Here is a 57,671-nt window from a genome sequence, read left to right on the forward strand (position 1 = left end):
AAATGATATATTCCAAGCAGAAGCCCCTCAAAGCCCCCGTCATACGCGCCGCACCGACAAGCACCACACCGTCATTCCCGCACAGGCGGGAATCCAGTAACCGAAAAACCACAGGACTTTATCGGAAAAACACACACCCCACCGACCGTCATTCCCGCGCAGGCGGGAATCTAGAACGTAGAATCTAAGAAACCGTTTTACTCGATAAATTTCCGTGCCGAACGGACTAGATTCCCGCGCAGGCGGGAATGACGAGATTTTAAGTTGGGGGAATTTATCAGAAACCCCCAACCCCCAAAAACCGGGCGGATGCCGCACCATCCGCCCCCAAATCCTTTTAACCATTCAAACAAACAGAAAGAAAAAACAAAATGAACAAAATATACCGCATCATTTGGAATAGTGCCCTCAATGCCTGGGTAGTCGTATCCGAGCTCACACGCAACCACACCAAACGCGCCTCCGCAACCGTGGCGACCGCCGTATTGGCGACGCTGCTGTCCGCAACGGCTCTGGCGAGTACGACTGGATCGGAATCTGAACCAAATAAGGAATTTGATCCGAGTACCCCGACTTTTGACGATAAATTTGAAACAGATGATAGCGATAGTAACGAAACTTATAAGTTCGGTTTGGCTGTTGTCGATAAGAATGGGCAGTTAAAAGATGAAGAGTTTGAAAATGCTAATGATGAAGACCAGGGAAAGCGCACCATCTCGGTAGAGCAATCTCAAGGATCGGAGGCTCGCCCCAAGCTGAAAAGCAGCTACCTCTACCTCCGCGAAAACGGCGGAATTGAAATCGACCAAGAAGGACGTTCCGCCAAATTCAAAGTAAAACACGGCGACGGCTTGAAAATCAACGACGACGACGACAAACTCGTTGCCGATACCGTTGAGCTTAAAGTTGAAAACGGCAAAGTAAGCACCCCTAGCACCGGCAACAACAAAAAACTCGTCAACGCCGACAATCTGGCAACCACATTAAACGGCTTAGGCTGGCAGCTTAAAACCACCAACGGTGCTGCCGCAGCCGGCAACGGCACGCCCACGACCGTCAAAAGCGGCGACGAAGTCGAGTTCAAAGGCGAAGGCGGCGTTACCGTAACCAGTTCAACTACCGACGGCAAACACACCGTTACCATCAAAGCCGCCCAAAGCGCAAACAAAGGCGGCGCTTGGAAAATCACCGCCGACAAAGAAGACGGCGGCGAACTTGACCCTGCAAACACTGCACCTACCGAACAAGAAGTCAAGACAGGTGAAAAAGTTACCCTCAAAGCAGGCGACAACCTGAAAATCAAACAAAGCGGCAAAGACTTCACCTACTCGCTGAAAAAAGACCTCTCAGGCTTAACCGGTGTTGCAACCAAAAAATTATCAATTGGCGAAAACGGCGATAAAGTCAATATCGCAAGCGACACCAAAGGCTTGAATTTCGCGAAAGAAACAGCCGGTGCAAACGGCGACACCACGGTTCATCTGAACGGCATTGCTTCGACTTTGACCGATACGTTGTCTAATACTGGAGTGACAACTAATTTAGATGGTAACGGTATTACTGACGACGAGAAAAAACGTGCGGCAAGCGTTAAAGACGTATTAAACGCAGGCTGGAACATTAAAGGCGTTAAACCCGGTACAACAGCTTCTGATAACGTTGATTTCGTCCGCACTTACGACACAGTCGAGTTCTTAAGCGCAGATACGAAAACAACGACTGTCAATGTGGAAAGCAAAGACAACGGCAGGAGAACTGAAGTTAAAATCGGTGCGAAAACCTCTGTTATCGCTGAAAAAGACGGTAAGTTGGTTACTGGCAACGGCGATGAGGGCAAAGGCTTAGTCACTGCAAAAACTGTAATTGACGCTGTGAATAAAAGCGGCTGGAGGGTAAGCGGCGAGGGTACGGCTGCCGAAAACGGTGCAACCGCCGTGAATGCGAGCACTGCTGAAACCGTTACATCCGGCACGAGCGTGAACTTCAAAAACGGCAATGCGACCACAGCAACCGTAAGCAAAGTAACCGAAAATGGCGAGACTAAAATCAACGTCAAATACGATGTAACCACCGGCGACGGCTTGAAAGTTGAGGGCGGAAAAGTTGTTGCAAGTGTTGGCGACGGTTTGAAGCTGGATAACCAAAAAATCGTTGCAGACACGACCAAGCTTACCGTAACAGACGGTAAAGTTACCGCCCCTAATGGCACTAACGGCGATACGAAGAAACTTGTTGATGCAGGCAGTTTGGCTGATGCGTTAAACAAATTAAGCTGGAAAGCGAAAGCTGACAAGGATACCGATGGCGAAGTTGACCCAACAACAGCAACCGAACAAGAAGTCAAAGCAGGCGAAACTGTAACCTTCAAAGCAGGCAAAAACTTGAAAGTGAAACAGTCTGGAAAAGACTTTACTTATTCGCTGAAAGACGAACTTACGGGTTTGACAAGCGTTACTTTGGGTAATACAGCAAATGGCGGAACTGGCGCGAACGGTGCAAGCACTAAAATTGACAAAGACGGCTTAACCATCACGCTGGCGAATGGTGCGGGTGCGACTGATGCAAACAAAATCAGCGTAACCAAAGACGGCATTAGTGCAGGTAATAAAGCCATTACCAACGTTGCAAGCGGTTTGAAAACCTACGGGGACAATCAAGCCAATGCGGCAGGACAAGCAGGCAATACCGTTGCCACCGCCAAAAACGAACTGATTGACTTGAGCCAACCGAATACCGGAGCGGCAGGCACAGGCACGTCCGTAGCCGACACCACAGCCGCAACCGTAGGCGATTTGCGTAAACTTGGCTGGGTGCTTTCGGCTGATAAAACCACGAATGGCACAGGCACCGATACGGCATTCCACGCCGCCGTTAAAAACGCCGAAGAAGTCGAGTTCAAAGGCACAGGCAAAGCCACCGTGTCCGCAAAAACCGAAAACGGCAAACATACCGTAACGATTGATGTTGCAGAAACCAAAATCGAGGCTTCAGACGGCATCGAGAAAACCACTGACGGCAAGATTAAGCTGAAAGTGGACAACACAGATGGAAACAATGTTTTAACTGTTGATGCAACGAAAGGTGCGTCTGTTGCCAAAGGCAAGCTTGAAGTTGTAAGCACCACAGCCAATGGCGACAAGAAAGGTCAGGTAAAAGCGAAAGGTGCAAATGGAACTGATGCTGCTACCGATAAGGACGTGGCAACAGTGAAGGATGTTGCCGATGCTATTAACAAAGCAGAAACTTTCGTAAAAGTAGAAAACACTACTGAAGATATTGAAGATGCAGCAGCCAATGGGGCAGATAATACCGCAGAAGCCCTCAAAGCAGGCGATACCTTGACCTTTAAGGCAGGTAAAAACCTGAAAGTTAAACGTAGTGGAAAAGAAATTACTTTTGACTTGGCGAAAAACCTTGATGTGAAAACCGCGACCGTGAGCGATAAGTTGTCGATTGGTAAAGATACGAACAAAGTTAATGTAACCAGTACGGCTGACGGTTTGACCTTTGCAAAAGAAAATGGAACACCTGTAGCAGGAAGTGGTGCGCCTGATACGAGAATTTATTTAAATGGTATTGCGACGACTTTAACTGAGCCAAGTGCAGGAGCGAAGTCTTCACACGTTGATTTAAATGTGGATGCAGCGAAAAAATCTCACGCGGCAAGCATTGAAGATGTGTTGCGTGCAGGTTGGAATATTCAAGGCAATGGCAATAATGTTGATTATGTGGCGACGTATGACACAGTAAACTTTACTGATGATGGTCAAGGAACAACGACAGTAACTGTAACCCAAAAAGATAATGGTAAAGGTGCTGAAGTTAAAATCGGTGCGAAAACTTCTGTTATCAAAGACCACAACGGCAAACTGTTTACAGGCAAAGACCTGAAAGATGCGAATAATGGTGCAACCGTTAGTGAAGATGATGGCAAAGACACCGGCAACGGCTTGGTTACTGCAAAAGCCGTGATTGATGCCGTAAACAAGAGCGGTTGGAGGATTAAAACAACCGCTGCCAATGGTCAGGCTGGTCAAGCCGGAGATAATTTTGAAACCGTTACATCAGGCACAAATGTAACCTTTGATAATGGCAATGGTACAACTGCATCAGTAACTAAAGATACTAGCGGCAATGGTATTACTGTTAAGTACGATGTAAATGTCGGCGACGGCTTGAAAGTGGATACTGCTACTAAAAAAATCGTTGCAGATACGACCACGCTTACTGTGAATGGAGCGGCTGCAACTGGTGCTGTTGATAACACAACTCCGAAAGGTAAAGTCAAAGAGATTACTTCTGAAAACGACAAGAAAAAACTGGTTAAAGCAGGCGATTTGGTAACTGCCTTAAACAGCCTAAGCTGGACGGCGACTGCTGGTGCAGAAGACGGTGGTGAAAAAGAGGGTAACGCAACCGAACAAGAAGTCAAAGCTGGCGACAAAGTAACCTTTAAAGCGGGCGGCAACCTGAAAATCAAACAAAGCGGCAAAGACTTCACCTACTCGCTGAAAAAAGAGCTGAAAGACCTGACCAGCATTGAGCTTAAAGGTACAGCGAATAGCGGTAAAAACGGTGCAAGCACCAAGATTGACCAAAACGGCTTAACCATCACTCCAGCAGCTAATGGTGCGGGCGGCACAGGTGCGCATAACGCAAACACCATCAGCGTAACCAAAGATGGCATTAGCGTCGGCGGTAAAACCGTTAAGAATGTTACAAGCGGTTTAAATGCTTATGGCGATACGAATAATCCGAATTTCAATACTACCGCTAATTCTGCAACCGATTTGGAGAGACAGCTTGATACTACTGGTGCTTATACCGGTTTATTGAATCTAAATGAAAAAGGTGCGAATAAACAGCCGTTGGTGGCTGACAGCACCGCCGCAACCGTAGGCGATTTGCGTAAATTGGGTTGGGTATTGTCTAGCAAAAACGGTACGATGAATGAGACAAGCCAACAAGTCAAACAGGCGGATGAAGTGTTGTTTGAAGGCAAAGGCGGTGCGAAGGTTACTTCCAAATCTAACAACGGCAAACACACCATTACCATTGATGTGGCAGAAACCAAAGTTGGCGATGGTCTTGAGAAAGATAACGACGGCAAGATTAAAGTGAAAGCTAAAGATGGTGCTGACAACTTATTGACTGTGGATGCTAATGGTGCGTCTGTTGCCAAAGGTAGCTTTGAAACTGTTAAGACTGATGCGCCTAACGCTGGTACAACTGCTGACACAAATCGCGGTAAAGTGGTTGTTAAGGCTTCAAATGGTACTGATGCAACCGACGACGACAAGAAAAAAGTGGCGACTGTCGGCGACGTTGCGGAGGCTATCAACAGTGCGGCAACCTTTGTGAAAGTGGAAAGCACAGAAGATGAAATTGAGGACAATCAACCAGCTGATAATGCAGACCAAGCCCTTAAAGCAGGCGACACTTTAACCTTAAAAGCGGGTAAAAACTTAAAGGTTAAACGTGATGGTAAAAATGTAACCTTCGCTTTAGCAAAAGACCTTGATGTGAAAACCGCGAAAGTGAGTGATACTTTAACGATTGGCGGTAATATACCTACAGATGGCGGTGCTGCAACACCAAAAGTGAATATCACTAGCACTGCAGGTGGTTTGAACTTTGAGAATGCAATTGCCGACGCTACAGGTTCTAAAAATGTTTATTTGAAAGGTATTGCGACGACTTTAACTGAGCCAAGTGCAGGAGCGAAGTCTTCACACGTTGATTTAAATGTGGATGCAGCGAAAAAATCCAATGCAGCAAGTATCGAAGATGTGTTGCGTGCAGGTTGGAATATTAAAGGTGCTAAGACTGTAGGTGGTGCTGTTCAGAATGTTGATTTTGTTTCGACTTACGACACCGTTGAATTTGCCAGCGGCACAAACGCAAATGTGAGCGTTACGACTGATGATCACAAAAAAACAACCGTCCGTGTGGATGTAACGGGCTTGCCGGTCCAATATGTTACGGAAGACGACAAAACCGTTGTGAAAGTGGGCAATAAGTATTACGAAGCCAAAGATGACGGTTCGGCGGATATGAATAAACAAGTCGAAAATGGCAAGCTGGCGACAACCAAAGTGAAATTGGTATCGGCAAGCGGTAAAGATCCGGTGAAAATCAGCAATGTTGCGGACGGCACGGAAGATACCGATGCGGTCAGCTTTAAGCAGTTGAAAGCCTTGAAAGACCAAAAGGTTACTTTAACTGCGAGCAATGCTTATGCCAATGGCGGTGCAGATACCGACGACGGCAAGGCAACTCAAACTTTAAGTAATGGTTTGAATTTTAAATTTAAATCCGCAGACCGCGAGTTGTTGAAAATTAGCGCGGCCGGCGACACAGTTACCTTTACGCCGAAAAAAGGTTCTGTTCAGGTTGGCGATGATGGTAAGGCTTCAATTTCAAAAGATGCAAATATAACCGACGGTTTGGTTGAAGCTTCCGAATTGGTTGAGAGCCTGAACAAACTGGGTTGGAAAGTCGGCGTTGAGAAAGACGGCACGGGAGCGATCGATGGCACGCATACCGATACTTTAGTGAAGTCGGGCGATAAAGTAACTTTGAAAGCCGGCGACAATCTGAAAGTCAAACAAGACGGCACAAACTTCACTTACACGCTCAAAGATGAATTGACGGGCGTGAAGAGCGTGGAGTTTAAAGACACGGCGAATGGTGCAAACGGTGCAAGCACGAAGATTACCAAAGACGGCTTGACCTTTACGCCGGCAACCGGCGCGAATGGTGCGGCGGCGACTGATGCCGACAAGATTAAAGTGGCTTCAGACGGCATCAGCGCGGGTAATAAAGCGGTTAAAAACGTTGTGAGCGGACTGAAAAAATTTGGTGATGGTCATACGTTGGCAAATGGTACTATTGCAGATTTTGAAAAGCATAATGATACAGCCTATAAAGGCTTGACCAATTTGGATGAAAAAGGCGAAAACAAGCAACTGGCTGTTGCCGACAATACCGCCGCAACCGTGGGCGATTTGCGCGGCTTGGGCTGGGTCATTTCTGCGGACAAAACCACAGGCGGCTCAAAGGAATATCACGATCAGGTGCGGAATGCGAACGAAGTGAAATTCAAGAGCGGCAATGGTATCAATGTGTCCGGTAAAACATTGGATAACGGTACGCGTGAAATTACCTTTGAATTGGCTAAAGGCGAAGTGGTTAAATCGAATGAATTTACCGTCAAAGAAACCAATGGCAAGGAAACGAGCTTGGTTAAAGTTGGCGATAAGTATTACAGCAAAGAGGATATTGACTTAACAACTGGTAAGCCAATTGATGGTAAAGCTGAGAAATATAAAGTTGAAAACGGCAAAATTGTTTCTGCTGACGGCAAGAATACCGAAGTTACCCTAACCAACAAAGGTTCCGGTTATGTTACAGGTAACCAAGTGGCAGATGCGATTGCGAAATCAGGCTTTGAGCTTGGTTTGGCTGACGCGGCAGAAGCTGAAAAAGCCTTTGCGGAAGACAAGCAATTATCTAAAGATAAGGCGGAAACCGTAAATGCCAACGATAAAGTCCGTTTTGCCGACGGTAAAAATACCAAAGTGAGCGCGGCAACGGTGGAAAGCACCGATGCAAACGGCGAAAAAGTAACCACAACCTTTGTGAAAACCGATGTGGAATTGCCTTTAACGCAAATCTACAATACCGATGCAAACGGTAAGAAAATCACTAAAGTTGTCGCAAATGGTCAAACTAAATGGTATGAACTGAAAGATGACGGTTCGACTGATATGGACAAAGAAGTTACCCTCGGCAACGTGGATTCAGACGGCAAGAAAGTTGTGAAAGACAACGATAAATGGTATCACGCCAAAGCTGACGGTACTGCGGATACATCAACACAAGCGGTTGATGATTCAAAAGTTTCCACCGATGAAAAACACGTTGTCAGCCTTGATCCGAACAATCAATCGAACGGTAAGGGCGTGGTCATTGACAATGTGGCTAATGGCGATATTTCGCCAAATAGCAAACAGGCGGTAAACGGCAGCCAGATTTTCGCATTGACCGGCAACAAAACACCGAATATCACGAGTATCACGGTAGATAAGGATGGTAAAACGGTAAACGTCGGCACGGTCGGAAACGCGAACGATACCAACAAAACGTATCACAACGTCGTGGTGGGCGAAGACGGTAAAACCCCGTTATTGACCACTTATAATGTGGAAGGCAGAAAAGAAGTCATCACCAATTCGGTGGTCGAAGCCATCTACAATATGAATGAGCAAGGGATTAAGTTCTTCCACTCCAACGACGGCAAAGCGACTAGCAGAATCGAACGAAGCAATGAAATCGATTCCAGCGCAAGCGGCAAATACGCGACGGCAATCGGCGCGAAAGCCGATGCGGCAGGCACTAATGCCATTGCCTTCGGCTACGGCTCAAAAGCCTTGCGCGATAACACGGTGGCGATTGGTACGGGCAACGTTGTGAATGCGGAAAAATCCGGCGCATTCGGCGATCCGAACTACATCGAAGATGGTGCAAGCGGCAGCTACGCTTTCGGTAACGATAACCGTATTACTTCTAAAAACACGTTTGTGTTGGGTAATGGGGTTAATGCGAAATATAAAGCCAATGGCGAACTTGATACTGAAACCGCAACCGTTAAGGACAAAGACGGTCAAGAGACTACCGTTACCGTTCCTAAAGCGTTAGGGGCTACAGTTGAAAACTCTGTTTATCTGGGTAATAAATCGACCGCGACAAAAAATCCGGGCAGCAACCTGAAATCCGACGGCACGGCGGGTAATACCACAACCGCCGGCGCGACGGGTACGGTAAACGGCTTTGCCGGCGCGACGGCGCACGGTGCGGTTTCTGTCGGCGCGAGCGGCGAAGAAAGACGTATCCAAAACGTTGCGGCAGGCGAAATTTCCGCCACTTCCACCGATGCGATTAACGGCAGCCAGCTGTATGCGGCAACCAAAGGCATCGCCGATCAGGCCGTCGGTATGGTCAGGGCGTTGAAACGCGAATTGGAAGGCGTTGCCGCCGGTGCGAATGCCGCAGCCGCCTTGCCGCAATCGTACCTGCCCGGAAAATCGATGATTTCCGCCGCAACGGGCGCATACGGTTCGACAGGCGCACTCGCCGTCGGCTACTCCAGCATCAGCGACAACGGCAAATGGGTGGTCAAAGGCCAGCTCAACGTCAATACCCGAAGCAAAGCCGGCGGCGGTGTCGGCGTGGGCTATATCTGGTAACAACCCCGAAGTGTTGAAAAATGCCGTCTGAAAGGCTTCAGACGGCATTTTTATTGCCCCGTCCGATGGTTCGCAACGGGAAAACCGTATCGCATAACGGGCGGATGTGTATTTCAGAGGGCGCGGGACCAGTGTGCAGGGTAAGGCGTAGCAACTGTATTTTTCACCCCGTCGGGCAAAAATACCAAAACTCAAGTCAAGCCGTTCGGAGGCGGCTCAAAAAAACGGTACTTCGCAACAGAAGTACCGTTTATCGGGATTTCAGGTTTTATTCTTCGGGACGTTCGCCGTCGGTTTCGTCCTGCGTCCCTTCGGTGATGTGCATTTCTACGCCGTTGAGTGCGCGGATTTTTGCGTCGATTTCGTCGGCAATTTCGGGGTTTTCTTTCAGCCAGACGCGGACGTTGTCTTTGCCCTGACCGATTTTCGCGCCGTTGTAGCTGTACCACGCACCGGATTTGTTGATGATGTCGTTTTTCACGCCGATGTCGATCAATTCGCCTTCCCAACTGATGCCTTCTCCGTAGAGGATGTCAAACTCTGCCTGACGGAACGGTGGGGCGACTTTGTTTTTGATGACTTTGACGCGGGTTTCGTTGCCCAATACTTCTTCGCCTTTTTTGATGGATCCGGTGCGGCGGATGTCGAGGCGGACGGAGGAGTAGAATTTCAGCGCGTTGCCGCCGGTGGTGGTTTCGGGGCTGCCGAACATTACGCCGATCTTCATACGGATTTGGTTGATGAATACAACCAGCGTGTTGGTTTTTTTGATGTGCCCGGTCAGTTTGCGCAAAGCCTGGCTCATCAGCCGCGCCTGCAGTCCGACATGGCTGTCCCCCATATCGCCTTCGATTTCGGCTTTGGGGACGAGTGCGGCTACGGAATCGACGACTACCATATCTATGCCGCCCGAACGGACGAGCGTGTCGCAGATTTCCAATGCCTGTTCGCCGGTATCGGGCTGGGACAGGTAAAGCTCTTCGACTTTTACGCCGAGTTTGCGGGCGTAAACGGGATCGAAGGCGTGTTCGGCATCGACAAAGGCGCACACGCCGCCGTTTTTCTGGCATTGGGCGACGGCTTCGAGGCAGAGTGTGGTTTTGCCGGAGGATTCGGGGCCGAAGATTTCGACGATGCGCCCGCGCGGCAGGCCGCCGACTCCGAGGGCGAGGTCTAATCCGAGCGATCCGGTGGAAATGACTTCGAGGTTTTCTTCCTGCTGGCTGCCGTCCATTTTCATGATGGCGCCTTTGCCGAAACTTTTTTCGATTTGCGCCAAGGCGGCGGCAAGGGCTTTGCTTTTGTCGTCTGACATTGGGGTTACTCCGGAACAAATGCGGTATATGGGATGCGGCGCAACACGGGCTGCGGCGCGGAATGTGATGGGCGGCTATTATCGCATGTTTCCCTTTTGGGGACTACCGTCCGCTTCGGCACAAATGCCGTCTGAAACGGTTCAGACGGCATTCGGGAAGCGTGCGTCAGGCGATTTCGAGCCACATGACCTGATAGGGCTGAAGCGTCAAATCCTGATTCAAGCTGACAGTTTTGCCGCCGATGAGGTCGTGCGCCTTGAAAGGCATGGCTTGCAGGGTATGCGCGGTAACGGTTTGCGGATATTCGCTGAAGTTGCCGAATGCCAAAAGCGCGTTGTTGCGGATGTAGCCGATGATGTGTTTGTTGTTGGTGTTGAAAGTAACCAGCCTGCCGCCGTCGAAGCGCGGATTGCTTTGGCGGACGGCAATCATATGGCGCAAGCCCTGATAGATTTGCCCGGCTGCGGTCGACGGATCGTTGCGTTGCGCGTACAGGGCTTCGTTGTAGCGCGGACGGTGCGCCCAACGGCTGTCGTCGCTTTTGTTGCCGTCTTGCGCCCAGCCGTCGTCGTTGGGCGTGCCGACTTCGTCGCCGAGGTAAATCAGGGGCAGCCCGCCGGTACTCAATGCGATGCTGTACAAAAGTTTGATGCGGCTGACGGCGTGGGGGTCATTTTGAGCCAAGCCTGCCAATGCGGCGGACGTACCGCTGACGCGGCAGTCGCCCGTGTTGGGGTTGTATTGGAAGGGTACGCCGCGCGCGAAGCTGCCGTCGAAACGGTTGACGAAGAAGCGGTTGAGGAATTGGCGGTGATCGTAGCCGCTTATGCCCAGATATGCCGCATCTTCATCGGCAAACGTCCAGCCGATGTCGTCGTGGCTGCGGACGTAGTTGACCCAGGAGGTATGCTCGGGCAGGTTGTGGCGGTAGGTCAGCGCCTGATGGAGCAGGTTGACTTCGCGCGTGGCAAGGGTGTTCCACAACAATGCCATTTGCAGGGGGTTGTAGCCGATTTGGCATTCGTCCTGCCCGATATATTGGACGACTTGGTCGGGGTGGACGATGGCTTCGGATTTGAAGAACACGGCGGGCGCGGCGATACGCATAACGGCATTGAACGCGCGGATGAGGGCGTGCGCCTGCGGCAGGTTTTCGCAGCTTGTACCCATTTGTTTCCAAATAAAGGCAACCGCATCCATACGCAAGATGTCAACGCCCAAGTTGGCAAGGAACAGCATTTCGCCCGCCATTGCGCGGAATACCCACGGGTTGCTGTAATTCAAGTCCCATTGGAAGGAATTGAACGTCGTCCACACCCAGCGTCCGTCTTCCAGTTGCGAGAAGCCGCCCGGGTGCTGGTCGGGGAAGATTTCGCGCAGGGTGCGGTCGTATTGGTCGGGCATCCGGCGGTCGGGGAAAATATAGTAGAAATTGTCGAAAAGCGGGTCGCCGGCGGCGCAGCGTTGCGCCCATTCGTGTTCGTTGGAGGTGTGGTTGAAGATGAAATCGACGACGGCGGAAATACCGGCTTCGTGCAGCGCGGCAATGACTTCGCGCAAGTCGTCTATTGTGCCCAGTGCCGGATTGACATCGCGGTAGCTGCTGACCGCATAGCCGCCGTCGCTTTTGCCTTCAGGGCATTTAAACAGCGGCATCAGGTGCAGATAAGTCAAACCAAGCTCTTGAAAATAAGGGATTTTGTCTTTCAAGCCCTTCAAATCGCCGGCGAACAAATCAACGTAGCACACGCCGCCGACTTGTTTGTTGGACAAAATCCAATCGGGGTTGTTTTCGCGTTCGATGTCAATGTTTTTCAGGGACGCGCTGCGTTGGGAATAGCTCTGCCATGCCTGCGCCAGCAGCATTTCCAGCATAGGCAGCAGGGCTTCGTTGTTGCCGTACACGCTGTCGAGTTCGTTCATCAATTTGGGGAAATGCGTATCCATGCGGCGCGAAAACTGCCGCCAGTCTTCGGATTTTTCGATGCCGGCGCGCTGTTCGGGCGTGTAGATGTCCAAGATGCGCGTTTTGAGGTGCTGTAAAATCAAACCGACTTGCTGCGTGGGGGTCAACATAATGCCTGCTCCGATTCTGAAGTTTCCGACCGGCGGTCTGCCGCCGTATCCTGCAAATGCCGTGTAGGGCGTGTCGTGCAATCATACTGCAAGAACTGCGGACTGACTAGAAAAGACAGGGCTTGTGCCAAGTCTGCATTCCGATATGCGGATGCTGCTTGATTCATATCAAGCCGGCCGCACAGAAATGCCGTCTGAAACATTGCCTGTGCCTTTGCTATAATTGCGTCTTTACCGTTCCCTTCAGCCGCAACAACCGCCATGCACACCAGCCTTACCGTCAAAAATACCGTTATCGGAAGCGGACGCACCAAAATCACCGTGCCGCTTGTCGCCCGCGATGCCGCCGTACTTTCCGCCGTACTTGACCAAATCAAAAACCTGCCCTTCGACATCGTCGAGTTCCGCGCCGATTTTTTGGAATGCGCGGGCAGCATCGGCGAAGTATTGCACCACACGCAGACCGTCCGTGACGCGCTGCCCGACAAACCGCTGCTGTTTACGTTCAGACGGCATGGCGAAGGCGGCTCGTTCCCGTGTTCGGACGATTATTATTTTAAACTGCTCGACGCGCTGATCGAAAGTCGCCTGCCCGACATTATCGATATCGAGCTGTTTTCCGGCGAAACCGCCGTCCGGCGCGCTGTGGCGAATGCTCAAAAAAACGGCATCGCCGCCCTGCTCTGCAATCATGAGTTTCACCGCACGCCGCCGCAAGAAGAAATCGTATGCCGTCTGAAACAGATGGAGGACTGCGGCGCGGACATCTGCAAAATTGCGGTGATGCCGCAAAGCGCGGAAGATGTGCTGACTTTGCTTTCTGCCACGCTCAAAGCGAAACAGCTTGTCGCCAAACCGATTGTTACGATGTCGATGGGGCAAAAGGGGGCGGTCAGCCGCCTTGCCGGACAAACGTTCGGCTCAAGCATCACATTCGGTTCGGGAACGCAAAACTCCGCGCCGGGGCAAATCGGCGTATCCGCCCTCCGTGCGGCACTCGACTGCCTCGAAAACGGAGCAGACTGATTTCAGACAGCATCAAAACATGATGAAACTCAATCCCCAACAGCTCGAAGCCGTCCGTTACCTCGGCGGCCCACTGCTCGTCCTTGCCGGTGCAGGCAGCGGCAAAACCGGCGTAATTACTCAAAAAATCAAGCATTTGATTGTCAATGTCGGCTATCTGCCGCATACCGTCGCCGCAATTACCTTTACCAACAAAGCCGCTGCGGAAATGCAGGAGCGCGTCGCCAAAATGCTGCACAAATCGCAAACGCGCGGGCTGACAATTTGCACGTTCCATTCTTTGGGCATGAAGATTTTGCGCGAAGAGGCGAACCATATCGGTTACAAAAAAAACTTCTCCATTCTCGATTCTACCGACAGCGCGAAAATCATCGGCGAACTCTTAGGCGGTACGGGCAAAGAAGCCGTATTCAAGGCGCAGCACCAGATTTCCTTGTGGAAAAACGATTTAAAAACGCCTGAAGATGTCGTTCAGACGGCATCGAACATTTGGGAACAACAAACCGCACGCGTGTATGCGAGCTATCAGGAAACCTTACAAAGCTATCAGGCAGTGGACTTCGATGACTTAATCCGCCTGCCTGCCGTGCTGTTGCAGCAAAACAGCGAGGTGCGCAACAAATGGCAGCGGCGGCTGCGTTATCTGTTGGTTGACGAATGCCAAGATACGAATACCTGCCAATTTGTGCTGATGAAGCTCTTGACCGGTGCGGAAGGGATGTTTACCGCCGTCGGCGACGACGACCAGTCCATCTACGCGTGGCGCGGCGCGAATATGGAAAACCTGCGCAAAATGCAAGAAAACTATCCGCAGATGAAAGTCGTCAAACTGGAGCAAAACTACCGTTCCACGGCGCGGATTCTCAAAATCGCCAACAAAGTCATCGAAAACAACCCCAAGCTGTTTACCAAAAAACTTTGGTCGCAATTGGGCGAAGGCGAGCCGGTCAAAGTCGTTGCCTGCCAAAACGAGCAGCACGAAGCCGACTGGGTCGTCAGCCAAATCATCAAACAAAAACTCATCGGCGGCGACAAAACCCAATATGCCGATTTCGCCGTGTTATACCGGGGAAAGCATCAGGCGAGGATTTTCGAGGAAGCATTGCGCGGCGCGCGCATCCCCTACCGGCTCTCCGGCGGACAAAGCTTTTTCGACAAAGCCGAAATCAAAGACGTGTTGTCTTATGTGCGGCTGCTTGCCAACCCCAACGACGATCCCGCCTTTCTGCGTGCCGTTACCACGCCCAAACGCGGCATCGGCGATGTAACGCTGGGCAAGCTCAACACTTACGCGCACGAACACGAATGCAGCCTGTATGAAGCCGCGCAAAACGAAGAAGCCCTTGCCACGCTGAACAATACCAACCGCCAACACCTGCAAGCCTTTATGGATATGTTCGGCAGTTACCGCGCCAAAGCCGAAACCGGCGAAGCGGGCGAGTTCATCAACAACCTGCTCAAAGAAATCGATTACGAAAACCATTTGATGCAAAACGAGGAAGGCAAAGCCGGCGAAATCAAATGGCGCAACGTCGGCGATTTGGTATCGTGGTTCGCACGAAAAGGCGGACAGGACGGCAAAAACATCATCGAACTCGCCCAAACCGTCGCCTTGATGACGCTTTTGGACGGAAAAGACGAGGAGGAAGCCGATGCCGTCTCGCTGTCCACGCTACACGCCGCCAAAGGTTTGGAGTATCCGTATGTTTTCCTTGTCGGTTGCGAAGAAGGTGTTTTGCCGCACAACGACAGCATCGAAGAAGGCAACGTCGAAGAAGAACGCCGCCTGATGTACGTCGGCATTACCCGCGCCAAACGCCAACTCACGCTGACCCACTGCGTCAAACGCAAAAAACAAGGCACATGGCAGTTCCCCGAACCCAGCCGATTCATAGACGAAATGCCGCAGGAAGATTTGAAAATCCTGGGGCGCAAAGGCGGCGAACCGATTGTGAGCAAGGAAGAAGGCAGGCGCAACCTTGCCGACATAATCGGAAGGCTCGACAGCATGAAAAAAGGTAATCCGTCGGATTAAACCAAGACAGTGAAACGAAGCCGGAGACAATGTATAGTGGATTAACAAAAAACAGTACGGCGTTGCCTCGCCTTAGCTCAAAGAGAACGATTCTCTAAGGTGCTGAAGCACCAAGTGAATCGGTTCCGTACTATTTGTACTGTCTGCGGCTTCGTCGCCTTGTCCTGATTTAAATTTAACCCACTATAAAGCAGCCATGCCGTCTGAAAACCGTTCAGACGGCATGTTTTTTTTCGACGGCGTGGTAAATCGGTTTACGCCCACAAGCCCTGCTGCTGGTTTTTCGGCACAAGATGTCCCACGCCGATACCGATGAGGCGGAACGCGTCTTCCGTCTGCGGCGGGACGCGCGCCATCAACATTTGCGCCGCCTGAAGCAGGGAGGCGCAGTCGGGCAGTACGGAGGAATAAGTCAGCGTGCGCGTGATGATGCGGAAATCGTAGGTCTTCAGCTTGAGCGTTACGCTTTGGGCTTCGACGTTTTTGCGCGTGATTTGCCGCCACAGGTCTTCGGCAAGATGGGGCAGGTGTCCGGCAGCCTGCTCTAGCGGCAGGTCTTCGGGCAGGGTGATTTCTGTGGAGATTTGGAGGCGTTCGCGTTCGGCTTTGACGGGGCGTTCGTCCGTACCGCGCGCCAAATCATAGAGGCGGTAGCCGTAGCGTCCGAAATGGTTTAAGAGCTCGCCGCGCTCGAAACGGCGCAAGTCGCCCGCCGTCTGCATACCCAGCGACTGCATTTTTTTCAGCGTTACCTTGCCCACTCCGGGGATTTTGCCCAAAGGCAGGGTTTCCAAAAATGCCATGACTTTGTGCGGCGGCAACACAAACTGCCCGTTCGGTTTGCGCCAGTCCGACGCGATTTTCGCCAGAAATTTGTTCGGCGCGATGCCTGCGGATGCGGTCAAACCCGTTTCCGCAAAAATGGCGGCGCGGATTTCTTTGGCAACTTCGCTGGCGTAAGGGATGTTTTTGAAATTACGGGTAACGTCAAGATAGGCTTCGTCCAGCGACAGGGGTTCGATTAAATCGGTATAACGCCTGAATACGGCGTGAATCTGCGCGGAAACCTGACGGTACAAGTCGAAATGCGGCGGCACATACACCGCTTGCGGACACAGCCTTTTCGCCGTTGCCACCGACATCGCGGAATGCAGCCCGAACTGCCGTGCCTCATACGATGCGGCGCAAATTACCGAACGCGCGCCCTCCCACGCGACGACCACCGGCCGCCCTTTCAAATGCGGCTGCTCGCGCAGTTCCACCGATGCGTAGAACGCGTCCATGTCGATATGGATGATTTTGCGTGAAGGCATATGTCTATACATAATATAATGCATCCATTCGATAAAGCAAAGCCCCGAAGTGGCAGCTTCGGGGGCTTATCGGATAGAAAGGAGGCTTGAAGAAATGGCGAAAGTTATTTTATTCCTGTTTCTTTTGTTAGTTTGCGCTCCAGCCTACTAATGAAAAACTGAAATAACAAGGGGTGGCAGAACACCGCGCCCCTTTCGCCAACCTTTCTACGAGCCATTTTACTACAATAGTTTTAAAAATCAAGGATTACCTATGGTTGATGAAAAACTGGCCGAATACCGCAAACGGGCGGCAGCCAAGCGGACGATAAAAAATGTCTCTTTTAACAACGAAGCCGAGAAAGATTTACTTGAGTTTGCAAATAAAATTGATTTTTCCCAATGGGTTAAAGAGAAAATCCGCGAAGAATTTTTGAAATAGCCCATCCGCTGCCAAGCCGAGAACTTGGCGGTTTCCTTATACCATCCGAACTTGACTCAAGTTGACCGTTCAGTTATTAAATTTTATTGGCTGTGTTTTAGTAATCTGTTGATTTCAATTATTTGCAAGGGAAAAGACAATTATTTTCCGGTTAGGAATAAACCTATCCTGTTGAATACCTTGAAGCCAAACACGCCTATCAACATCATATTAAAACACAGCTATTTTATTTGATAACTCGCGCCTCGCTTCGGTTCCGCTGAGGATAAAAGGGATATTCTACTGTCGGCATCGGGCAAATTCCAAATATACGCCCCAGTATGGGCACTCCTATCAAACCGGCCGCATCCGGACGGGAGGCGGTGTTGGAAACAGGCAAACGGATAACGGCATATTGCCTGATTGCCATTCAAATACAGGAAGTGCGGAAAAAAACACCCGAATTGGCTATAATCCCGACAAACACACCCAAGGACAACAACATGGCAGCCTCGCCCGAAGCAAAATTCACCGAAGAAAAGATTTTGTGGGTCAAACACCACACGCCGAAACTCATCACTTTCGCCATCAGCCGTCCCGAATCCTACCGTTTTAAAGCGGGACAGTTCTCCCGACTCGGTTTCTACGAAGGTGAAGGCTTTATTTGGCGCGCCTATTCCGTCGTTTCCGCGGAATATGCCGACACGCTCGAATATTTCGCCGTCCTCATCCAAGGCGGTCTGATGTCGGCTCGTTTCGCCAAAATGCGGCAGGGCGACACCATCCTGCTCGATAAAAATGCCACCGGCTTCCTCCTGCCCGAACGCTTCCCTGACGGCAAGGATTTGGTGATGCTTTGCACCGGCTCGGGCATCGCCCCCTTCCTTTCCATTCTCGAACAACCCGAAATTTGGCAGCGTTTCGATACTGTCAGCCTGATACACTCCGTTTCCTTCTCGGAAGAACTGATTTTCAACAGCCGCCTCGCTGCCCTTTCCGAACACCCTCTGGTCGGCGAATACCTGCACAAATTCCGTTTCGTCCCCGTAACCACCCGCGCCACCAATCCCAACGGATTGGGCGGAAAACGCATTCCCGAACTCTTAAAAAACGGCAGCCTCGAACAGGCGCTGCATACCAAGTTCACGCCCGAATCCACACGGTTTATGATTTGCGGCAACCCGGAAATGGTCAAAGACACCTTCCAAACGCTGCTCGATATGGGTTACGCCATGCACCGCAACCGCGTCCCCGGTCAAATCATGATGGAAAACGGTTTTTGAAAAATTACCCTACCCCCCCCGCACAAAACAAGTCCTCACCCAAATATGGGACTACGCCGTCCGGCGCGGCATCATTACCGACGAACGCCGCAACCACGCCGCCCCTTGCCGAACAAAAGCCAAACCCCGCAAAAACAAAAAACCGCCTAAAAAAATTTCAGACGGCATTCTGCCATCCGACAAGCGGCGGCAACCGCCAAAAACGAAAGGAAATACAATGAACACAATCGAACAAGAAATGAAACGCGCCGGGTTAAGAGAAATAGATGCCGAAATCGCCAAAATCATTGCCGACGCGCACAAAATCAACGCCGAATCGGTAAAAATAGCCCAAGAATCCCGATGGTATCCCATGATGGCGGCAACCGGGCTGGTTACCGCCATCGCCTCCGTGTTGGCACTGATATTCAAATTTGCCTGACCACAAGCCCCGCGAGGGGCTTTATCCCTCAACAAAATGAACAGAGCCGCACTATTCAACCGCTGCCCCGAATGGATTATCGGGCAAGACGGGGCAAGCCGTTTCATTACCCATTGCCGCCATCCCCGTCTGATTGCCACAATCCACAGGCAGGCAGACGGCGAATGCCCGGGCGGGCATTACCGCCATTCCGAAAACGGCATCACCCTTTACGATTTTATTTTTTTCGACGGCAAACCGGCAGACAAAGCCCGATTTGCCGCCGTCCTTACCGAAACCTGCCACTATGAAGCCGAACCCGATACCGAAACGCGGCGGGCCGATATGCCTCTGGAAAAATGGCGGCAGTTCCTCGATTGGATAGAAAAAACAAATGCCGTCTGAAGCCTTCAGAGTGCGAAGCCTGCCCGTAGGGTGCAGCATTTTTTACCGACCCCAAACCTAAAAACCGCAACCAAGACCCACGCCGCCTGCCCCGACCCAGCCGCCACACCAAAACGAACCCGCCCTGCCCGTCCGATGCCTCGGGACGGACGGGCAAACCGACACGGCACGAAAATCGCGTCGGCAAAGATGCCGTCTGAAGCCTTCAGACGGCATTTTCGGGTACATTATCTGCAAACGGCAGCACACCTGCACAAACCGATTAGGCAATCGATACGGTGACGGCTGTTTGCATATTTGCCGGCTTTCGCCAAGCAACATCGGTTTAACCGATTTCCTTAATATTTTTCCTGTCCGTTTTAAACTTCGCCTTAAACGCATCCGGTAAATCTTTATCGAAATACCAAAGCCCGTCATCCATTTCCAATGCGCCGCCCATTCCATGCAGAACGACTTTTTCCCCCGTTAAAGGATCGGTTTCGGTAATTTCCACCTCATGCATTTTTCCCCAATCCAAAACAGGCAACTTGTGTGCAAACGCCAAAACCTGTTCGTCAGAACGGTCGCACGCCTTATCGCATCGGCCTGAAACATATACGGGACAAGGCTCACCCTCTGCATAACCGTCCGGCAGGATACCGGCTGCGGCAGGACACAATCCGTATGTTTCCGCCCACGACGACAAAGCCCGTCTCACCGCCTTTTTATTGGCAAATAATCCGGTAGGCGGATTATCCGTCACACCGTTTTTCAAAGCCGCTGTTTTCGCATTCAACATACCGTCTGAACCTTTTTCAAACCTGACCGTCGTAAATGTTTTCAGCAGATTTTTGGCAGATACATAACAACCCGAATGATAACGTCCGACCAATTCCGCTTTAATCTTATATGCATGCAGACTGCCCAATGCAGGAAAAAAACGGACTTCCTCCGTATTGCACCAATCAAACGGGGCTTTTCCGGAATCCAATAAAGCCGAAACCTCGCTATATACCCGTTCAAACGTACCGATGTAATTTACTTTCCCTCCGCCGTCGAAACAAGCCAGCACCCCCATACCGTCAGGCAAACCGTACAACTGTTCCCTCAACCGTTCGGGCAGCGCGGCAGGCAGCGGTTTCGGATTCATCAAACGGAAACACTGCCTAATCCACTCCTCAACCCCGTGTTCCGACAGGCTGTATTCCAAATAATCACACAATGCCGATACATCCGCCATCGCACGATGCCTGTCTTCCACAACAATCCCCAACCTTTCGATGATGCTGTCCAGGCTGTGCTTGTAAAATTGCGGATACAGACACCGGGACAGTTGCACACTGCACAAAGCAGGCGATGAAAATCCGATGCCCGCACGATGAAACTCATGCTTTAAAAACGTATAGTCAAAACGGCTGTTATGTGCAACCAGCACACAACCCTTCAATACCGAAAACAACTCGCCGGCAATCTCTGCAAAAACAGGCGCGTCGGCAACCATGCCGTCTGAAATCCCCGTCAGCCCCGCCACAAACTGCGGAATCGGTTTTTGAGGATTAACCAGCCACTCATGCCTCACCACCCTTCCCTGCTCAAACTTGACCAAAGCCACTTCGGTTACCCTGTCTTCATACAGATTGCCGCCCGTCGATTCCAAATCGACCACGGCAACCGGCATTCCAAACCGTAAAAACGCCTTTTCCAGCAAGGGCCAACGGGAAGCAACAATCATTTTATTCTCTTTAAATTCAAACAACAAACCGATATTTTACACTTTTAAGGCATTTCATCCAACAAAACAATTGACAGAATCCGACGATTACCCTAAAATTCAAATCTTTCTTGCAGCGCACCCGTAGCTCAGTTGGATAGAGTATCTGGCTACGAACCAGAGGGTCGGGCGTTCGAATCGCTCCGGGTGCGCCAGTAAGAAAATACAATATGCGCCCATCGTCTAGCGGTTAGGACATCGCCCTTTCACGGCGGTAACCGGGGTTCGATTCCCCGTGGGCGTGCCAAATTCCCAATCCCTGAGATTATTCTCAGGGATTTTTTATTGCCTCGGCAACTCGTTACCATAGTTAAAATTTAACAAGCACTATTTTCACTTTTTATCCTTTCCTACAACTTCGAATTTACGTATCCACATAAATTTATATTTTCTACAATTTCAATACTATCCAATTATTGCTTATTCATTTTTCTTATAGTAACTGGGATATAGAGGGTGTTCAAATAAACCATCATCAATCATTTTCTCAATCTTCGCCGGCAAATCAACTTTATATACTTTGTTATAAATAGCTGTGCTTAAACATTCAAATCCGCCTCCCGAAGAAGCATCACCTAAAAAATTTTGAATTGCTTCTATATCGGGATAATGATCAGGATTATGTAGATAACGCATATATTCCTCTAAAACTCGTCTAATGTATAGAAAGTCTTTCAGGTCCATTGTTATTTTTTCCTTATCAGAAATAGCATCTAATCCATATTCAACGATATCTTTTATACTTGTATATTTTATCATCATCTTTACCTACCCCCTTCATCAGAATCTCAGACGTAATCGAATCATATTCAAACCTTTGCCGTGCAAACCGATATCCCATAACCGGATGCGGTGTCCGTTTAATATTTTGTCCGATTGGTACAGATATAACAGCATATTCCAAAGCTCCTTCTGCTTTTCTGTTTACCACTGCAATATTTAGAGTATAATACCAAATTTGAGCAATGGTTCTAAAACAGTCAGAACCATTTTTCATGAGCCTGACTGATTCGTATACTCGGAGAAACTGATGCAGAATATTTTTGACCCTTTGATTATTCGTGGAAAATCCCTTATCCCCATCGTACAGGGCGGCATGGGGGTCGGTGTTTCCGCATCGGGTTTATCTAGCGCGGTGGCACGTGAAAACGGTATCGGAACTATTGCCAGTGTGGATTTACGCCACCTTCACGAAGACCTGCTCGCCGAGTCCCAAATCAATCCGAGCGAGGAGAAATATACGTCTTTGAACTGTACCGCATTAGACAGGGAAATCCAAAAAGCCAAAAGTGCTTCAGAGGGAAAAGGACTGATTGCGGTCAACGTGATGAAGGCGGTCAAAGACCACGCCGCGTATGTCCGCCAGGCTTGCGAATCAGGGGCGGATGCAGTCGTGATGGGTGCCGGCCTGCCTTTAGACCTGCCGGAAATGACCGAGGGCTATCATAAAGATGTTGCCCTGCTGCCGATTCTATCCGAATCGCGCGGTATTAATATCGTCTTGAAACGTTGGATGAAAAAAGGCATATTGCCCGATGCGATTGTAGTCGAACATCCTGCCCACGCGGCCGGGCATTTGGGTGCATCAACCGTTGAAGGCGTAAACGATGCTAAATTCGACTTCAAACGCGTGATTGAGGAAACGTTTGAAGTCTTCAAAAGTTTAGGGCTGGAAAGCGAAAAAATCCCGCTTATTCTTGCGGGAGGCATGGCAAATTTTGAAAAAGTCAAAACCGCCCTAAAGAACTGGGGAGCCTCCGCCGTTCAAATCGGTACCGCTTTTGCCGTTACCGAAGAAGGAGATGCACACCTTAACTTCAAAAAAACGCTTGCCGGTGCGGAAACTGAAAAAGTAGTCGAATTTATGTCTGTTGCCGGTTTGCCGGCACGCGGCGTACGTACCAAATTCCTAGACAGCTACATCAAGCGTGAAAGCAAACTTCAGGCAAACGCCAAAGCCGACCCGCGCCGCTGTACCCAAGGTTTAAACTGCCTGACCAGCTGCGGTCTGCGCGACGGGCTTGCCAAAGCAGGGCAATTCTGTATTGATATCCAGCTTGCTGCCGCATTCCGTGGAGAAGTAGATAAAGGCCTGTTCTTCAGAGGTAAAGACCCGCTGCCCTTCGGTAATGCCATACGCACCGTCCGTGAGACGATACAATATCTGCTGACGGGGAGCGAACCTGTTGCAACAGTAGGACGCTGATATCAAAACAGTCGATACCGTAGAAAAATGCCGTCTGAAAAGTTTCAGACGGCATCTCTTTATTTGCTTTCAGTATTATTGAAAAGTTTATCCATCGGGGTCAGATCGACCGCATTGCCCTGGCTGGTAATCCATTTGTTTTCCACGCGCCACACGCCTGCTGCGTCCTCCACGCGCACATACCAGTGGTTGGTCGGCGGAAGGGTTTTGAACACCGCCTCATATTCCGCCCTGCCGTTCTGCGCGCTGCCGACAGGCTTAAGGTTTACGGTTTGATCGTCCGCCTTGCGGGTCGGATGCATCAACAGCAGCTTCAACGGTTGATTTCCGTCAAATTCGCCGCTGACGAACACCTTTGCCGCATTCATATCGGGGGAAATGAGGACCTGCACCCCGATATGCCGTCTGACGGCTTCTTCATCCCGATGAAGCTGGATGTCGATATGCTTGCCGTCTTTATAATAATCGTCCGTAACCAAATCTGTCGCGTGCTGCTGTGCGACAAAAAACATGGCGACGCTGGCGATGACGACAAAAATCGGTCCCGCCATCAAGACCCACGGCCAGACGTGTTTGTACCAAGGCTTGATTGGATTGTTTTGAGACACGGTTATTCTCCGATAAAGGTTGCGTCTTCTTCCAAAACAACCGGCTTGCCGTCTGATGCACCGCTTTCTCGGTATTGGAAGATAAACTCGATAGGATGACTGCCTTTGTCCGCGTATTCCGGAATGGTAGACACTTGGACGGGAAGGGTTACTGTTTCGCGCGGAGCCACTTTTATACCGCCTTCAGGCAGCCCGGTCAGGGCGATTTCGTCAAATCCTTTGACACTTGCGGTAATCAGCTGTTCTTTTTCACTGTTGTTGATGATACGTAGGCTATATGCGTTTTCCAGCCAGCCTTTGGCGTTTTCGCGCACCATTACGCCACGGTCTTTCAAAATATCGACTTCGACCATTTTGCGCGTGGACAAACCGACCAAAAAGGCGGCGATAACCACTGCCAACACCGCGCCGTAACCTGCCACGCGCGGTCTGAGCAGCCGTTTTTTAATGTCTTTTTCGGAATATTCGTGTTCCAGCGCGCTTTCGGTCGTATAACGGATTAATCCGCGCGGATAGCCCATTTTGTCCATAATCTCATCACACGCGTCGATACAGGCGGCGCAGCCGATACATTGGTATTGCAGACCGTTGCGGATGTCGATGCCGACAGGGCAGACTTGGACGCACATCGCACAGTTGATGCAGTCGCCCAAACCCGCCTCTTCCTTATTGACCGTTTTCTTGCGGGCTCCGCGCGGTTCGCCGCGTTCCGCGTCATAAGAAACAATCAGCGTGTCCTTGTCGAACATCGCGCTTTGGAAACGTGCATACGGACACATATGCAGGCATACTTTTTCGCGCATAATATGGGCGAAGAAGAAGGTCATAAAGCCGTAAAACGCTGCGGCAAACATCGCGCCGCCACCTGCTGCTCCGGTGAATAAATCGGGAACGAACTGGCGGATAGGGACAAACCAGCCGGCAAAAGTGATGCCCGTCCACGCGCAGACAAGGAAAATCAACAGGTATTTGGTGGCTTTGATGCGGATTTTAGTGAAATTCCACGGCGATTTTTCCAGTTTCAGCCGTTTGTTTCTATCGCCTTCGACCAGGTTGTCAATCCACAGCATAATTTCGGTGTAAACCGTTTGCGGGCAGGAATAGCCGCACCACAGTCGCCCAGCAATCGTCGTCCACCAAAACAGCCCGAAGGCGCAAATCATCAGCAGCAGGGCAAGGTAAATCAAATCGCCCATCCCCAACGACAATCCGAAAATGAAGAAATGCCGTTCGGGGATATTGAAAACGACAGCCTGCCTGCCGCTCCAGTTGAACCACGGAATCACATAAAACACAAACTGGGTCGCCAATACGGCGGCGATACGCAGTTTGGCGAACCGCCCTTCCGCCTTTTTGGGATGGATGCGTTCGCCTTCGGGATGGATTTGAATCACGCTGGCACGCGGATCGAATGTTTTTTTCGCTTTCGGTGCGGCTTTTGTTTTTTCGGACGGGCTGTGCTCGGGTTCCGGATTACCGGCTTGATTTTCCGTGGTCATGCTACGTTCCTTGATTTTTGATTAATGGTTTGTCCGTCGTGGCTACTGTTTTCTTTTCAGACGGCATTTTGCTTTTTTTGATGTCTTTACGTTTTGATATTTTCAGAAAATATATTTTTCTCAAAATACACTCTTGCTATTGTACAACTTTATGCACTTATTGATACGCAAAAAGATAAATATCCGAACAATACCGCCCCAAATGCACCTCCCCTTCACGGACAAAGCCATATATGCTGAAAACTTCCTTATTTGAATATAATTAAAAAACAACGGGTAAGAAATAAATAGGCAAATGACTGCAAAAAACGTCGATACCCCATCATAAACAAACACTATTTATTTAATAAATAATTTGTAACACTTTGTTTTCAAAAGTATAGAAACACCTTTCACATCCAAGCTGAAACTGATATCCCGATACCCGGAGCATATATCCTTCCGGCACAGCCGTACCGCCCGCTCCTCCTTTTCTTGAAAGCATATACGAATCGGGCGATAATCAACGCCGTCTGACCATCCACTTATCCAAAACACCAGCAAGGAAAATACAAAATGTCTCAACTGGCAAACGCAATCCGTTTCCTCTCGGCTGATGCCGTTCAAAAAGCAAATTCCGGCCACCCCGGCGCGCCTATGGGCATGGCGGAAATGGCAGAAGTATTGTGGACGAAATTCCTGCATCACAACCCCGCCAACCCCAAATTCTACAACCGCGACCGCTTCGTCCTCTCCAACGGCCACGCGTCCATGCTGTTGTACAGCCTACTGCACCTGACCGGCTACAACGTATCCATCGAAGACTTGAAAAACTTCCGCCAACTGCACAGCAAAACCCCCGGACACCCCGAATACGGCTACACCGACGGCGTGGAAACCACGACCGGCCCGTTGGGACAAGGGATTGCCAACGCGGTGGGTATGGCATTGGCGGAAAAAATCCTTGCCGCCGAATTCAATAAAGACGGTTTGAACATCGTCGATCACTACACCTACGTCTTCATGGGCGACGGCTGCCTGATGGAAGGCGTATCGCACGAAGCCTGTTCGCTCGCCGGCACTTTGGGCTTGGGCAAATTGATTGTTTTGTATGATGACAACAATATTTCCATCGACGGCAAAGTGGACGGCTGGTTTACCGAAAACATCCCGCAACGCTTTGAAAGTTACGGATGGCACGTCGTTCCCAACGTAAACGGCCACGACACCGCCGCCATTCAGACGGCCATCGAAGCCGCCCGCGCCGAAACCGGCAAACCGTCCATCATCTGCTGCAAAACCTTAATCGGCAAAGGCAGTGCCAACAAAGAAGGCAGCCACAAAACCCACGGCGCACCTTTGGGTGCGGACGAAATCGAAGCCACGCGCAAACATTTGGGTTGGGCATATCCTGCGTTTGAAATCCCGCAAGAAATTTACGATGCGTGGAATGCCAAAGAAAAAGGCGCGAAACTGGAAGCCGAATGGGACAAACTGTTCGCGCAATATCAAGCCAAATATCCTACCGAAGCCGCAGAATTTGTGCGCCGTATGGATAAAAAGCTGCCGGACAATTTCGACACCTACGTTCAGACGGCATTAAAAGAAGTGTGCGCCAAAGCCGAAACCATCGCCACCCGCAAAGCCAGCCAAAACAGTATCGAAATCCTCGCCAAAGCACTGCCCGAACTGGTGGGCGGTTCTGCCGACCTGACCCCGTCCAACCTGACCGACTGGTCCGGCAGTGTCTCCGTTACCCGCGACAAAGGCGGCAACTACATCCACTACGGCGTGCGCGAGTTCGGCATGGGTGCCATCATGAACGGCCTTGCCCTGCATGGCGGCGTGAAACCCTTCGGCGCGACTTTCCTGATGTTCAGCGAATACGAACGCAACGCCCTGCGCATGGCAGCACTGATGAAAATCAACCCCGTCTTCGTCTTCACCCACGATTCCATCGGTCTCGGCGAAGACGGCCCGACCCATCAGCCGATTGAGCAGACCGCCACCCTGCGCCTGATTCCGAACATGGACGTATGGCGTCCGTGCGACACCGCCGAATCGCTGGTGGCATGGGCGGAAGCGGTAAAAGCCGCCGATCACCCGTCCTGCCTGATTTTCAGCCGTCAAAACCTGAAATTCCAAGCGCGCAGCGAGCAACAACTGAACGACATCAAACGCGGCGGCTACGTTATCAGCGAAGCCCAAGGCAACGCCCAAGCCGTCATCATTGCCACCGGCTCAGAAGTCGAGCTGGCTTTGGAAGCGCAAAAAGCCCTCGCCGCGCAAAACATCGCCGTACGCGTCGTTTCCATGCCGTCCACCAACGTCTTCGACCACCAAGATGCCGCCTATCAAGCCACCGTCCTGCCCGAAGGCCTGCCGCGCATCGCCGTAGAAGCCGGACACGCCGACGGCTGGTACAAATACGTCGGATTGAACGGCACAGTCGTCGGCATCAACCGCTTCGGCGAATCCGCCCCTGCCGAACTGCTGTTCAAAGAATTCGGCTTTACCGTGGAAAATGTGGTGGATACTGTGAAATCAGTGTTGTAAGCGGCAGCCATCGCATCAAAGGTCGTCTGAAAACGGGAGATGAAGGTTTTCAGACGACCTTTTTCCTTTATAGTGGATTAACTTTAAACCAGGACGGCGTTACCTCGCCTTGCCGTACTATCCGTACTGTCTGCGGCTTCGTCGCCTTGTCCTGATTTTTGTTAATCCACTATAAAACCGCCCAAACCGGTTTAACAAAAATCCAAATACCCATACAGTGGCGCGACCCTTCCTACGCCAACGAAGTTGCATAGAAACGCCTAATAAAGCAGCGTCTGAAGCCCCTCCTATTCCCGATAATCCTTTGCCATATCTTGAAAGCCATACCGCTAAACCGTAAAATCACACCTTACCCAATTTGATATAAATTTACATCCACCCCATCTTACCCGCCAATTATGATGACCCGCCTTGCCGCCTATCGGAAAACCCTCCTCATCTGCCTGATTTTATGGGCATCCATCATCGCCGTTTTCTCCGCCGAACGTTTCTTCATGCTGCACCATTTCGTTTCAGACGACATCCGCAGCCGTTATGTGGGCGATTTGGCGGCTTTGTTTGTCAAAGGGCTGTTGTTCGACATCAAAATCGCCTCCGTTGCCGCCGCCTTCCCCTTCCTGATCGGGCTGTTCGGACTGGCTACACAGAAAACCGCCGCCTTTACCCTACGCCTCCTGCCTACCGTCGCAACCGTCCTTTTCCTGACCGCCTTCTCCGCCGCACTGGGCAACTGGTTCTATTACAGCGTTTACGACCGTCAATTTGACGTCTTCGTCTTCGGACTGGCGGACGAAGATACCCGCGCTGTCCTGAAAACCGTCTAGTCGGACTATCCCGTCATCCCCTGTCTTGTCGCCTTGATTGCCGCAGCTTTCGTTTTCGGCAAAATCTTCAGCCTCATCCGCCGCCGCACCCGCTTTCAGACAACCTCATGGGGGAAAACCGCTTGGATTGCCGCCATCCTCTTACCTGTCCTCGCGCTTGCCGCAGGCATACGCGGCTCGTTCGGCAAATTCCCCCTGCGTCAGACCGCCATGCAGATTTCCGCCGCACCGCAAATCAACAAACTCGTCCCCAACGCCCTGATCTCCCTAAGCTGGGCAATCAACGAATACCGCAACAGCAACGACTTCCATCCCGTCTCCGATGAAGACGGCAGCCGGCTCATCAGTACCCTGCTCGATAAAAAAACCGACGCCGACTTGACGCAGCTCTTTGCCCAAACCGCCGCAAACGCCGCCGTCGAAAAACACCGTCCCAACGTCGTTCTCACCGTCATGGAAAGCATGAGCGCGCATCTCTTGAACATGGACAATCCCGAACGGGACTTCTTGGGCGAACTGGGCAAACACTGGCAGCAAGACTGGGTGTACCGCAAATTCGTTTCCGAGGGAGACGGCACCAGCGACACCCTGCACCGCTTCTTCGTCCGCAGCCAATCCCTTGCCAAAAACAAAACCTTCCCAGGCAACATGTTCAAACCCTATCTCGATGCCGGTTACCGCGTCGTCTATATCACGGCGGGCAACGGCGGCTGGCGCGATTTCGACACCTTCCTGCGGCACTTGGGCGTCAATGAAATCATCGATGAAAACACCCTCAAAACCCGCTATCCTGAAGCCAAATCCGGCACATGGGGCGTACCCGACGAATTCATGTTCCGTTATGGCGAAGAAGAACTCGCACGCGCTGAAAAAAGCGGTACTCCCGTATTCATCATGATGATGTCCGTAACCAACCATCCGCCCTACCACCTGCCTGCACCGCACCAGCTCAAAAACTTCCGTTTGGAAGAACAAGAGCAAAAACGCCTTGCCAATCTCGCCTCAGGCGAAGAGTTGAATGAAATTTTCAACACCTTCCGATACAGCAACGACCAACTCGGACGCTTTATCGGCAAAGTAAAAACCATCGCGCCCGACACCATTTATGCGCGCCATCGGCTATCCCGAATCTACCGATGCCTCACTCGGTCACAGCGTCCCCTTCTATCTGTACGTTCCGCAAGCCTACCGCGGCAGTGCCGAATACCATCCCGAACGCGCAGGTTCGCACAAAGACATCCTACCGACCCTCTACAACTTAAGCCTGTCCGAAGCACGTTACTACCAAACCGGTTGCAACCTCACTGCCCCGCGACTTGATTCCCCTTGGTGCGGCTACGGCTACAACCCCGAAGTCATCATTACCGAACGCGGTTTCTATCATCTACACAGCAAAGCATTCCACAAATGGGACAACAAAAACATCCAAACCGCCGAAAGCCGCCCAAGCACGCCGGACGGCGAAGACCAAGCCATTATCCGCCGCGCCTCGGCATATACGCCGTTTCTTGAATGGCAGATTAACCAGATTGTCAGCACCCAATAAATCCGTTTATCGCCAAATGCCGTCTGAACGCTTTTCAGACGGCATTTTTTTTGCCCTCCCGCCTTGATGCTTTCTCATTCCGCCAATCTCCATTATAATATTTGCGAATCACTCTTATTCACATTTAAAAAGGAGAAACGTATGAACACCCGCACCGAACACGACACCATGGGCAATGTCGAAGTCCCGTCCGAAGCCTATTGGGGCGCGCAGACCCAGCGCAGCCGCAACAATTTCAAAATCGGCGGCGAAACCCTGCCGCAGCCGCTGATTTATGCTTTGGCGTTGGTGAAAAAAGCCGCTGCCGCGACCAATGTTTCCCTCGGCAGGATTAAGCCCGAACAGGCGGATTTGATTACGCAGGCGGCAGATGATGTGTTGAATGGCAAGCTCGACGGGCAGTTTCCTTTAGTGGTTTGGCAGACCGGTTCCGGTACGCAGTCCAATATGAATATGAACGAAGTGCTGGCGAACCGCGCCAACGAAATCGCCGGTACGGGTTTGGCGGCGTATCAGCCCGTCCATCCCAATGACCATGTGAACCACGCGCAATCGACCAATGATGCGTTCCCGACCGCCATCCACGTCGCCGCCGCGATTGAAATCAACCGCCACCTTATTCCGGCGGTAAAAGCCTTGCGCGACACCTTGGACAAAAAAGCCCAAGCCTTCGCCCCCATCGTCAAAATCGGCCGCACCCACTTGCAGGACGCGACGCCGCTGACTTTGGGACAAGAGTTTTCCGGCTACGTTTCCCAGCTCGACCACGGCTTAGGCCGTCTAAACGACGCGCTTAAAGGTTTGTATGAACTCGCCTTGGGCGGCACAGCAGTCGGCACAGGTTTGAACAGCCATCCCGAATACGCCGAAAAAGCCGCCGCCAAACTCGCCGAATTGTCCGGCCTGCCGTTTGTCAGCGCGCCGAACAAATTTGAAGCCTTGGGCGGACGCGATGCCGCCGTTGCCGCTTCGGGCGCATTGAAAACGCTGGCGGCAAGCCTGAACAAAATCGCCAACGATATCCGCTGGCTGGCAAGCGGCCCGCGCTGCGGTTTGGGCGAAATCAAAATCCCCGAAAACGAGCCGGGTTCGTCCATCATGCCGGGCAAAGTCAACCCGACCCAATGCGAAGCGATGACCATGGTGTGCTGCCAAGTGTTCGGCAACGACGTTACCATCGGTATGGCGGGCGCGTCGGGCAATTTCGAGCTGAACGTCTATATGCCCGTCATCGCTTACAATCTCTTGCAATCCGTCCGCCTGTTGGGCGACGCGTGCAACAGCTTCAACGAACACTGCGCCGTCGGCATCGAACCCGTACCGGAAAAAATCGACTATTTCCTGCACCATTCCCTGATGCTCGTTACCGCGTTAAACCGTAAAATCGGCTACGAAAACGCCGCCAAAGTCGCCAAAACCGCCTACAAAAACGACAAATCGCTGCGCGAAACTGCCGTTGAGTTGGGCTTGCTGACGGGCGAAGAGTTTGATGAATTGGTCGTTCCTGCCGATATGGTTCATCCGCGCTAATCCTTCCCTCAAATAAAATGCCGTCTGAAACCTCGTTCAGACGGCATTTTCCGTTGCCTGCGAACTAGCGGCGTTTGAACAGCCTGTCCCCCACCGCCGCCGTAACCGCTCCCCCGACCACGACCAGTGCACCTGCATAACCCAAACCGTTCATATCTGGCGCGGCAAAAGTATCAGGCATCACATAATGCCCGAGCAAAGAAAATATTACGGTAAACACAGGGAGCAAGGTTGTTACCACACTGACTTTGGAAGCCTCCCAATGTTTCAACGCCTCGCCGAACGAGCCGTAACCGATTAAAGTATTCAAGCAGCAATACACAAAACAAACCCACGCCAACGTACCGTCCAAACTTCCGATGTGTGCCGGTTCGGCAAACGGCAGGAACACGGCGGCACTTGCCGCATAAATCAACAGCAGAATCTGTTGCGGCCCGAATTGCGCCGACAGCAGCTTTTGCGCCACGGCATAACACACCCAGGCCATACTGCCTGCCGCACACAGCAACACGCCCTTCGCATACGCGCCCAAACCCGACAACTCACCGAATTTGTCGTTAAAAAACATAAGCAAACCGACAAGCAGCAAAACCAAACCGATTTTCTGCGCGGCAGTCATCCGGTCTTTAAACAGCAATACGCCGACAACAATCATCGTAAACGGCGAAATCTGCCACAAAACCTGCGTCGTAGTCGGCGAAATATAATGCAGCCCTTGGGCAATCAGCACAAAGTTTGCCGAAATGCCCGCCACGCCGAGCAGCAGCAGCCTGAATGACCGCCAAGAAAAATCCCGCCGCTTCGGCAGCCGCCCGCCCAATGCCAGCAAAACAAACAATACCGCCGCCGCCACGGTAAAACGCACCCACACCAGCGTCGGCGCATCGACAAACTTCAATACCTGCCGCACGGCAATCGGCAGCGTCCCCCACGTCATCGCCGCCAAAAGTGCCAACGCGAAGCCTAGGAGCGGCCTTTGGTTTTCCATCCTGATTTCCCCATTTTTAAACAACCGTATTGCCGGACGATGCCGGTTTGCCGCATCGGGCAATGATGGTTCAAGCGTTTGGCGTTTGATTCCAACCTTTTGATTTCAAACAAACCGGCTGAAGCCCGACTATTGCTTCGCGCTATTTGGAAACACCGCCTGAATTTTAAAATATAGTGGATTAACAAAAACCAGTACGGTGTTGCCTCGCCTTAGCTCAAAGAGAACGATTCTTTAAGGTGCTGAAGCACCAAGTGAATCGGTTCCGTACTATTTGTACTGTCTGCGGCTTCGTCGCCTTGTCCTGATTTTTGTTAATCCACTATACCGTCTGAAAACAGCGGGGGCGTGCGGCAGGCATCACTGCCTCAAAACGCCGAACGGCGCAATCGCAACGTTCCGCCCAACGCAAGGGGCGGCAACAAGCAGGCACAAATGCAAAAAAGAGAAACCCTGCCCCGTAAGGTTTAAGGTTTCTCCGTCCTTTATGATTTCCCTCCGCGAGGATGTGCTGCCGTAAAATTCAGAACGGGATGTCGTCGTCAATATCCTCGACCGGGGCGGCGGCCGGCACGGGTTGGCGGCGCGGCGCGGCTGGTGCTTCTTGAGGATGGGACGGCGCGTCGGGGGCAGGCTGCCGGCTTTGCTGCGCGGGACGTTGGTAAGCCTCCTGACTCTGACCGTAACCTTCTTCGTAAGGCGCGCCGCCGCTGTTTTCATTGCGCCCGCCCAACATTTTCATTTCGTTGGCGACAATATCGTAAGCGGTGCGTTCGATGCCGTCTTTGCCTTGGTATTTGCGGCTTTGGATTCTGCCTTCCAGATAAACCAGCCCGCCTTTTTTGAGGTATTGCCCGGCAATTTCCGCCAGTTTGCGGTACATCGTGATGTTGTGCCACTCGGTGCGCTCCACACGTTGACCGTTGCGGTCGTTCCAAGTTTCGCTGGTGGCGACGCTGAAATTACACACCGCCTCGCCGTTGGGCATATAGCGCACTTCGGGATCTCGTCCGAGGCGGCCGATAAGGATGACTTTGTTCAATGACATTTTTTAAACTCCTGTGATGATTTTTTCAGCGGCAGCCTGATCGAAACCCTTCTGCAACACTTTAAGATAGACGGTCTGCCCGTCGAAACTGAAACCGATGTCTTCCACGCCTTCGAGTTGCGACAAAACACGTTGCAATCCGTCCCGATTGCCCTGCCACACGCCGCCGACAGGGTAACTGAGGTTTTTGACGGGCTTGGGTGCGGGCGATAAAACGGCAATCACCAGCCACAGCAGCATCAATATGCTGCAAAAGGCAAACACGCCGGAAAAACCGTATTTTTGAAACAGCAAGCCGCCTGCCGCGCCGCCGGCAAACAGTCCGAGCGACTGCATCGTGTTGTACACGCCCATCGCCGTACCCTTCAGGTCGGACGGCGCGATTTTGGAAACCATAGACGGCAGGCTGGCTTCCAACACATTAAAACCGATAAAGTAAACAACCAGATAAGCGGTAATCAGCCAAATCGAGTGCATTCCGGACAGCAAACCGATCTGCGCCGCCGCAATACAGACGATACCCAAGATAAAAACCTGTTTGAGCTTGTTGCGCGTTTCGCCGACGATAATCAGCGGAACCATCACCACCAAGCCCGTAATGGTCGAGGGCAGATAGACTTTCCAATGCTGGATTTTTTCCAAACCGAGCCGGGTCATCGCGAAAGGCAGCGCGGTAAACAATGCCATTTGTGCGGCGTGCAGGGCGAAAATGCCGAAATCGAGCGTCAGCAGCCTGCGGTTTTTCAAAACTTCGCCTATGCGCGAAGGCTGCGCCTGCGTATCTTCGTGCAGCTTGGAAACCTCTGGGTCGGGAGTCATAAACGCCACCACGCCGATACTGGCAACGGTCAAGATACCGGTCAGCAGGAACAAGCCGCGAACGCCCACCGCGTCGGCAATCATCGGCGCAACCACCAGGCTGACCGAAAACGTCAGACCGATACTCAAACCGATCATCGCCATCGCGCGGGTACGCACGCCGTCGCGCGTCAAGTCGGCAAGCAGCGCGGTAACCGCCGCACTGACCGCTCCCGCCCCCTGTATGGCACGGGCGGCAACCAGCATAGGCAGCGTATCGGCGGAGGCGGCAAGAAAGCTGCCGGCGGCAAACACAATCAGCCCGACATAAATGGTTTTCTTGCGCCCGAACTTGTCGGAAGCGATGCCCAAAGGCAGTTGCAGCAATGCCTGCGTCAGCCCGTAAATGCCCATTGCCAGCCCGACCAGCGTTTTATTGTCTTCCGCACCGGGCAGCGAGGCGGCATATATTGCCAAAACGGGCAACACGAGGAACATACCGAGCATACGCAGCGCGTACACGCCGGAAAGCGTCGTACTGGCGCGCCATTCGTGCGGAAACATTTGGATACGGTTGTCTCTTGCCATAAATAATTTTTCAGACGGCATCAACAGTTGCAATGCCGTCTGAACTTCCAGTGAACAGATTTTCGGATTATACAGGATTCGCCGTATTTCGGTTGCGGAGCGGGTTCAAAATCAACGCCACTGCCAGCGGTTGCGCCACGCGCCCAAAACGGCGTTCGGATATTTATTGCTGCCCAAGCTGCCGTTGAAGCGGGCAAGCGCGCGGACGATGTCGCCCTTTTCAAGGTTGCGGTAATGGCGCAGGATGGTACAGCCGTAACGCAGGTTGGTGCGGATGTCGAACAGGTTGTGCGCGGGTTTGCCGATGTAGTTTTTCCAAAACGGCATAACCTGCATCAGGCCGCGCGCACCGACACCGCTGATTGCATACTGGCGGAACGCGCTTTCCACCTCAATCAGCCCCAACACAATCTGCGTATCCAAACCGGCCCGGCTGCTTTCATACTGTATATTGACCAGCAGCCTGCGCCGCTCTTCTTCATCGGGGACAAACCTTGCCAAACGTGCCGACATGGCAGACAGCCAACGTTCGCCCTCTTTCGGATTGTCGAACACCAACCTCGGCGGATTGACGCTGCCGACAGAACTCCTCATCACGGAAGCCACATCGTCGGCAAGCGTTTCCTCACGTTGCGCGCCGGCGTGCGCCAGAGGACTGAACAGCAGCGCACCGGCGGCACACAGCAGGCGGCGGCGTTGCAGATTGACGGGTAGGGTATCGGTCGGTTTTTTCATAGGGAACGGGGGGCGCGTCCGGACGTTTCAGACGGCATTAAATATTCAAACAGACATAATTGCTTTTAACGCGAAAAACCGCGCGCAAAATCCAAACACGGCATATCGCCCTGCCCTTTTCAGGCAAATCCCGATTTTACCGCCCTCAAGAACGCTTGTCCAAGCAGGCACAGACAACACCGCCCGGGCATTTCCCGTTTTCACCGGCTATCCGTTGTCCGGATTGTGCAGCAGCACCATCAGCGCATCACGCTTTTCGGGCGGCAGCAGGCGGAAATATTTCAACAGCAGGGCTTCTTGCGGCGAAGCCGCACCTTCCGTGCCGGAGAGCCTGCCGTGGCGCAGCCATTCCGCGCTGGTATCCAGCCATTTTGCCAGCGTCTCGATTTTATCCGGAGTCGGAATCGACCTGCCGACCAGCCAATGGTGAAACGCCTGCGTACTGACAGGCTGATTGGGATGGCGCAGGTTGAAGCGGTTGGCGAGGTTGGCATTGGACAGCTCGTCCAAACCCGCGAGGTGTATTGCTGTTTTCAAGCGTTCGCTGAAATCGGTTTTATCTTGTTCGGTATGCATAATGGCGGATTATGAATAGCCGACTGTTGCCTTTTTTAAACAAAATAATTGATAGTATTAACAATTTGGTTATCAGAAAAAAAGTGAATATGGGTACGATGGGAAGCGGTTTACACAACCATAAACTTATTTACTTAATTTCTGAAATTTTGGGGATTTATGATGACTTTGAACAAAGTTTTCGCATTGAGCATGATCGCCTTGAGCCTGGCAGCTTGCGGCAGCAAGCCTCCCAGCAGCACCCTGCCCAACACTAACCCGACTGTTACCAATCCGTCCAACAGCAACCAAACAAATAACGGCAATGCTGCTGCCAACAATGGCAACTCTGCCAATAGTAGCAACTCTGCCAATAGTAGCAACTCTGCCAATAGTAGCAACTCTGCCAATAACGGCAACTCTGCCAATAGCGGCAACTCTGCCAATAATGGTAACACCGCCGATAGCGGTAACACTGGCGCCAACAGTCCTCCTCCGTTTACACTGAAAAACGACACACCTAATTTTTCAGTCAGCGTCAGTGGATTGAAACGTGAGGCTGAAGCAGATATACGTGAGTTGGCTAGAAAGTACGATGTGGATGAGTATAATGTAATTGATTCGACTTACCAAGTCAGCACTCTGGGTCAAAATGCCAATGGCGGCTCTCTTGATTTGTCTAAAGCACCTTTGAAACAGCTGACCCGCGCTGCACATAAAGAAACTGTACAGCTACGTGCAGAGGGTAAAACTTTTAAACTGACCCGCAAGGGCGAGTCCCATATCTACCGTCAGAATTATTCTCTGATTGCCGGCGTTAAACCGACTTCCTACTCAATGCAAGGAGATGATCTAGGAAATGGACTGAATACGCCTAATCCTATCAATGATGAAAATTATCTGACCATCAAAGGTACGCCGACTGAAGTTTTGCCAACAGCCGGTAAAGCGACTTATTCCGGTACTGCATTTGACGAAAAAAACAAGGCGTGTTGAACTACTCCGTCGATTTCAAGGAAAGAACGGGTGAGGGCAACATTACCGGTTTGGGTGAAACAGTCGTCTTGAACAAGGGCAACATAACCAATATCGATCATAAGAACGAAATTGATGGAAGCCGCCTTCAAGGCTACGGTATTCAAGGCTCTTCTAATAAAGGTAATTACGAACTCGGCTTCTTCGGTGCCAATGCCGAAGAAATCGTCGGTACGGTAAACGACGGCGAAATCGGCTTTGCCGGTTCCCGTTAATCCCGCCTGATACAAATGCCGTCTGAAACCGGAAACGGTCTTTCAGACGGCATTTCGACCATTTGACTGCGCGGTTTGCCCGTCCGGTCCCTTGCCCTGAAACTGTTTGACTTATGAAAAAATTTGCTTTGCTTCTTTTGTCCGTGCCGGCGGCGGCTGTTGCCGAAACGCCCGTTTTGCCCATACCCGTGTCGAAGCAGGTGTTCGTGGACGGCAAGTTCGACGATAGGATAGTGCCTGCCGAAAGGCTTGAAAGGGTTGGCGAAACGGAAATTCCGGTAGAGCAGATCAACCGCGCCGTCGTCGCCCGTGATTGGGACACGCTGCAAACGCTGTTGTCAAGCTATCGCGCCCTGCCGGATTTCAATCCGGTTCTGCACGATTACGCGCTGGGCGGTTTGCGCCGCAGCCAGTTGCGCCATGACGAGGCGGTGGCTTTGTATCGCGGCATTTTGGCGCAACAGCCCGATTTGGCGTATCCGCGTTTCGATTTGGGCGTGATGCTGTTTGAAAACAGGCAGTACCGCGAAGCGAAGGCGGAATTGGATCGGGCGAAACCCGATTTGCAGCCGCCGATGCAGCAACTTGCCGACCGCTATCTTGCCGCCATAGACAAGGCTCAAGGCTGGAAGCCCGATGTGTCGCTGCAATACGAGCAAACGGACAATGTAAACAACGCTTCGTCCGAAAAAACGATTGAATTTGCAGGAAAAAGCTGGACGAAAACCGCCGACAGCCTGCCGCAAAAGGCACACGGTTTGCGCTACGGCTTGGGCGTGTCGCGCGAAATCAATGCGGGCGGGCATCATTTCCTCTACGGCGACATCAGCGGCGGCGGCGTGCATTATTGGGATAACAAAGATTTCAGCGAACAGAGCCTGCGCCTGTCGCTCGGCTATAAAAACCGTTCAGTAACGCGCTCGTTCGGCATCGTGCCGTTTGTCGAGCAAAACCTCTTAGGCGGCAGCCGATACAATTTCGTCGGCGGCTTCAATGCCGATTTCTCCCAACGCTTGAGCGAACACTGGCGGCTGACGCTGAACGCGGGCAATATGTGGAAGCATTATCAGGAAGACCGCACTGCCGCCCGATACGACAGCCATATGCCGCTGGCGGGCGCGACGCTGATGTATTCCGCGCCGAAAGACTGGCTGCTTTACGGCGGTGCGGACTGGTCGCACGACATGACGAAAGAGGCGGAACAGGCTTCCGTCCGCAAGGGTTTGCGTGTCGGCGCGGTCAAAACGTTCGACGGCGGCTTGGGTCTGCGGGCAAACCTGCGCTATACCCGCAGGACTTTTGATGCACCCGGGACCATTGTGTACCGCTTCCCGCGCAAAGACCACGAATATCAGGCAAACCTGTCGTTGTGGCACGACAAAATCTCTTGGAAGGGCTTTACGCCGCAACTCAATTTCCTCTATCTGAAAATCGACAGCAATATGAAAAGTTTTTACACACGCAAAAACATGCAGATTTTCATGAGCGTGGAAAAGGATTTCAAATAAGCGCAAAAAATGCCGTCTGAACGTTTTTCAGACGGCATTTTTTGCTGTCGGAAACATACCGTCGGCAACATCTGTGAGCAGAATCAAAAACAGCCGCATCATTTATTGTCAACGCCCATACCGGCAGAGTAACATTGCGTTTTTCCCCCACCGGTATCCGCCATGATCACCAATCCCGCAAACGTCCTTGCCTCCGTCGATTTGGGTTCCAACAGTTTCCGCCTCCAGATTTGCGAAAACAACAACGGACAGTTGAAAGTCATCGATTCCTTCAAACAGATGGTCCGTTTTGCCGCCGGTCTGGACGAACAGAAAAACCTCAGTGCATCCTCACAGGAACAGGCTTTAGACTGCCTGGCAAAATTCGGCGAACGCCTGCGCGGCTTCCGCCCTGAACAGGTACGCGCCGTAGCAACCAATACATTCCGCGTTGCCAAAAACATCGCAGATTTCCTTCCCAAGGCTGAAGCGGCACTGGGTTTCCCCATAGAAATCATCGCCGGGCGCGAAGAGGCCCGGCTGATTTATACCGGCGTCGTCCACACCCTTCCCCCGGAAGGCGGCAAAATGCTGGTTATCGACATCGGCGGCGGCTCGACAGAATTCATTATCGGTTCAACCCTGCGCCCCGACATTACCGAAAGCCTGCCTTTAGGCTGCGTTACCTACAGCCTGCGCTTCTTCCAAAACAAAATCACCGCCAAAGACTTCCAATCTGCCATTTCTGCCGCCCGTAACGAAATCCAACGCATCAGCAAAAACATGAAGCGCGAAGGTTGGGATTCCGCCGTCGGAACTTCGGGTTCGGCAAAATCCATCCGCGACGTCCTTGCAGCCGAATTGCCGCAAGAGGCAGACATTACCTATAAAGGCATGCGCGCCCTTGCCGAACGCATCGTCGAAGCCGGCTCGGTCAAAAAGGCCAAATTTGAAAACCTGAAACCGGAACGCATCGAAGTCTTTGCCGGCGGGCTTGCCGTGATGATGGCGGCATTTGAAGAATTGGAACTCAATAAAATGACCGTAACCGAAGCCGCTCTGCGGGACGGTGTGTTCTACGACCTGATAGGCCGTGCGCTGAACGAAGACATGCGCGAACAAACGGTTTCGGAGTTCCAACACCGCTATCACGTCAGCCTCAATCAGGCAAAACGCGTTGCCGATACCGCACAAACCTTTATGGATAGCCTCTGCCACGTCAAAAACGTTACCGTCCAAGAGCTTGCCCTTTGGAAACAATATCTCGGACGTGCCGCGCGCCTGCACGAAATCGGTTTGGACATCGCCCACACGGGATATCACAAACATTCCGCCTACATCCTGGAAAACGCCGATATGCCGGGTTTCTCACGTAAAGAACAGACCATACTTGCCCAACTGGTCATCGGTCATCGCGGCGATATGAAAAAAATGGGCGGCATTATCGGCACCAACGAAATGTTGTGGTATGCCGTTTTGTCCCTGCGCCTTGCCGCCCTGTTCTGCCGTTCGCGTCAAGACCTGTCTTTCCCGAAAAACATGCAGTTGCGCACGGATACGGAAAGCCACGGCTTCATCCTGCGTATTGACAGTGAATGGCTGGAACGCCACCCCCTGATTGCCGACGCATTGGAATATGAAAGCGTCCAATGGCAAAAAGTCAATATGCCGTTTAAAGTTGAAGCCGTCTGACCTTTACAAACCAAATGCCGTCTGAATGATGTTCAGACGGCATTTCCCTATCCGCAACACCCAAAAGAACCGACTGCCTTGTATCTATGACGGCAGACGGGTCGATTTGCAACTCCAAGCAAAAACCTGCTTATATGCGCGGCAAATTCAGCCAACCCGAATAAGACCAAGCCAGTCTTTCATAACCCGCATACATGGTGCAGACCACATCCCGTCAAGGCGGAACCGGACTCAGGACATAGATAAAGCGGCAACCGGATGGCTGCCGCTTTTTTAAACAATCGAAAAATTATTTAGCAGCGTCTTTCATTTTGTCTGCCGCTTCTTGAGTCGCATCAGCAGCTTTGTTCAAAGTATCTTTAGCTGCTTCAGTTACAGCTTCTTTGGTTTCAGTCACAGCTTGATCGGCACTTTCTTTTGCATCAGCTGCAGCATCTTTGATTTTATCTTTCGCTTCTTGAGTAGCAGAAGCAGCAGACTCAGCGACAGAAGCCGCGGTATCTTTAACATCGGACTGAACGGCTTGAGCCGCTTCCTTAGTCTCTTGTTTAGCCTCTTGTGAGCATGCCGCCAAAGCAGCCGCCATCATTGCAGCAATCAGTAATTTTTTCATATCCTATCCTTCTTACATTTTTAATTTAAATTTCAGTTAAAAAACTATTTTATGAAAACAGCGGGAAAATTGTAACACACATTCTTCTCATTTTGAGTTTCCCGTCAGTGTAAACTCGACCAAATCGCCATCACGGATGGATAGATTATCCAGCTGACAGAAATGCTCCTTACCGTTCTCTCCTCTATGTAGCTATTGCCCCTATTGGAACAAAACCACTTTTATATTTACTTTTCCTATCTGACGAATTTCCATTTCTGCAAACAATTCCCCGACCGTCTCCATCAGGACAAAGAACTTGTTGCAGCCACTTTACTGAAAGGACTAGGAAAACTCAAATGCATTATGGGATTTTTGAATACCTCAATAATGGCGGCGGCGGAAATAAAACATCCCCTCACTGTCGATTTCCAGCACATAGCGTCCGTTCTGCACGGCGGCATATCCGCTTTTCCCCGTCTGGTAAGGTTGCAGTGCAGCATGCGAAACCAGGTAATCCGTCAGCTTCCCGCCGTCTTGCGCGACATTGTCCACCAGTTTGGCAAACAAGGTATGACACACGCCGTTTGCCGCCCAACCTGCCGGACCGCCCTTATCGTCGGTTTCCATGCATTTGCCGCTGATGACTTCCAAGTCGTTGGGATGCTTGCCGATCAGTTGCAACACATTCTGTTCCGACAAGCCCTCGATCGGATAAGTCAGCTGTTTTTTGCCTTCAGCCGTTTTTCCTTCTTGCACCCCGCCCAGAGCCAAGCCAGCAATCGCCGTATTGTCGATATATTTGACTTTGAAAACCGGTTTCGGCGCACTTTGTACCGCATTTTGCGGCTGTTCCGCCGTATTTTCGGATTTGCCGCAGGCGGCAAGCAGCAGGCAGCCGCCCAATATGGCAAAAGGTATTTTCAGCATTCCACACTCCTGATGGTTTCAAAATGCCGTCTGAAACACTGACAATGGATGTTCAGACGGCATGGGTTTATTTCAATGGGCGGATACCGACCGCATCGCGTACCTTATTCAAAAGTTCGCGCGCTTCTTTGCGCGCTTTGGCCGCGCCTGCCTGCAGGATGTCTTCGATTTGCGAAGGATTAGAGGTCAGCTCGTTGTAGCGTTCGCGCGGTTCGGCGAGTTCGGCGTTGATTTTCGCCGCCAAAAGTTTTTTGGCCTCACCCCAAGCCAAGCCTTCGGCAAGCATTTGCGTAAATTCCGCCGTTACAGACGGCGTGGAGAAGGCCTTGTAGATTTCAAACAAGGGGCTTTCGTCGGGCTGTTTCGGCTCGCCCGGTTCTTTCATATTGGTGATGATTTTATTGACCGATTTTTGGGTTTTCTTGTCGTTTTCCCAAAGCGGAATGGTGTTGCCGTAAGATTTGGACATTTTGCGTCCGTCCAAGCCGACCAAAAGTTCGACGTTTTCGTCGATTTTCACTTCAGGCAGGGTGAAGAGTTCTTGGAAACGGTGGTTGAAGCGGCCGGCGATGTCGCGCGCCATTTCGACGTGTTGGATTTGGTCGCGCCCGACGGGGACTTCGTTGGCGTTGAACATCAGAATGTCGGCAGTCATCAGAATCGGATAACTGAACAAACCCATTTCCACGCCGAAATCAGGGTCTTCCTGCCCGTTTTCCGCATTTGCCTGCACGGCGGCTTTGTAGGCGTGGGCGCGGTTCATCAAACCTTTGGCGGTAATGCAGGTTAGAATCCAGTTCAATTCCATCACTTCGGGAATGTCGCTTTGGCGGTAGAAGGTGGTGCGCTCGGGATCGAGTCCGCAGGCAAGCCAAGTGGCGGCAACGGCTTGGGTGGATTGGTGAATCATCTCCGGATCGTGGCATTTGATGATGCCGTGGTAATCGGCGAGGAAGAGGAAGGATTCGGTATCGGGGTTTTGCGCCTCGCGGACGGCGGGGCGGATGGCACCGACGTAGTTGCCCAGATGCGGGATGCCGGTGGTGGTTACGCCGGTCAGAACTCGTTTTTTGCTCATAAAAATGTCCTTACGGCATCAATGCCGTCTGAAAGGGAAAAAGATGCGCCGATTATACCCGATTCACAATATTTGTTCAGACGGCATCGGACGTTTCCCTATTGGACAGATTAAGTTATACACACGAATTAAAAAATTTATTTCAATCGTATTCAACAAGATACGTAATTAAACCTGAAAAGTTAAAATCTGACGCTTGAGTTATCCACAATTATGCACATATAGGCTTCGACAGCGGACATTTTGAAAAGGAAACGAAAATGCGATACGACAAATTAACCGCCAAATTCCAACAAGCCCTTGCAGAAGCTCAGAGTTTGGCGTTGGCTGCGGACAGCAGCTATTTGGAAGCAGGCTTCGTGCTGAAAGCCCTGCTTGACGACCAAAACAGCGGGGCTGCCGCGCTCTTGGCTCATGCTGGTGTGAATGTGCCGCAAGTGAAACAGCGTTTGCAGCAGCATTTGAACAGCCTGCCGAAAGTGTCCGGTCAGGGCGGCGACATTTTGCCCAGCCGCGAATTGCAGGCGGTGTTGAACCTGATGGACAAAGCCGCAACCAAACGCGGCGATGCCTATATCGCCAGCGAACTTTTCCTGCTTGCCTTGGTACAACAGAACGATGCGACCGGCAAAATCCTGAAAGAAGCCGGTGCGACCGAACAAAACATCAACGCCGCGATCGACGCGGTACGAGGAGGACAAAACGTGAACGATGCCAATGCCGAAGACCAACGCGATGCTCTGAAAAAATATACGCTCGACCTGACCCAGCGTGCCCGCGACGGCAAGCTTGACCCCGTTATCGGTCGTGATGATGAAATCCGCCGCGCGATTCAGGTGCTGCAACGCCGAACCAAAAACAACCCAGTGTTGATCGGTGAGCCGGGTGTGGGTAAAACCGCTATTGTTGAAGGCTTGGCGCAACGTATCGTCAACGGCGAAGTCCCCGAATCCCTGCGCAACAAACGCCTTTTGGTTTTGGACTTGGCGGCTTTGATTGCCGGCGCGAAATACCGTGGCGAATTTGAAGAACGCTTGAAAGGCGTGTTGAACGACTTGGCGAAAGACGACGGCAACACCCTGATTTTCATCGATGAAATCCATACTTTGGTCGGTGCGGGCAAAACCGACGGCGCGATGGATGCGGGCAATATGTTGAAACCGGCTTTGGCACGCGGCGAATTGCACTGCATCGGCGCGACCACCTTGGACGAATACCGCCAATACATCGAAAAAGACGCGGCACTCGAACGCCGCTTCCAAAAAGTATTGGTCGGCGAACCCAGCGTGGAAGACACCATCGCCATTTTGCGCGGTTTGCAGGAACGTTATGAAATCCACCACGGTATCGATATTACCGACCCTGCTATTGTTGCCGCCGCAGAATTGAGCGACCGCTACATCACCGACCGCTTCCTGCCCGATAAAGCGATTGATTTGATTGACGAAGCCGCCAGCCGTGTCAAGATGGAAAAAGAAACCAAGCCGGAAGCAATGGACAAAATCGACCGCCGTCTAATTCAGCTTCGGATGGAAAAGGCGCACGTTGAAAAAGAAAAAGACGATGCCAGCAAAAAACGTTTGGAACTGATAGACGAGGAAATCAACGGTCTGCAAAAAGAATACGCCGATTTAGACGAAATCAGGAAAGCCGAAAAAGCGATTTCAGACGGTGTCGCCAATATTAAGAAACAAATTGACGAAGTCAAAATTAAAATCGAACAGGCAAAACGGCAAGGCGATTTAGCACTGGCTTCAAAATTGATGTATGAAGATTTGGAACATTTGGAAAAACAGCGTGCAGCCGCCGAACGGGAAGATACGGACAGCACAAAACCGGCAAACAAACTCTTGCGTAATAATGTCGGTGCTGAGGAAATCGCAGAGGTGGTTTCCCGCATGACCGGCATTCCCGTATCCAAAATGATGGAAGGCGAACGCGATAAATTGTTGAAAATGGAAGAAGTATTGCACCGCCGCGTAGTCGGTCAAGACGAAGCCGTGCGTGCCGTGTCCGACGCTATCCGCCGCAGCCGTTCCGGTTTGGCCGATCCGAATAAACCTTACGGCAGCTTCCTGTTCCTAGGCCCGACCGGTGTGGGTAAAACCGAGTTGTGCAAAGCCTTGGCAGGCTTCCTGTTCGACAGCGAAGACCACCTCATCCGTATCGATATGTCCGAATACATGGAAAAACACGCCGTTGCCCGCTTAATCGGCGCGCCTCCGGGCTATGTCGGCTACGAAGAAGGCGGCTACCTGACCGAACAAGTGCGCCGCAAACCGTACAGCGTGATTCTTTTGGACGAAGTGGAAAAAGCCCATCCCGACGTGTTCAACATCCTGCTGCAAGTATTGGATGACGGCCGTTTGACCGACGGGCAAGGCAGGACGGTAGATTTTAAAAACACCGTGATTGTGATGACTTCCAACATCGGCAGCCAGCACATCCAACAAATGGGCATTCAGGACTACGAAGCAGTGAAAGAAGTTGTGATGGAGGATGTGAAAGAACATTTCCGTCCTGAAATGATCAACCGCATCGACGAAGTGGTCGTGTTCCATGGCTTGGATCAGGCAAACATCCGCAGCATTGCGAAAATCCAGCTTAAAGGTTTGGAAAAACGTTTGGAAAAACAAAACCTGCGCCTGACTGTTTCCGATGCCGCTCTGGACATCATCGCCAAAGCCGGTTTCGACCCGATTTACGGCGCACGTCCGCTCAAACGCGCGATCCAATCGGAAATCGAAAACCCGCTGGCAAAAGCCCTGCTTGCCGGAAACTATGCGCCCGAAAGCGAAATCAGGGTGGAAGCCGACGGCGACAGACTGAAATTTGCCTGATTCGTTCCTGCTGTTGAAAATGCCGTCTGAAACGGGAATCTCCGTTTCAGACGGCATTTTTTATCAGAATCCTACTGATGGTAGGTTTGCAGGAATCTTGCCAACCTGCCCATCGCCTCTTCAATCTGATGGACGTAAGGCAGCGTAACAATGCGGAAATGGTCGGGTTTGATCCAATTAAACCCCGTTCCCTGTACCAGCAAGACTTTTTCGCGCACCAGCAAATCGTAAATGAATTTCATGTCATCGTGGATACGGTACATTTCGGTATCGATTTTTGGGAACATATACATCGCACCCATCGGTTTGACGCAGGACACGCCGGGAATCTGGTTGACCAGTTCCCACGCCCTGTTGCGCTGTTCCAAAAGCCGCCCGCCGGGCAAAATGAATTCGTTAATGCTCTGATAGCCGCCCAATGCCGTCTGAATCGCGTGCTGCATCGGCGTATTAGCACACAGGCGCATGGACGAAAGCATATCCAAACCCTCGATATAACCTTTTGCATGATGTTTCGGCCCGTTGAGCACCATCCAGCCTTGGCGGAATCCGGCGACGCGGTAGGCTTTGGACAAACCGTTGAACGTTACCGTCAAAAGGTCGGGGGCAAGCGCGGCAATATGGTGGTGAACCGCGCCGTCGTAGAGGATTTTGTCGTAAATCTCGTCGGCAAAGATAATCAGACCATGTTTGCGCGCCAGTTCGGCGATTTCCAGCAGGATTTCCCTGCTGTACACCGCGCCTGTCGGATTATTGGGATTGATGACGACGAGGGCTTTGGTTTTGGGCGTGATTTTGGCTTCCATATCGGAAAGGTTGGGAAACCAGCCGTTTTCTTCGTCGCACAGATAATGGCGTACCGTACCGCCCGCAAGCGTTGCCGCCGCCGTCCACAAAGGGTAGTCGGGCGCGGGAATCAGGATTTCGTCGCCGTCGTTGAGCAATGCCTGCATAGACATCGTAATCAGCTCGGACACGCCGTTGCCGATATAGACATCGTTTACCGTAATATCGCGCAAACCTTTGGTCTGATAGTAGTGAACGATGGCTTTGCGGGCGGAATACAGCCCTTTGGAATCGCAATAGCCTTGCGAAGTCGGCAGGTTGCGGATGACATCGACCAAGATTTCATCAGGGGCTTCAAAGCCGAACGGCGCAGGGTTGCCGATATTGAGCTTGAGGATTTTATTGCCCTCCTCTTCCAACTGAAGGGCTTTTTTGTGAACCGGCCCGCGTATGTCGTAACAGACGTGGTCGAGCTTTGCAGACTTGGGAAACTTATCCATAATGTGTTCCGTAAATTTTGGGCAATGGGTGGGAATGTACTCTTTTTCACGCGGAATTTAAAGCATCAGGGCGGGGTTTTCAGGTTTTTCACCTGCCCTCTTTGCGCCGTTCGCTGACGCTTTTGCCGCCTATGCCCCAGTTATCGGTATCCACTTCATCGATAACGACCACTGTCGTCTCAGGATTTTTACCCAACACACGACCCAACAATTCGGTTACACCTTGTATCAGCTCCGCCTTCTGCTCCGTACTCGGCGCTTCCTTACCACCGGTTACTTTAATATTGACATAGGGCATGATATTTCTCCGTTTTGAAATATTGCTATCTTATCAAACAAGTTGCCTCCGCCCAAACGTCCGCTTCATTTTCTGAAAAATTCAAATCGATATAGTAGATTAACAAAAATCAGGACAAGGCGGCGAGCCGCAGACAGTACAGATAGTACGGAACCGATTCACTTGGTGCTTGAGCACCTTAGAGAATCGTTCTCTTTGAGCTAAGGCGGGGCAACGCCGTACTGGTTTTTGTTAATCCACTATACAAAAAGACAGTTTTCAGACAGCAAATCCGTCTTCACACGATATTTATTTTGTTATAACATAACAAAATCTTTAACCCACACGATACAAAGGCTGCACCATGAAGAAAACATTGGCACTGCTCGCCGTTTCCGCCCTGTTTGCCGCATCCGCACACGCCCACCGCGTCTGGGTCGAAACCGCCCACACGCACGGCGGCGAATACCTTAAAGCCGACTTGGGCTACGGCGAATTTCCCGAACTCGAACCCATCGCCAAAGACCTCCTGCACATCTTCAGCAAACCGATGCAGCTGGTTACCGAAAAAGGCAAGGAAAACATGATTCAACGCGGTACATACAACTACCAATACCGAAGCAGCCGCCCCGTTAAGGACGGCAGCTACCTCGTTACCGCCGAATATCAGCCTACTTTCTGGTCAAAAAACAGCGCAGGCTGGAAACAGGCGAGTATCAAAGAAATGCCTGACGCAAGCTATTGCGAACAAACCCGAATGTTCGGCAAAAACATCGTCAACGTCGGACACGAAAGCGCGGACACCGCCATCATTACCAAACCGGTCGGACAAAACTTGGAAATCGTCCCACTGGACAATCCCGCCAACATTCACGTAGGCGAACGCTTCAAAGTCCGCGTTCTGTTCCGTGGCGAACCGCTGCCCAATGCCACTGTTACCGCCACATTTGACGGCTTCGACACCAGCGACCGCAGCAAAACGCACAAAACCGAAGCCCAAGCCTTTTCCGACACCACCGACGGCAAAGGCGAAGTGGACATCATCCCCTTGCGCCAAGGCTTTTGGAAAGCCAGTGTCGAACACAAAGCCGACTTCCCCGATCAAAGCGTGTGCCAAAAACAGGCGAACTACTCGACTTTAACCTTCCAAATCGGCCATTCTCACCATTAATCCCGCCCGCACAAAAAATGCCGTCTGAAGGCTTCAGACGGCATTTTTTGTTCAAACATCAATACCAGCCGCGCAGCTTCATCGCTTTTTCAACACGGCGGATACTCATCATATAAGACGCGGTACGCAAATCGACATCATACTCTTGCGCCAAGTTCCAAATATCGCGGAACGCGCGGCGCAGGACGACGGTTTCTTTTTCCTGAACTTCGTCAAATTCCCAATAATAGCCTTGCAGGTTTTGCACCCACTCGAAATAGGAAACGACCACGCCGCCGCAGTTCGCCAGAATATCGGGCACGACCAATACGCCGTTTTGACGCAGGATAACGTCGGCTTCTGGCGTAGTCGGGCCGTTCGCGCCTTCAACCACGATTTTCGCGCGGACTTTACCGGCGTTTTCAGAAGTCAGTTGATTTTCCAGCGCGCAAGGGGCAAGTACGTCCACATCCAAAGCCAAAAGTTCGGCGTTGGTAATTTCCTTGCCGTAACCGGCGTCGTTGGTGATGAAGCCTTTTTCTTGGAACTCTTTAAACAGGGCTTCCATATCCAAGCCGTTTTCATTGTAAATGGCAACGTCAACAGTAGATACAGCAACAACTTTCGCACCGGATTGATGCGCGTAATAACCTGTGTGGTAACCGACATTACCGAAGCCTTGAATGGCGTAAGTGGCACCCTTCACGTCTTTGCCCAGTTTTTCCAAAGCTTGGACGGCGGCGAGGTTCACACCGTAACCGGTAGCTTCGGTACGCGCCAAAGAGCCGCCGAACTCAACCGGTTTGCCGGTAAATACGCCCGGTGCGGAATGTTTCACCACGTTTTCATAGGCATCAACCATCCAAGACATGATTTTGCCGTTGGTGTTCACATCGGGAGCGGGAATATCGATTTTCTCGCCAATCAGCGGAGAAATGGCTTCGGAATAAGCGCGTGCGATACGTTCCAGTTCCGCCTCGGAATAATCGCGCGGATCCAAAGTAATACCGCCTTTACCGCCGCCGTAAGGAATGCCGGCCACGCAGCATTTGATGGTCATCCAAATCGACAGGGCTTTGACTTCGTCCAGATTCACACCGGGATGAAAGCGCACGCCGCCTTTGTAGGGACCGACGGCGTTGTTGTGTTGCGAACGGTAGCCCGTGAAGGTTTTGACCGTGCCGTCGTCGAGTTTGACGGGGAAATTGACTTCCAACACGCGGGTCGGACTCTTCAGGATTTCATAAACGGCCGGATCGGTTTTCAGCCGGTCGCAGGCGGTTTTGACCTGTTTTCGCGCGATTTCAAACGGATTGAGGGTTTCTTTTGCAACGGCATCAGACATTTTGCTTCCTTTTCACAAAAAGATTTTCAGGGGCGTGCATTTCGCTCATTACTATAACCAATTTCCCGACAAAATGTAATAGCGTGTAGTCGGAATCAGCCCGATTTGATTAATCTATATATGATTTTATTTTTCAAGCCGCACGGAATCAGCCCGGACTCCGCCTGAAAAAGCAGCCTCCGCGTCCGAAAAATAAATGTCCAATTAAATAAAGATATAGGCATCCTTTTATTTTTTAAAAATTTAATTGGAACATCGCCGGGATTTCAAACCCTTGCCCGACTCCGCCACGAAATCCGAAAACACCGCCTGCAAAACCTGTTGCGATTGTTAACAATCCATACATTAGAAGCCCTGTGCAAACGATGTTAAAATAAACCCTTTCAACCCGACAGGAAACCGGATTATGAATGCAGCCATCGAACACGTCCAAGCCGTCGCCTTCGATTTGGACGGCACACTGTGCGATTCCGTCCCCGACCTTGCCGCCGCCGCAGAAGCGATGTTGGAACAACTCGGTATGAAACCGCTGCCCGCCAAAGTGGTCGAAAGCTATGTGGGCGACGGCATCGGCAAACTGGTTCACCGCGTCCTCACCAACGACCGCGACCGCGAAGCCGATTCCGAACTGTGGGAAAAAGGTTTCGTGTCCTATATGAAATACTACCGCGACCATTTGAGCGTCTTCACCCGCCCCTATCCCGAAACCGAAGCCGGGCTGGCATTGCTCAAATCTTTGGGCATCCCGCTCGCCGTCGTTACCAACAAAAACGAAATCCTTGCCGTCGAGCTGTTGAAACAGCTCGGACTTGCCGACTACTTCAGCCTGATACTCGGCGGCGACAGCCTGCCCGAAAAAAAACCCAGCCCGCTGCCGCTGCGGCACACCGCCGAAGTTTTGGGTATCGATGTTGCAAACATGGTTATGGTCGGCGACTCGCGCAACGACATCATCGCCGCCAAAGCCGCCGGCTGCCTGAGCGTCGGCGTTACCTTCGGTTACGGCGATATGACGCTGCTCTCGCAAGACGATGCGACCCGCCCCGACTGGATTATCGGCTCGCTGCCCGAAATTTACGAAAACCTGCGACCGCAGAAAAACAAAGACGAAGAATAAAACAATCTGTTCAGACGGCATCGGAATCCGTTTCCCATGCCGTCTGACTCTTTCCGTGCCGAAACTGCCGCCATGAAACCGCAAAAATCCCTACGCGCCCGCGCGATGGACATCCTCTCGCGCCAAGAAGTCAGCCGCATCGGTCTGAAACGCAAACTTGCACCTCACGCCGAAAGCGAAGAGGATCTGGAAAACGTGTTAAACGAATTTTCCGAACGCAACTGGCAGTCGGATTTACGCTATGCAGAAGCCTATATCCACAGCAAAAGCCGGAAACACGGCTCCCTGCGCCTGAAACAGGCTTTGGCGCAACAGGGCATAGATGAAGAAACCAGCCGCAACCTGCTTCCCGACCGCTCAAGCGAAAAACAGTCCGCCATAGCCGTGTTGCGTAAAAAATTCAAACACCCCGCCGCCGACCTCAAAGAAAAACAAAAACAGGCGCGCTTCCTCGCCTATCGCGGATTTGATGCCGATGCCGTTCAGACGGCATTGAAACACGCTTGGGACGAAAATTGGGAAGACGGCTGCTGACCTTCCTTCTTGAATCTTTTTGCACGGCAGCGTAACCTTACGCCCGTTTCCAACTTTTCCGATTGAGAACAAAATGTCCGGACAACCCGAAAAACACCACACCTCCCCCATCGAAGACGAACGCAAAAACCCGGTTTACCGTATGGGACGGGCAGTTGCCGGATTCATGCTCGCCGTTTGGGCGGGCGTGCTGGCACTCGTGTTTTTCTTGGTTTTCCGTTTTTGGCTTTCCTGAACAAAATGCCGTCTGAAGCCTTCAGACGGCATCGGCGGCCCATTTCGGCAGGCTATCCCGCCATAGCTTTTTTTAGCTTGAATTCCACTTCCCCATTCCCTAAAATTTTCCCGCCCCCATTTCAAAACACCCTTTCTTAAAACAGGTACACTATGACACAACAACGCCAACTGCCTTCCCACGAACTCATCATGTCCGAACTGATGATGCCGGACACCGCCAATTTCAGCGGCAACGTACACGGCGGCGAACTCCTGCTCCTGCTCGACCAAGTCGCCTATTCCTGCGCCAGCCGTTACAGCGGCAATTATTGCGTTACCCTGTCGGTTGACAAAGTCCTGTTTAAAGAACCCATCCACATCGGCGATTTGGTTACCTTTTACGCCGCTGTCAACTACACGGGACGCACCTCGATGGAAATCGGCATCCGTGTCGAAGCACAAAACATCCGCACCGGCGAAATCCGCCATACCAACAGCTGCTACTTCACGATGGTTGCGGTCAAAGACGGCAAACCCGTCCCCGTCCCTCCGCTGGAAATCCTGACCGACCGCCAACGCTGCCGCTACGAAAAAGCGAAAAAACGCAGAGAAATCAGCCTCCAAGCCTCCGGAGACGTGTCCTGCGGCTGCTGACGGCGGCCTATGCCGTCTGAAATACCGGACAAGCATTGTTCCAACATTCGGCGTAATGGTTTGGTTTATTGAAGCAAAACCGCCCGATTCCGACCCATCCGTTTTTCAACGACATTTTGAAATACAGCCGTGAAACCAAGCGGCTGTGTTTTCATATTCCCTTGATGCAGCCCTAATCAGTCGGACAAAATGCCTTTTATCCGATAAAACCGCCCTCCGAACGGAAATAAGCGGCTTTTCCATTGCAAACAGATGAAATCAAGCAAATACCCAAACACAGTCAAACAAATTTATACGCCCCGTCCCTTCGGAATGATTTGAAAACACAGCCGCCAAAACAAAATGCCGTCTGAAGACCTTTCAGACGGCATTTTTAACCTGATTGCAAACGGAAAGTCAGAACGCGATATAGCTGTTCGGGTTAACCGGTTTGCCGTTTTGCCGTACCTCGAAATGAAGCTGCGTTCTGGAAGCATCGGTATTGCCCATCAAAGCAACCTGCTGACCGCGTTTGACCTGCTGCCCCTCACCGACCAGCAATTTTTGGTTGTGCCCGTACGCGGTCAGGAAAGAGGAATTGTGCTGGATGATGACCAAATTTCCGTATCCCCTCAAACCGGAACCGGCATAAACCACTTTGCCGTCAGCCGCCGCCAAAACGGGTTGTCCGGCATTACCGGCAATATCGACACCCTTGTTGTTGCCGCCGAAATCGGCAACCACTTTACCTTGCGTCGGACGCTGCCAAACAATGCCGCCGACCGAACGCGTGCCGGAAGGCGAAGCGGCAGGAGATTGCGGGGCGGGCGCGGGGGCGGGAACCGCTTTATTTTCCGCAGCGGGCGCGGCAGGTTGAGGTGCGGACTGCACGGACGGTTGCGCGGCGGGTTTCACAGGGGTTTGTACGGCAACCGGTACGGCAGGCCTGCTTTCTACGGCTGCGGTTTTCGGTGCGGCATATCCTGCCGGTTTGACTTTAACAATCTGACCGATGCTCAACGTATTGTCGGTCATGCCGTTCCACGCACGGAAATCGTCTTGAGAGATATGGTAGCGTTTGGAGATGTTGTACACCGTGTCGCCGCGCACAATAGTATGCGTCGCCGCGTTGATGTCGACAGGTGCGTAAGAAGGAACATATGTACCCGAAACGGCAGGTGCAGACGGCGGAACATAAGCAGGAGGCGTATAAACCGGCGCAGTTTGCACGGGCGGCACATACGGCGCATCGTTGGCTGCAGGAGCGGCATTGTACGGCGTTGCGCCATAAGGATTGTAAACCGATGCAGACGGTACGGTCTGCATTCCTGAATTTCCTGCAATGACGGGGGCAGGCTGTTGGGTGGCACAACCGCCCAACAGAGCGGCAACGGCGGTACAAGCTGCCAAAAGTGTCGTTTGTTTCAACATAAGATAACCTTCATGTTCCGATATATAGCCTGAATGCGGTATATCATAATAAAAATGCGCGTTCTTCTCAAGCGCAAAGCCCGACGGTATTTGATAAAACGGTCAGTCCGTATGCCAAAAGGCCGCCGTTTCCGCCATGTCCGGATAGGCGGTCAGATCGATTTGCAGCGGCGTTACGGTAATGAAACCTGCGCCGCATTCACCGAAATCCGTCCCCTCTTCCCGATCGGAAACTTCACCGACCGGCCCTATCCAATAAATCTGTTCGCCGCGCGGATTGCGGGACGGGACAATGTTCTGCTCGTGATTCCGTCTGCCCAGACGGGTAATTTTGACTCCCCTAATTTCATCCGGCGCGACAGCAGGGATGTTGACATTCCACAAGACAGGCGCGGACGGCGGTTTTTTAAAAAAATGCGCCAACACCTTCCATACCGCCTGCTCTGCGGTCTGCCAATAGCGTCCGGAAGCATCGTTTAAAGAAAACGCCACAGCAGGCATACCCATCAGATAGGCTTCGGTTGCCGCCGCAACCGTCCCCGAATAAAGCGTATCGTCCCCCATATTCGCCCCTCTGTTGATGCCTGAAAACACGACATCGGGCTTAAAATCGGGCAGGGCAAACTGACCGACATGGATGCAGTCGGTCGGCGTGCCGTTGACATAGTAGAACCCGTTTTGCGCCTGTTTCAACTGCAAAGGGCGGTCGAGCGTCAGCGAATTGCTGACTCCGCTCCTGTCGCGTTCGGGCGCGACCACCCTGACGTTGGCAAATTCCGACGCAACCCGCGCCAAAACGGCAATACCTTCGGAGAGGTAGCCGTCGTCGTTGGAAATCAAAACGTTCATTTCCTATCCTGAATGCTTATTCTTCGGGCAATTTGGTGATTTTGACCCGCTCGATACGCTGCCCTTCTTTTTCGACCACTTCAAACCGCCAGCCGTGAAAATCGGCAAAATCGCCGACATCGGGGATGGTTTGCAATTCTTCCATAATCAGCCCGGCAACCGTATGGAAATCGGTATCTTCCTCCTGCTGCGGCAGATTGAGTTGTGATGCCAGCTCCACATATTCCAACGCGCCTTCCACCGTCAGGCTTTCATCGGGATTCCCCTGAACGGCGGGTTCTTCTTCGCGCTCGAATTCTTCGGGAAAATCGCCGGCAATGGCTTCCAACAGGTCTTTCATCGTCACCATACCCAATACCGCGCCGAACTCGTCCACGACGAGGGCGTAATCCGCGCTACTTTGGCGGAAGAGTTCGAGCGCGCCCAAGGCGGTCGTGCCGTCGGGCAGGACGAGCGGCTGGCGCAATGCCGTCTGAATGTCGAGACCACCTGTTTCCAGCAGTTGGGACAGCAGGTCTTTTTTGTTGATGTAGCCCAACGGTTCGTCCACGCCCGCCTTTCCGACAACGAGCAGGCGGCTGTAAGGCGTGTTTTGCAGTTGGGCATACTGTTCTTCGCGGCTTTGGGAAATGTCCAGCCGTTCGATGTCGCGGCGTGGGATCATCACCCCCATAATCGGGCGTTCGGCAAGCGTCAGTACGCTGCGTATCATCGATTTTTCGTTTTCTTCAAAATGCGCGTCGTCTTCGGCTTCATTGCCTGCTTTGGCCAGCACGCTCTCGCGTATACCCATCATACCCAAGACGTTTTCGGCGGTGCGCTTGCGCCAAGAGCTGCCGATGTAGTCGTTTTTGCGGCTGTTGCGCTGGGAAATCTGGTTAAACAGTTCGATTAAAATCGAGAAGCCGATGGCGGCGTAGAGGTAGCCTTTGGGAATGTGGAAATGGAAGGCTTCGGCAATCAGGCTGAAACCGATCATCAACAAAAAACCAAGGCAGAGCATCACGACGGTGGGATGCCTGTCCACAAATTCGGTCAAGAGTTTGCTGGCGGAAATCATGACCGCCATTGCGACAACGACCGCGCCCATCGCCACGACGATGTGATCGACCATCGCCACGGCGGTGATGACCGAATCGATGGAAAACACGGCATCCAGTATCAGGATTTGCGCAACCACGCCCCAAAACGGCGCGTGTTTTTTTTGGTTGTCGGCAACGGCAAACCGGTTGTGCCCTTCGAGGCGTTCGTGCAGTTCGGTAGTGGCTTTGTAAAGCAGGAAAATACCGCCAGCGAGCATAATCATGTCCTTGCCGGAAACGGCGAGGCCGCCGATTTGGAACAGCGGTTCGGTCAGCGTGATGATGTGCGCCATAAAAGCAAGCATAATGATGCGGATGACGACTGCCAGCCCCAGCCCGGTAATCCGTGCGCGGTCGCGCCGTGCGGGCTGGACCTTGTTTGCCAAAATCGCCACAAAGACAAGGTTGTCTATCCCCAATACGACTTCCAACACCAAAAGCGTGGCAAAACCTATCCAGGTATGCGGTTCTGCCAACCAACTGAAATCCATGATTTTCGTGTTCCTCGACGGTACGGCGGCAAGGCCGCCGTTGTGTTTGCAATGTCCGGCATATTTAGGGATGCCGTCTGAACGCCGGTTTCAGACGGCATCGGGCTCAGTCGGCGATAAAGCCGTCTATCGGCGCGTAGCCCCGTGCATTTCCCTGCGCGTCCAGCACCACGATCCAATCTTTCTGCCTGCTGCCGGTAAAGGGCAGGAAATACCAGTCTTTATCTTCGGAAATATCTGCCTGCTTCAAAATATCGGCAACGGCGATTTTTCTCACATCTGCCAATTTTTTCAGCGGCTTCATCGCCTTACGGATTTTCTCCGCCTCTTGACGGGAATACGGCAGCCACCGGTCCGGGCGCATACTCGGCTCTATGCCCTGCATAGACAAATCCAAGGTTTTGTTTTGTTCGTCCGCCGTATCCGGCTCTTTCAGCCCGACGCGGCGGATGCCGAACCACGACAGGCTTTGCAGCCCTTCCGGCGCTTTGTGCAAATCTTCAACCGCCACTTCGGCGGCGGTTACAATATTAATCCTGTCTTTTTCAAACGCCTCTATCACGGGGCGCGCCAAAGAAACGCTGTGCAGACCGTATGCCAATGCGGCAAGCTGAATCGCGCCGGTCAGGGAAAAATCCACGATCCGCGCCCTGCTTGTCTTTTTCGGACTGGACAATAT

At 51.8% G+C, this 57,671-nt stretch carries 42 protein-coding genes, 2 tRNA genes and 3 pseudogenes (1 of these 47 running past the window's edge); 23 read left to right on the forward strand and 24 right to left on the reverse strand.

The annotated features are described in order from the left end of the window. Positions 1-371: 371 nt before the first annotated feature. Positions 372-9,248, forward strand: coding sequence for a Hia/Hsf adhesin N-terminal domain-containing protein (locus tag DBY86_RS08395; RefSeq protein WP_107819637.1), 8,877 nt, complete (start codon positions 372-374; stop codon positions 9,246-9,248). Between the two features lie 268 nt (positions 9,249-9,516). Here DBY86_RS08395 and recA read toward each other — a convergent pair whose 3' ends face one another. Continuing rightward, entirely contained in the window at positions 9,517-10,563 is a 1,047-nt protein-coding gene (gene recA / locus DBY86_RS08400) for a recombinase RecA (protein WP_002223618.1), read from the reverse strand. Between the two features lie 166 nt (positions 10,564-10,729). Next, on the reverse strand, positions 10,730-12,640 hold the full coding sequence (locus tag DBY86_RS08405; RefSeq protein ID WP_107819638.1) for an alpha-amylase family protein: 1,911 nt from the start codon (positions 12,638-12,640) through the stop codon (positions 10,730-10,732). A gap of 261 nt (positions 12,641-12,901) precedes the next feature. Here DBY86_RS08405 and aroD point away from each other — a divergent pair, with 261 nt between their 5' ends. Both aroD and rep read left to right on the forward strand, forming a co-directional pair. Continuing rightward, positions 12,902-13,666: a type I 3-dehydroquinate dehydratase gene (gene aroD, locus DBY86_RS08415; RefSeq protein WP_107819640.1), complete on the forward strand. Its 765-nt coding sequence runs from the start codon at positions 12,902-12,904 to the stop codon at positions 13,664-13,666. Positions 13,667-13,685: 19 nt separating this feature from the next. Then, entirely contained in the window at positions 13,686-15,701 is a 2,016-nt protein-coding gene (gene rep / locus DBY86_RS08420) for a DNA helicase Rep (RefSeq protein WP_107819641.1), read from the forward strand. Positions 15,702-15,826: 125 nt separating this feature from the next. On the opposite strand, the pseudogene DBY86_RS14155 reads toward rep, so the two are convergent. Both DBY86_RS14155 and dinB read right to left on the reverse strand, forming a co-directional pair. Beyond that, positions 15,827-15,889, reverse strand: a pseudogene (locus DBY86_RS14155) (transposase); the annotation flags it as partial. 66 nt (positions 15,890-15,955) lie between these two features. Then, on the reverse strand, positions 15,956-17,014 hold the full coding sequence (gene dinB, locus DBY86_RS08425; RefSeq protein WP_107819642.1) for a DNA polymerase IV: 1,059 nt from the start codon (positions 17,012-17,014) through the stop codon (positions 15,956-15,958). A gap of 253 nt (positions 17,015-17,267) precedes the next feature. Here dinB and DBY86_RS13380 point away from each other — a divergent pair, with 253 nt between their 5' ends. From DBY86_RS13380 to DBY86_RS14160, 4 genes and pseudogenes are all read left to right on the forward strand, one after another. After that, the gene (locus DBY86_RS13380) at positions 17,268-17,435 is read left to right on the forward strand and encodes a hypothetical protein (RefSeq protein ID WP_199901072.1); all 168 of its coding nucleotides are present in this window, start codon (positions 17,268-17,270) and stop codon (positions 17,433-17,435) included. Between the two features lie 482 nt (positions 17,436-17,917). Next, positions 17,918-18,697 carry a ferredoxin--NADP reductase gene (locus DBY86_RS08435; RefSeq protein ID WP_107819711.1) on the forward strand — a complete coding sequence of 260 codons (780 nt, stop codon included), beginning with the start codon at positions 17,918-17,920 and terminating at the stop codon, positions 18,695-18,697. Between the two features lie 217 nt (positions 18,698-18,914). Then, entirely contained in the window at positions 18,915-19,118 is a 204-nt protein-coding gene (locus DBY86_RS08440) for a hypothetical protein (protein WP_199901073.1), read from the forward strand. Between the two features lie 164 nt (positions 19,119-19,282). Further along, positions 19,283-19,502, forward strand: a pseudogene (locus tag DBY86_RS14160) (hypothetical protein). Between the two features lie 57 nt (positions 19,503-19,559). Here DBY86_RS14160 and DBY86_RS13390 read toward each other — a convergent pair. After that, on the reverse strand, positions 19,560-19,718 hold the full coding sequence (locus DBY86_RS13390; RefSeq protein ID WP_199901078.1) for a hypothetical protein: 159 nt from the start codon (positions 19,716-19,718) through the stop codon (positions 19,560-19,562). A 109-nt stretch (positions 19,719-19,827) separates the two neighbouring features. Then, positions 19,828-21,213, reverse strand: a complete 1,386-nt coding sequence (locus DBY86_RS08450; protein ID WP_234403418.1) for a 3'-5' exonuclease — start codon at positions 21,211-21,213, stop codon at positions 19,828-19,830. Positions 21,214-21,330: 117 nt separating this feature from the next. Here DBY86_RS08450 and DBY86_RS08455 point away from each other — a divergent pair. Then, a tRNA-Arg gene (locus DBY86_RS08455) sits at positions 21,331-21,407 on the forward strand. 17 nt (positions 21,408-21,424) lie between these two features. Then, a tRNA-Glu gene (locus tag DBY86_RS08460) sits at positions 21,425-21,499 on the forward strand. A gap of 173 nt (positions 21,500-21,672) precedes the next feature. Here the strand turns inward: DBY86_RS08460 and DBY86_RS08465 are convergent. Further along, positions 21,673-22,011: a hypothetical protein gene (locus DBY86_RS08465; protein WP_234403419.1), complete on the reverse strand. Its 339-nt coding sequence runs from the start codon at positions 22,009-22,011 to the stop codon at positions 21,673-21,675. Between the two features lie 271 nt (positions 22,012-22,282). Between DBY86_RS08465 and DBY86_RS08475 the strand changes: the two genes are divergently transcribed. Continuing rightward, complete coding sequence (locus DBY86_RS08475; RefSeq protein WP_107819648.1) at positions 22,283-23,458, forward strand: NAD(P)H-dependent flavin oxidoreductase; 1,176 nt, start codon at positions 22,283-22,285, stop codon at positions 23,456-23,458. Positions 23,459-23,517: 59 nt separating this feature from the next. Here DBY86_RS08475 and DBY86_RS08480 read toward each other — a convergent pair whose 3' ends face one another. Further along, the gene (locus tag DBY86_RS08480) at positions 23,518-24,066 is read right to left on the reverse strand and encodes a FixH family protein (RefSeq protein WP_025456760.1); all 549 of its coding nucleotides are present in this window, start codon (positions 24,064-24,066) and stop codon (positions 23,518-23,520) included. A 2-nt stretch (positions 24,067-24,068) separates the two neighbouring features. Beyond that, positions 24,069-25,565, reverse strand: a complete 1,497-nt coding sequence (gene ccoG, locus DBY86_RS08485; protein ID WP_107819649.1) for a cytochrome c oxidase accessory protein CcoG — start codon at positions 25,563-25,565, stop codon at positions 24,069-24,071. A gap of 555 nt (positions 25,566-26,120) precedes the next feature. On the opposite strand from ccoG, the gene tkt reads away from it, so the two are divergent. The 3 genes and pseudogenes from tkt to fumC all read left to right on the forward strand — a co-directional run bounded on the left by tkt (position 26,121) and on the right by fumC (position 32,000). Continuing rightward, positions 26,121-28,100, forward strand: coding sequence for a transketolase (tkt, locus tag DBY86_RS08490; RefSeq protein ID WP_107819650.1), 1,980 nt, complete (start codon positions 26,121-26,123; stop codon positions 28,098-28,100). 398 nt (positions 28,101-28,498) lie between these two features. Further along, positions 28,499-30,470: pseudogene (locus tag DBY86_RS08495) on the forward strand (LTA synthase family protein). A 141-nt stretch (positions 30,471-30,611) separates the two neighbouring features. After that, entirely contained in the window at positions 30,612-32,000 is a 1,389-nt protein-coding gene (gene fumC, locus DBY86_RS08500; protein ID WP_107819651.1) for a class II fumarate hydratase, read from the forward strand. A 64-nt stretch (positions 32,001-32,064) separates the two neighbouring features. On the opposite strand, the gene DBY86_RS08505 is transcribed toward fumC, so the two are convergent. The 5 genes from DBY86_RS08505 to DBY86_RS08535 form a co-directional block, all read right to left on the reverse strand. Further along, entirely contained in the window at positions 32,065-32,988 is a 924-nt protein-coding gene (locus DBY86_RS08505; protein WP_107819652.1) for a DMT family transporter, read from the reverse strand. 523 nt (positions 32,989-33,511) lie between these two features. Further along, positions 33,512-34,036 (reverse strand): single-stranded DNA-binding protein, encoded by a 525-nt coding sequence (locus DBY86_RS08515; RefSeq protein ID WP_012221821.1) that lies wholly within the window; start codon positions 34,034-34,036, stop codon positions 33,512-33,514. Positions 34,037-34,039: 3 nt separating this feature from the next. Further along, positions 34,040-35,422: an MFS transporter gene (locus tag DBY86_RS08520; protein ID WP_107819712.1), complete on the reverse strand. Its 1,383-nt coding sequence runs from the start codon at positions 35,420-35,422 to the stop codon at positions 34,040-34,042. 111 nt (positions 35,423-35,533) lie between these two features. Continuing rightward, positions 35,534-36,157 (reverse strand): lytic transglycosylase domain-containing protein, encoded by a 624-nt coding sequence (locus DBY86_RS08525; protein WP_107819654.1) that lies wholly within the window; start codon positions 36,155-36,157, stop codon positions 35,534-35,536. Between the two features lie 207 nt (positions 36,158-36,364). Next, on the reverse strand, positions 36,365-36,733 hold the full coding sequence (locus tag DBY86_RS08535; protein ID WP_107819655.1) for a transcriptional regulator: 369 nt from the start codon (positions 36,731-36,733) through the stop codon (positions 36,365-36,367). A 162-nt stretch (positions 36,734-36,895) separates the two neighbouring features. Here DBY86_RS08535 and DBY86_RS08540 point away from each other — a divergent pair, with 162 nt between their 5' ends. From DBY86_RS08540 to ppx, 4 genes are all read left to right on the forward strand, one after another. Continuing rightward, positions 36,896-37,708: a hypothetical protein gene (locus tag DBY86_RS08540; RefSeq protein WP_234403422.1), complete on the forward strand. Its 813-nt coding sequence runs from the start codon at positions 36,896-36,898 to the stop codon at positions 37,706-37,708. Continuing rightward, positions 37,705-37,962, forward strand: a complete 258-nt coding sequence (locus DBY86_RS13725; protein ID WP_234403423.1) for a factor H binding protein domain-containing protein — start codon at positions 37,705-37,707, stop codon at positions 37,960-37,962. Before DBY86_RS08540 ends, DBY86_RS13725 begins: the two co-directional genes overlap by 4 nt. A gap of 113 nt (positions 37,963-38,075) precedes the next feature. After that, positions 38,076-39,470, forward strand: a complete 1,395-nt coding sequence (locus DBY86_RS08545) for a surface lipoprotein assembly modifier (RefSeq protein ID WP_159068575.1) — start codon at positions 38,076-38,078, stop codon at positions 39,468-39,470. A gap of 162 nt (positions 39,471-39,632) precedes the next feature. Then, complete coding sequence (gene ppx, locus DBY86_RS08550; protein WP_107819656.1) at positions 39,633-41,141, forward strand: exopolyphosphatase; 1,509 nt, start codon at positions 39,633-39,635, stop codon at positions 41,139-41,141. A 289-nt stretch (positions 41,142-41,430) separates the two neighbouring features. Here the strand turns inward: ppx and DBY86_RS08555 are convergent, their stop codons facing one another. From DBY86_RS08555 to trpS, 3 genes are all read right to left on the reverse strand, one after another. Further along, the gene (locus tag DBY86_RS08555) at positions 41,431-41,754 is read right to left on the reverse strand and encodes an Ag473 family lipoprotein (protein WP_107819657.1); all 324 of its coding nucleotides are present in this window, start codon (positions 41,752-41,754) and stop codon (positions 41,431-41,433) included. A 363-nt stretch (positions 41,755-42,117) separates the two neighbouring features. Continuing rightward, positions 42,118-42,663 carry a hypothetical protein gene (locus tag DBY86_RS08560; protein ID WP_107819658.1) on the reverse strand — a complete coding sequence of 182 codons (546 nt, stop codon included), beginning with the start codon at positions 42,661-42,663 and terminating at the stop codon, positions 42,118-42,120. Between the two features lie 67 nt (positions 42,664-42,730). Continuing rightward, complete coding sequence (trpS, locus tag DBY86_RS08565) at positions 42,731-43,741, reverse strand: tryptophan--tRNA ligase (protein WP_107819659.1); 1,011 nt, start codon at positions 43,739-43,741, stop codon at positions 42,731-42,733. Positions 43,742-44,001: 260 nt separating this feature from the next. Between trpS and clpB the strand changes: the two genes are divergently transcribed. Further along, entirely contained in the window at positions 44,002-46,581 is a 2,580-nt protein-coding gene (gene clpB, locus DBY86_RS08570) for an ATP-dependent chaperone ClpB (RefSeq protein ID WP_107819660.1), read from the forward strand. Positions 46,582-46,652: 71 nt separating this feature from the next. Here clpB and DBY86_RS08575 read toward each other — a convergent pair whose 3' ends face one another. Beyond that, positions 46,653-47,867, reverse strand: coding sequence for a pyridoxal phosphate-dependent aminotransferase (locus tag DBY86_RS08575; RefSeq protein WP_107819661.1), 1,215 nt, complete (start codon positions 47,865-47,867; stop codon positions 46,653-46,655). An 88-nt stretch (positions 47,868-47,955) separates the two neighbouring features. After that, positions 47,956-48,165: a tautomerase family protein gene (locus DBY86_RS08580; RefSeq protein ID WP_003674694.1), complete on the reverse strand. Its 210-nt coding sequence runs from the start codon at positions 48,163-48,165 to the stop codon at positions 47,956-47,958. Between the two features lie 343 nt (positions 48,166-48,508). Here DBY86_RS08580 and DBY86_RS08585 point away from each other — a divergent pair, with 343 nt between their 5' ends. Further along, positions 48,509-49,315 carry a DUF4198 domain-containing protein gene (locus DBY86_RS08585; protein ID WP_107819662.1) on the forward strand — a complete coding sequence of 269 codons (807 nt, stop codon included), beginning with the start codon at positions 48,509-48,511 and terminating at the stop codon, positions 49,313-49,315. 58 nt (positions 49,316-49,373) lie between these two features. On the opposite strand, the gene DBY86_RS08590 is transcribed toward DBY86_RS08585, so the two are convergent. Next, positions 49,374-50,639 carry a Glu/Leu/Phe/Val family dehydrogenase gene (locus DBY86_RS08590; protein WP_107819663.1) on the reverse strand — a complete coding sequence of 422 codons (1,266 nt, stop codon included), beginning with the start codon at positions 50,637-50,639 and terminating at the stop codon, positions 49,374-49,376. 406 nt (positions 50,640-51,045) lie between these two features. On the opposite strand from DBY86_RS08590, the gene DBY86_RS08605 reads away from it, so the two are divergent. The 4 genes from DBY86_RS08605 to DBY86_RS08625 all read left to right on the forward strand — a co-directional run bounded on the left by DBY86_RS08605 (position 51,046) and on the right by DBY86_RS08625 (position 53,160). Then, a complete protein-coding gene (locus tag DBY86_RS08605) occupies positions 51,046-51,756 on the forward strand; it encodes a phosphoglycolate phosphatase (RefSeq protein ID WP_107819664.1) in 711 nt (236 codons plus the stop codon). A gap of 72 nt (positions 51,757-51,828) precedes the next feature. Further along, positions 51,829-52,290, forward strand: coding sequence for a recombination regulator RecX (gene recX / locus DBY86_RS08610; RefSeq protein ID WP_107819714.1), 462 nt, complete (start codon positions 51,829-51,831; stop codon positions 52,288-52,290). Between the two features lie 73 nt (positions 52,291-52,363). Beyond that, entirely contained in the window at positions 52,364-52,525 is a 162-nt protein-coding gene (locus DBY86_RS08615; protein WP_025456733.1) for a hypothetical protein, read from the forward strand. A 152-nt stretch (positions 52,526-52,677) separates the two neighbouring features. Further along, positions 52,678-53,160 carry an acyl-CoA thioesterase gene (locus DBY86_RS08625; protein WP_003688183.1) on the forward strand — a complete coding sequence of 161 codons (483 nt, stop codon included), beginning with the start codon at positions 52,678-52,680 and terminating at the stop codon, positions 53,158-53,160. 396 nt (positions 53,161-53,556) lie between these two features. Here the strand turns inward: DBY86_RS08625 and DBY86_RS08630 are convergent, their stop codons facing one another. The 4 genes from DBY86_RS08630 to DBY86_RS08645 all read right to left on the reverse strand — a co-directional run. After that, positions 53,557-54,570: a M23 family metallopeptidase gene (locus tag DBY86_RS08630; protein WP_107819666.1), complete on the reverse strand. Its 1,014-nt coding sequence runs from the start codon at positions 54,568-54,570 to the stop codon at positions 53,557-53,559. A 102-nt stretch (positions 54,571-54,672) separates the two neighbouring features. After that, positions 54,673-55,419, reverse strand: a complete 747-nt coding sequence (gene surE, locus DBY86_RS08635) for a 5'/3'-nucleotidase SurE (protein WP_107819667.1) — start codon at positions 55,417-55,419, stop codon at positions 54,673-54,675. A 16-nt stretch (positions 55,420-55,435) separates the two neighbouring features. Continuing rightward, positions 55,436-56,992, reverse strand: coding sequence for a TerC family protein (locus DBY86_RS08640; RefSeq protein WP_107819668.1), 1,557 nt, complete (start codon positions 56,990-56,992; stop codon positions 55,436-55,438). Between the two features lie 106 nt (positions 56,993-57,098). After that, positions 57,099-57,671, reverse strand: partial view of a fimb protein gene (locus DBY86_RS08645; RefSeq protein WP_107819669.1) — the 3' portion only. 213 nt of this gene lie beyond the right edge of the window; only the last 573 of its 786 coding nucleotides appear in the window; its start codon lies off the right edge, out of view; the stop codon is at positions 57,099-57,101.

Source organism: Neisseria bergeri, from assembly GCA_003044455.1.
Taxonomy (GTDB): Bacteria; Pseudomonadota; Gammaproteobacteria; order Burkholderiales; family Neisseriaceae; genus Neisseria; species Neisseria bergeri.

Excerpts from the sequence above, each read along its gene's own strand:
- trpS (WP_107819659.1), bottom strand. The coding sequence starts at position 43,741 with ATGAGCAAAAAACGAGTTCTGACCGGCGTAACCACCACCGGCATCCCG.
- DBY86_RS08615 (WP_025456733.1), top strand. The coding sequence starts at position 52,364 with ATGTCCGGACAACCCGAAAAACACCACACCTCCCCCATCGAAGACGAA.
- recX (WP_107819714.1), top strand. The coding sequence starts at position 51,829 with ATGAAACCGCAAAAATCCCTACGCGCCCGCGCGATGGACATCCTCTCG.
- DBY86_RS08625 (WP_003688183.1), top strand. The coding sequence starts at position 52,678 with ATGACACAACAACGCCAACTGCCTTCCCACGAACTCATCATGTCCGAA.
- dinB (WP_107819642.1), bottom strand. The coding sequence starts at position 17,014 with ATGCCTTCACGCAAAATCATCCATATCGACATGGACGCGTTCTACGCA.
- DBY86_RS08535 (WP_107819655.1), bottom strand. The coding sequence starts at position 36,733 with ATGCATACCGAACAAGATAAAACCGATTTCAGCGAACGCTTGAAAACA.
- DBY86_RS08545 (WP_159068575.1), top strand. The coding sequence starts at position 38,076 with ATGAAAAAATTTGCTTTGCTTCTTTTGTCCGTGCCGGCGGCGGCTGTT.
- DBY86_RS13390 (WP_199901078.1), bottom strand. The coding sequence starts at position 19,718 with ATGCCGTCTGAAGGCTTCAGACGGCATCTTTGCCGACGCGATTTTCGT.
- DBY86_RS08505 (WP_107819652.1), bottom strand. The coding sequence starts at position 32,988 with ATGGAAAACCAAAGGCCGCTCCTAGGCTTCGCGTTGGCACTTTTGGCG.
- DBY86_RS13380 (WP_199901072.1), top strand. The coding sequence starts at position 17,268 with ATGGTTGATGAAAAACTGGCCGAATACCGCAAACGGGCGGCAGCCAAG.
- DBY86_RS08630 (WP_107819666.1), bottom strand. The coding sequence starts at position 54,570 with ATGTTGAAACAAACGACACTTTTGGCAGCTTGTACCGCCGTTGCCGCT.
- fumC (WP_107819651.1), top strand. The coding sequence starts at position 30,612 with ATGAACACCCGCACCGAACACGACACCATGGGCAATGTCGAAGTCCCG.
- DBY86_RS08640 (WP_107819668.1), bottom strand. The coding sequence starts at position 56,992 with ATGGATTTCAGTTGGTTGGCAGAACCGCATACCTGGATAGGTTTTGCC.
- DBY86_RS08555 (WP_107819657.1), bottom strand. The coding sequence starts at position 41,754 with ATGAAAAAATTACTGATTGCTGCAATGATGGCGGCTGCTTTGGCGGCA.
- DBY86_RS08585 (WP_107819662.1), top strand. The coding sequence starts at position 48,509 with ATGAAGAAAACATTGGCACTGCTCGCCGTTTCCGCCCTGTTTGCCGCA.
- tkt (WP_107819650.1), top strand. The coding sequence starts at position 26,121 with ATGTCTCAACTGGCAAACGCAATCCGTTTCCTCTCGGCTGATGCCGTT.
- DBY86_RS08475 (WP_107819648.1), top strand. The coding sequence starts at position 22,283 with ATGCAGAATATTTTTGACCCTTTGATTATTCGTGGAAAATCCCTTATC.
- surE (WP_107819667.1), bottom strand. The coding sequence starts at position 55,419 with ATGAACGTTTTGATTTCCAACGACGACGGCTACCTCTCCGAAGGTATT.
- DBY86_RS08540 (WP_234403422.1), top strand. The coding sequence starts at position 36,896 with ATGACTTTGAACAAAGTTTTCGCATTGAGCATGATCGCCTTGAGCCTG.
- aroD (WP_107819640.1), top strand. The coding sequence starts at position 12,902 with ATGCACACCAGCCTTACCGTCAAAAATACCGTTATCGGAAGCGGACGC.
- DBY86_RS08575 (WP_107819661.1), bottom strand. The coding sequence starts at position 47,867 with ATGGATAAGTTTCCCAAGTCTGCAAAGCTCGACCACGTCTGTTACGAC.
- DBY86_RS08605 (WP_107819664.1), top strand. The coding sequence starts at position 51,046 with ATGAATGCAGCCATCGAACACGTCCAAGCCGTCGCCTTCGATTTGGAC.
- recA (WP_002223618.1), bottom strand. The coding sequence starts at position 10,563 with ATGTCAGACGACAAAAGCAAAGCCCTTGCCGCCGCCTTGGCGCAAATC.
- DBY86_RS08525 (WP_107819654.1), bottom strand. The coding sequence starts at position 36,157 with ATGAAAAAACCGACCGATACCCTACCCGTCAATCTGCAACGCCGCCGC.
- DBY86_RS08440 (WP_199901073.1), top strand. The coding sequence starts at position 18,915 with ATGAACACAATCGAACAAGAAATGAAACGCGCCGGGTTAAGAGAAATA.
- ppx (WP_107819656.1), top strand. The coding sequence starts at position 39,633 with ATGATCACCAATCCCGCAAACGTCCTTGCCTCCGTCGATTTGGGTTCC.
- ccoG (WP_107819649.1), bottom strand. The coding sequence starts at position 25,565 with ATGACCACGGAAAATCAAGCCGGTAATCCGGAACCCGAGCACAGCCCG.
- DBY86_RS08590 (WP_107819663.1), bottom strand. The coding sequence starts at position 50,639 with ATGTCTGATGCCGTTGCAAAAGAAACCCTCAATCCGTTTGAAATCGCG.
- DBY86_RS08560 (WP_107819658.1), bottom strand. The coding sequence starts at position 42,663 with ATGCTGAAAATACCTTTTGCCATATTGGGCGGCTGCCTGCTGCTTGCC.
- rep (WP_107819641.1), top strand. The coding sequence starts at position 13,686 with ATGATGAAACTCAATCCCCAACAGCTCGAAGCCGTCCGTTACCTCGGC.
- DBY86_RS08520 (WP_107819712.1), bottom strand. The coding sequence starts at position 35,422 with ATGGCAAGAGACAACCGTATCCAAATGTTTCCGCACGAATGGCGCGCC.
- DBY86_RS08450 (WP_234403418.1), bottom strand. The coding sequence starts at position 21,213 with ATGATTGTTGCTTCCCGTTGGCCCTTGCTGGAAAAGGCGTTTTTACGG.
- DBY86_RS08515 (WP_012221821.1), bottom strand. The coding sequence starts at position 34,036 with ATGTCATTGAACAAAGTCATCCTTATCGGCCGCCTCGGACGAGATCCC.
- DBY86_RS08465 (WP_234403419.1), bottom strand. The coding sequence starts at position 22,011 with ATGATAAAATATACAAGTATAAAAGATATCGTTGAATATGGATTAGAT.
- DBY86_RS08395 (WP_107819637.1), top strand. The coding sequence starts at position 372 with ATGAACAAAATATACCGCATCATTTGGAATAGTGCCCTCAATGCCTGG.
- DBY86_RS08405 (WP_107819638.1), bottom strand. The coding sequence starts at position 12,640 with ATGTTGACCCCCACGCAGCAAGTCGGTTTGATTTTACAGCACCTCAAA.
- clpB (WP_107819660.1), top strand. The coding sequence starts at position 44,002 with ATGCGATACGACAAATTAACCGCCAAATTCCAACAAGCCCTTGCAGAA.
- DBY86_RS08435 (WP_107819711.1), top strand. The coding sequence starts at position 17,918 with ATGGCAGCCTCGCCCGAAGCAAAATTCACCGAAGAAAAGATTTTGTGG.
- DBY86_RS08580 (WP_003674694.1), bottom strand. The coding sequence starts at position 48,165 with ATGCCCTATGTCAATATTAAAGTAACCGGTGGTAAGGAAGCGCCGAGT.